The sequence below is a fragment of the Thiomonas sp. DCM-2 genome (genome assembly GCF_056820905.1).
This window is the reverse complement of sequence record NZ_CM165962.1, coordinates 1,066,071-1,121,500: the sequence shown is the minus strand read 5'-3', so window position 1 is coordinate 1,121,500 and position 55,430 is coordinate 1,066,071. Positions and strand designations below refer to the sequence as shown.

Sequence of the window (55,430 nt, the reverse complement as noted above, 5' to 3'; positions counted from 1 at the left end):
CCACGCCCTCCTGCGGCGCGCCCGGCTCGGCGCCCGCATCGCGCGGCGTTGCCGCCAGGCGCGCGAGCGCCGGGTAGTCGGCATCGATCACCGTGCCCGGGCTGTGCCACGCGGGCGGGGCGAACCGGGCGACGTTGTCGGCGTTGAACACATACGGCTTGCTGCTCGCGGTTCCCGCCACCCATTGCCACGACAGATGGTTGCTGGCGAGGTCGCCGTCGAGCAAATGCGCGACCATCCAGTCCGCGCCCGCGCGCCAGTGCGCCTTGCGCAGGTGCACGGTGTAGGACGCCAGCCACATGCGCGCGTGGTTGTGCACATAGCCGGTGGCGTAGAGCGTGCGCACCGCCTGGTCGATCGCCGGCACGCCAGTGCGGGCCTCGCGCAAATCCGCGGGCAGCGTGCGCGCGTACGCCGCATCGGGCAGCGGGCCGGGGTGGTGCGATTGCACGATGGCCGCGACGTCGCAGCGCCAGGTGTGCTGGAAATACGCGCGCCAGCCCAGTTCCTGCAGCAGCTTGTGCTCCAGCCCCAGACCGTGGCGGCGCTGCAGCTCGCCGACCACCTGATGAAGCTGCAACAACCCGTGGGTGAGATAGGGAGACAGCCGCGTGACCGCGCCGTGCAGATGGTTGCGGGTTCGCGCGTACGCCTGCGGCCGCACCGCAGCCAGCCGCGCGAGTGCCGCATCCAGGGTCGGCGCGAAGTCTTCTGCCGCGTCCGGGCTCACGCTGCCTCCCGGATCGCCTGCGCCTGCGACTGGATGCGCGCGCGCTCGTCCGCGCCCAGGCGGGCGAGGTTTTTGACCTGCATTCCCATGCGCGGGTTGGCGGCGAGCAGCGCCTCGTGGCGCAGCAGAAAGTCCCAGTACAGCACGGTGTACGGACAGGCGCGCTCGCCCGTGCGCTGCGCGGGGTCGAAGCGGCAGCCGCGGCACAAACTGCCCGCGCTCATGCGCGCGATGTACTTGCCGCTGGCGATGTACGGCTTGCTCGCCATCAGCCCGCCGTCGGCGAACTGGCTCATGCCGATGACGTTCGGCAGCTCGACCCACTCGACCGCATCGACATACACCGCGAGAAACCAGTCGCTGATGCTGCGCGGCTCGACCCCGAGCAAAAGCGCGTACAGGCCGATGACCATCAGCCGCTGGATGTGGTGCGCGTAGCCGGTGCGCAGCGTTTGCGTGAGCGCATCGCGCAGGCAGGCCATGGCGGTCTCGCCGCTCCAGAACCAGGCAGGCAGCGGCGCGTGCGCGCCGAGCGCGTTGGCCTGCGCATACCCGGGCATGCGGGTCCAGTAGATGCCGCGCACGTACTCGCGCCAGCCGAGGATCTGGCGGATGAAGCCCTCGGCGCTGGCGATCGGCACGACGCCTGCGCGCCACGCGGCCTCTGCGGCAGCGACCACTTCGCGCGCGGTGAGCAGCTTGAGGTTGAGCGCCGCCGACAGTTGCGAATGCCACAGCCACGCCTGCCCGGGCCAGAGCGCGTCCTGCCAGCGGCCGAACTGCGGCAGGCGCTCGCGCACGAAACGGTCGAGCGCGGCGCGCGCCTGCGCGCGCGTGACCGGCCAGGCAAAGTCGTCGAGGCTGCCGGGATGGCTGGCAAAGCGCTGCCGCACCAGCGCCAGCACCTCGCGGGTGAGGGCGTCGGGCGCAAACCGCGCGGGCGCAGGCACCGCGCCGGGGCCGTCCTTGCCAAACGCCTCGCGGTTGTCGGCGTCGAAGTTCCACTGCCCGCCTGCGGGCTGGTCGCCGTCCATCAGCACGCCGTGCTGCTGGCGCATCGCGCGGTAGAAATACTCCATGCGCAGCTGCTTGCGGCTGCGGGCGTGCGCGGCAAAGTCGCGCACCGTGGCGTAGAAGTGGCGATCGTCGCGCAACTCGAGCAGCAGGCCCAGCGCCTTGGCCTCGGCCTGCAGCGCGTGCAATACACGCCAGTCGCCCGGTGCGGTCAGCACCAGCCGCGCCGGGCGCAGCGCCTGCACCGCGCGGCGCAGCTCGGTGGCGAGGCGTCCCGTATTGGCCGGGTCGTCGAGGCGGGTGTAGTGCAGCGCCCAGCCGCGCGCGGTGAGCTCGGCGGCGAAGTGCCGCATCGCGGCGAGAAACAGTGCGATGCGCGGCTGGCTCGACCACACATGGGTGGACTCCTCGGCCACTTCGGCCATCCACACCGCATCCTGAGCGGGGTCGAAGCCGTCGAACGCGCTTGCGTGCAGGTCGAGCTGGTCGCCCAGCACCAGCACCAGGTGGCGCAGCGGTTGCGGTGCCGGGCGTGGCGGGGCGTTCATGCGTGGTCTGCGGTTGCGGCGCGCTGCGCCCGGGCGATGCGTCGGCAGGCTTCGCTGCAGTAGCGCACCTGCTCCCAGTTCTTCGCCCAGGCGCGGCGCCAGCTCATCGGCCGGCCGCAGACCGCGCAGGGCTTGCTCGGCAGGTGGGACTTGTTGCCCTTGTGCCCGGCGCGCGGCGCGCTCATTCGAACAACTCCCGCTGGGCAGGCGCAGTCTGCGCGGCGCTGCGCCCCCGGCGCCGCCGGTCGGTAGGCGGCAGGCCGCTCTTGCGCGAACCGTGCCGCTGCTGCACCGCCTGCGCCTCCTCGCGTGCGGCCGGGGTCTGGCGGATGGCATACAGCCGATCCTTGGCCTGCTTGAGCGCGGCGCGCTCCTCGACGATGGGCGGCGGGTAGTCGGGCGTGCCCCACTCCGGCACCCAGCGGCGGATGAACACGCCCTGCGGGTCGTGGTCGGCCTGCTGCTTGGCAGGCGAATACATGCGCAGGGTGTTGATGCCGGTCGTGCCCGACTGCATCTGCATCTGGCTCCAGTGGATGCCGGGCTCGAAATCGAGGAACTGCCGCGCCAGGTGCAGCCCGGGTTCGCGCCAGTGCAGCCACAGGTGGTACGCGGCAAAGCTCACCAGCATCGCGCGCATGCGAAAGTTGATCCAGCCGGTGGCGTTGAGACACCGCATGCAGGCATCGACCATGGGGTAGCCGGTGCGGCCTTCGCGCCAGGCGTCGAAGCGCGCGCGGTCGAACGCGGCTTCGCGCAGGCCGTCGTAGACGCGGGCGAAGTTGTGGAACTCGATGTCGGGCTGGTCTTCGAGCTTTTGCATGAAGTGGCAGTGCCAGCGCAGCCGCCCGGCAAAGCCGCGCAGGTGGTAGGCAAAGCTGCGCGACTGCGGATCGGCAGCGCGCAGCAGCTGCGCGATGCGCGCCTCGGTGGCCTGGTGCACCTGCCGCATCGACATCGTGCCGAAGGCCAGATGCGCGCTCAGCCGCGAGCAGCCGGTCTCGGCGGTGAGCGGGCTCGAGAGATCGCGGCGGTAATGCGCGCCGCGCTGCGACAAAAAGCTCTCGAGCACCGCCGCTGCCGCTTGCTCACTGGCAGCAGGCGTGGGCCGTGCAGGCGGCAGGCCGAGCTCAGGCAAAGACGGGAAATCCCCGGCTGGCGGCAGCGCCGCGACGGTGCAAAACAGCGCAGGGGGAGCGATGCACGGCGCATCCATGCGCGCCTGCCAGCGCGCCGCCCAGCCGCGGCGGTCGCGCAAGCCGCGCACCACGCCGTTTTGCGGCCACTCCTGCCAGGTCACCCCGTGCGCGCGGCACCACTGCGCCACGCGCCGGTCGCGCGCATCGCTCCATCCTGGGCCGGTTTCCTCGTGGCTGAACAGGTGGGTGAAGCGCAGCGCGCGGTGCAGGTCGGCGAGCACTTGCGGCATGTCGTCGCGGCGCACCAGCAGCGGCAGTCCGCGCGCGGCAAGCGCGCCGCGCAGCGCCGCGACCGCGTCGGCGGCGAACCGCACATGCTGCGGGTCGCACTCGGGGCTGGCGATCCACTCGGGCTCGACCACATAGAGCGCCAGCGCCGCATCACACCGCGCGGCAGCAGCCAGCGGGGCGTGATCGCTCAGCCGCAGATCGCGCTTGAACCAGACCAGAGCCAGAGTCGACATGCATCGATGATGCCATGCGCCTTGTGCAAGGCGCTGCGCGTGGCCGGTTTCCCCGACGGCGCCTGCGGGCATGTCAGACGACCGCCGCAAGCACCCCGCGCACGCTGTTGACCACGGCGATGTCCTGGGCGCACCGCAGATCGTCGGGCCACAGCACGCGTTCGCGCACAGCACCGCGGTCGATCAGCCATTGCCGCGCCACGCCGGGCAGCAGACCGCTCGCCAGCGGCGGCGTCCACCAGGCACCGTCCAGCCGCAGCAGCAGCGAGCTGCGCCCGCCTTCGCACAGCTCGCCACGGGTGTTGCAGAACAGCTGGTCGAACGCGCCCTGCGCCTCGGCCATGCGCCACGCGGCGTCGTAGCGGGCGCGATGGGTGGTCTTGTGCCGCAGGAACAGGTCGGCGGCATCGAGCGCATCGCTGGCCAGCAGCAGGCGCACCGGCAGCGGTGGTGCACTCGGCATGGCCTGCACGTCGAGTTCGAAGTCGCCGGACTTGCGCAGGACCAACCGCGTGCGCCACGGCGCGGGTGCCAGCGCGGCACAGGCTTGGCTCCAGGCATCGTCTGCGGCAGGCGGCAGCGGCGCGGCGTGGGGCAGGCCAGCGTGCGCCTGCGCGATTGCACTGCGGATCGCCGGCAGGTCGCAGGCAAATCCGAAAAATGCCGCCGAGTGCGCAAGCCGTGCCAGGTGGCGTTCGATGCGCTCGGCCTGTTGCGGCCACAGCGCGGCGAAGGTCTCGATCAGGCCGAAGCCAGGATCAAACGCGGTGACGAAGCGCAGCTTGTCCCAGCATTCCTGCCATTCGGCAGCGGGGTTGGAGTCGATCACCACGCCGCTGCCCACGCCCAGGCGCAGCGCGCGGGTTCCCGCAGCCTCTCCTGCGGTCTCCACGGCATCGCTGAGCTCCAGGGTGCGGATCGGCACGCTGAACACGGCCAGCGCCCCCCGCTGCGCAGTCCGTGGATCGATGAAGCCCAGCGCGCCGGTATACAGCCCGCGCGGCACGGCTTCGAGCTGGCGGATGATGTCCATGCTCATGCGCTTGGGCGCGCCAGTGACCGAACCGCACGGAAACAGCGCGGCAAACACCTCGGCCCACGCACGCGGTGCGCGGGATTCGTCCACCGTGGCCTGCACGCTGGAGGTCATCTGCCACACCGTTGGATACGGCTCGACGGTGAAGCGCTCGGGCACCTGCACCGTGCCCGGCACGGCCAGCCGCCCCAGATCGTTGCGCAGCAGGTCGAGAATCATCAGGTTCTCGGCGCGGTTTTTCGGGTCGGCGGCCAGTTGCCGCGCGGCCTGCGCATCGGCCTGCGGGTCGGGCTGGCGCAAAGCCGTGCCCTTCATCGGCCGCGCGCGCAGCTGGCCGCCATCGCGGGCGAAAAACAGCTCGGGCGAAAAGCTCAGCACCCAGCGCCCGGCAAGCCGCGCCAGGCAGGAATGGCGCGTGGGCTGCGCCTTGCGCAGCGCGGCATAAAGCGCCAGCGGATGGCCGAAGGCCAGCCCCTGCAGCGGCCAGGTGAAGTTGATCTGATAGCTGTCGCCCGCCTGCAGGTGCGCGGCGATGCGCGCAAGCGCCCGCTCGTACTGCGCTTGCGACACGCCCGCGCGCAGCCCGGCCACGCCGCAGGGCTGCTCTGCCAGCGGCGCGGGCAAGGCGGCGCGCTGCGCCTGCAGCCATTGCGACACCTGCTCGGCACTCAGCAATGAGGCTTGCGAAAAGGTCAGCAGCTCGACCAGCGGCGCGCCGCCTTCTGCGGGCGGGTGCACCGGCAGTCCCGCCAGCGCCTGCGCCGCCTCATAGGCCACGAACACCGCAACCTGCTGGCCCTGCGCCACCGCGCAATCGAGTTCGGCAAACACCGGCAGCACCTGCTGCTGCGCGTGCGCGCAGCGGTGCGAAAGCGGGCCAAGCAGCAGACGGCTGGTGGGCTGCTCCGCGCTGGCCTGCGCGTCGTCGAACAACACAAAGGATTCGGTCGGGGCGAGGGCTGTCATTTTGGGGAAAACCCCTGTGCCGCGCAGCCGACAAACGCGACGTTTTGTCGCAGCGGGCGCGGCGGGGCGTTTTTTAGAGTGCGGGGCTGCGGTTTTTTGTCACACCATGTTTCAACTCACCTCTCCATTCTCCATGCAAACCTCTTTCCCCGATCTTCCCTGCGGACGGCTGTCGCGCACCGCGCTGTCGCTCGCCCTCGGCGCCGCGCTGGCGACGCTGGCCTGCACGCAGGCTCGTGCCGCCGACACCACAACCCTCGCCCCGGTCGTCGTCACCGGCTCCAGCGAGAGCCCATCGAGCTGGGCGCAGTGGCAAGGCACGCTCGGTCTGGCCGCGCGCCGCGCCGCAACCAACGACACCGCCAGCCTGCTGCTCGGCCTGCCCGGGCTGTCGGTCAACGCCGCAGGGCGCGTGTCGGGGCTGCCGCAGTACAACGGGCTGTCCGACGACCAGCTCGCGATCCAGCTCGACGGCATGGGGCTGATCGCCTCCTGCCCGAACCACATGAATCCGGTGCTGTCGTACGCCTCGCCGTCGCAGGTGCAAAGCGTTGCGGTCTATCCAGCCGGGATGGCGCCGGTGTCGGTCGGGGCAGACGCCATCGGCGGCGCGATCCAGGTGCAGACCCGCGCGCCGCAGTTCGCCGCCCCGGGCCAGGCGAGCATCGCCGGGGGCGAGGTCAGCGCCGGCTACGCGAGCAACGGCGACGCGCGCAATTTGGGCCTTTCGGCGCATTACGCCACCCCGTCGTTCGCCATCCGTTACGACGGCGCGCTGGTCAAGGCCGACGACTATTCCGCCGGCGGCGATTTCAAGACCTTCACCGCCACCGGCCGGCCCGGGGTGACGCTGGGCCGCGACGTGGTCGGATCGACCGCGTACGACGTGCGCAACCACACCCTGGGCCTGGCGTGGAAAGGGGGCGACCAGCTGCTCGAACTCGGCCTGGGCTACCAGGACGTGCCGTACCAGCTCTACCCCAACCAGCGCATGGACATGCTGGGCAACACCGAAAAGCGCGTGAACCTGCATTGGTTGAAGACTTTCGGCTGGGGCAGCCTCGATGCCCGCCTCTACCATGAAACCGTCGATCACTTCATGGATTTCGGGCCGGACAAGCGTTTCTGGTACGGCAGCCAGACCATGCAAGGCAGCGTCGGCGGCTATCCGTGCAGCCCGATCTCGCCCACCTGCGCCTCCGGCATGCCGATGTACACGGCGAGCCGCACCACCGGCGCCAAGCTCCAGGCCAGCATCGACGTCTCGCCGCAAGACGTGCTGCGCGTCGGGCTGGACGTGCAGCGCTACCACCTCGACGACTACTGGACGCCGTCGGGCGGCATGATGTGGCCAAACACCTTTCTCAACGTGAACGACGGCCAGCGCAACCGCGCCGGGGTCTGGGGGGAATGGCAAAAGCAGCTGACCCCGGCATGGCAGACGCTTGCCGGTCTGCGCGTGGAGCGGGTCAGCACCGACGCCGGCCCGGTGCACGGCTACGCCAATACCAACGGCATGGGCACGATGATGAACTACCAAAAGCGCGACGCCGACGCATTCAACGCCCTGGGCCGCAAGCGCACCGACACCAACATCGACGCCGCGCTGCAGTCGCGCTGGACGCTCTCTCCCACGCAGGACATCGCGCTTGGCCTGTCGCACAACGAACGCTCGCCCAACCTCTACCAGCGCTACCCGTGGAGCACCTGGGCGATGGCGGCGATCATGAACAACTTCGTCGGCGACGGCAACGGCTATATCGGCAACCCCAACCTCAAGCCGGAAAAGGCCACGACGCTGTCGGCCGATTTCGACTGGCACACCGCCGACAAATCCTGGCAATTCAGCGCCCAGCCGTTCTACACCCAGGTGGCCGACTACATCGACGCGGTGCAGTGGAACCCGATGACCAACGCGCCGGCGGCCGTGCTGGCCAAAAACCAGTTCGTCATCCTCAAGTACGTCAACCAGACCGCGCGGCTGTACGGGCTGAACCTCTCGGGCAAGATGCCGCTGGGGGATAGTGCGATCGGCAAGCTGGGGCTGCACGCGCTGGTCAACTACACCCGCGGCGAAAACCGCACCACCGGCGACAACCTCTACGGCATCATGCCGCTCAACGCGCGCATCACGCTCACGCAAAGCGCAGGCGGCTGGAACAACGCGGTCGAGTGGGTGCTGGTCAAGGCCAAGACCCAGGTCAACGCCATGCGCAACGAAATTCCCACCGGCGGCTACGGCCTGCTCAACCTGCGCGCCAGCTACGGCTGGAAGCAGGCGCGCCTGGACTTCGGCGTGGAAAACGTGCTGAACAAGCTCTACTTCCTGCCCACCGGTGGCGCCTATGTCAGCCAGGGCACGACCATGTCGATCAACGGCCTGCCCTGGGGCATCGCCGTGCCCGGCCCCGGCCGCAGCGTCTACCTGCGCGGCACCGTCGCGTTCTGACGGTGGCGCGAGGCTGCCTCGCGGCCGCCACAGCACCACCCCACCCCAACCCTCCCCGCCAGCGGGGAGGGAGCAAACCCGGCAAGCACGCCGCGATCGCTCCTGCCCCAGCCGCTTGGGGAAGGCTGGGAAGGGGCGGGGGATGCAATAGCATTGGCGTTTTTGTTCGCCCCTCGAACAAACGATAGACGCCATGCACTCCACCACGCGCAGACAGTTTCTTTCCACCCTGGCCGGGAGCCTGTTGCTGGGCGCAGTGCCCGCTCGTGCGCGCGAGCTTCCGGTGGTCAAGCTCGCCTTCATCGATCCGCTGACCGGTCCGTTTGCCGCGGTCGGGCAGAACCAGTTGCAGAGCTGGCAGTTCGTTGCCGAGCGGGTCAACCGCGGCAACACCGCCGGAGTGAAATTCGAGATCGTGCCGTTCGACAACAAGGGCGCGGTGCAGGATACGCTCACCGCGTTTCAGGCAGCGGTCGATCAGGGCATCCGCTACGTGCTGCAGGGTGACGGTTCGGGCGCGGCGCTGGCGCTGTCCAAGGCGGTGAGCCGGCACAACGCGCGCCATCCGGGCAAGGAGGTGGTCTATCTCAACTACGCCGCGGTCGACCCGGCGCTGACCGGCAGCGACTGCAGCTTCTGGCATTTCGCACTGCAGCCCAGCGTGCCGATGACCCTGCAGGCGATGACCGACGACATCCGCAACCGCCCGGACATCCAGCGCGTCTACCTGATCGAGCAGGATTACTCCTTCGGCCACCAGGTGGCCAAGTACGCGCGCGAGATGCTCGCGCGCAAGCGCCCGGACATCCAGATCGTCGGAGAAGACTTTGTCGCGCTCGGCCAGGTCAAGGACTTCTCGCCCTACATCGCCAAGGTGCAGGCGGCCAAGGCCGATTGCGTCATCACCGCCAACTGGGGGCCGGATCTCACCCTGCTGATCAAGGCGGCGCAGCAGGGCGGCCTCAAGGCCGATCTGTACACCTTCTACGCCAGCAGCCTGGGCGCGCCGAGCGAAATCGGCCCGCACGACGCTGGCAGGGTGAAGCTGGTCTATTACAGCGAGCCCAATTTGCCGGGCATCCTGCAAAGCCTGCAAAAAGGGTTTCGCGACAAGTACAAGCAGGATTTTTCAGTGCCCGTCACCTACACCGGGCTGCTGCTGCTGACCGCGGCGATGACCAAGGCGCACAGCATCGAGCCGATCAAGGTCGCCAGCGCGATGGAGGGGCTGACCTTCCACACCTTCAACGGCGAAGTGACGATGCGCGCCGCCGACCATCAACTGCTGCAGCCGATCTATGTGAGCACCTGGCAGCCGGTGTCCGCGGCCAGCCCATACAACGTCGAAAACACCGGCTACACCTTCGCGCTGGACCACACCTATCCGCCATCGCAGACCACTCTGCCCGCGCAGTGCACCATGCAGCGCCCGCTGACCACCGAAATCTATCCGGTCAAGCCGCCCAAGATTCACGCCAGCGCGGTGGGCGGCGCACAGTGAGCGCCCCGCCCGGCGCATGAGTTGGCGCGTGCGCGCATGGAAGCCCTGCTGCTGTCCCTGCTCAACGGTCTGAGCTACAGCCTGCTGCTGTTCCTGCTGGCCAGCGGGCTGACGCTGATCTTTTCGCTGCAGGGCGTGCTCAACTTCGCGCACGGCAGTTTTTACATGCTCGGCGCGTACCTCGCCTGGCAGTCCGGCCAGTGGCTCGGGTTCTGGGGCGGGCTGCTGGCAGCACCCATCGGGGTTGCTGCAGTTGCCACGCTGTTCGAACTGGGCGTGCTGCGGCGCCTGCGGCCACAGGGCCATCTGCCAGAGCTGCTCGCCACCTTCGCGTTCGGCGTGGTGCTGGTCGAGGCTGCGCGGCTGGTGTGGGGCAGCGCATCGGTGCCGTATGGCATTCCCGCCGTGCTGCAGGGCAGCCTGTTCCGTCTGGGCGGGCTGGACTTTGCGGTGTATCGCGGCTTTGTCATGGCGGTGGCGCTGGCGGCGCTCGGCGCGGCGTGGTTGCTGCTGTGGCGCACCCGCGTCGGCCTGGTGGTGCAGGCGGCGCTGACCAATGCGCAGATGGTCGCCGCGCTCGGGCATGACGTCGCCGCGGTGCAAACGCTGGTGTTCGCCGTCGGCGGGGCGCTGGCCGGGCTGGCCGGCGCCGTGGGTGGGCCGCTGCTGATCACCGAGCCGGGAATGGCCGCGCAAATGGGCGCGCTGCTGTTTGCGGTGATCATCATCGGCGGGCTGGGGTCGCTGCGCGGCGCGCTGCTCGGCGCGCTGCTGGTCGGCGAGGTGCAGACGCTCGCGGTGGCGGTCGATGGCTCGCTGGCCGACGCGCTGCAGCGCCTGGGCTGGAGTGCACCTGCGAACTGGCCGGCGCAAGATGGCATCGTGCCCAGTCTGCTGCATCTCGATCTGTCGCGCGCCGCGCCGCTGCTGCCGTATGTGCTGCTGGTCATGGTGCTGGCGCTCAAGCCGCACGGCCTGACGCGCGCTCTCGGCCGGGACGAGGCGCTGTGAGCCGCGCAGGGCTGCTGCAACGCGTACGCGGGCCGCTGGCATGGCCTGCGCTGCTCGCGCTGCCGCTGGCGCTGCCGCTCGGCCCGGCGGGGTTCGGGCTGCTGGCCCAGATCGCCACCGCCTGGCTGCTGTTGCTGGCCATCGGTCTGCTGCACACCCGGCTGGGGTTGTTGATCTTCGGCCAGGCGCTGTTTTTCGGGCTGGCGGCATACGCCGCGGCGCATGCGATGAACACCATCGCAGCGCATGGCTGGCCTTTGCCGTTCGTCCTGGTTCCGCTCTACGGCGGAGTGTTCGCCGCGGCGGTGGCGCTGCTCGCTGGGCCGCTTTGCGTGCGGCGCGGGGGGCTGAGCTTTGCCATGACCACCTTGGGGCTCGGCGTGCTGGTGGCGCTGCTCGCGCCGATGCTGCAGGGGTTTTTCGGCGGCGAGGGCGGCGTGGCGACCGACCGCACCGCGGGCCCGGTGTGGCTGGGCATCGACCTGCTGTCGCAGCGTCAGGTGTATGGGGTGAGCGCCGCCTACGTGCTGCTCGGCGCGGCGCTGCTGCGCGAATTCGACGCGACGCGTCTGGCGCTGCTCGCACGCGCGGTGCGCGACAACCCGCTGCGTGCGGCAGCCAGCGGCATCGCGCCACGCGCGGTACGGTTGCGGCTGCTGCTGTTCGGCGCGTTTCTCGCGGGAATTTCCGGCGCGCTGCAAACGTTGCGCATCGAGCAGGCCAGCGCCGGCTCTCTGGGGCTGCAGCTATCGAGCATGGCGCTGCTGTTCAGCCTGGCCGCAGGCAGCGGCACGGTCTGGGGCGCGCTGCTTGGCGCGGGGATGATGGTCGGCAGCGAGGTGCTGCTGGCTGCGGTCTCGCGTGCCTGGATGCTCTACGTCGGCTTGGGGTTTCTCGCGATCGTGATCTGGGCGCCGCAGGGGCTGAGCGCGGTGCTGCGCGATCTGGCGCGGCAGTTGCGCGCAGCACGGAGTCCCGATCTGCTTTGGGGGCTGGCCGCACTGCTGGTGTGCGCAGCGCTCGCCGCAATCGGACTGAGCAGTCTGGTCGAACTGGTTTACGCGGTGCGCCAGCAGTTGCAAATCGGCGGCAAGGTGCGGCTGTACGGCCTGCAGCTGCCGCCGCACCGCGCCGATGTCTGGGTGGGCGCCGCATTGCTGGCGGCCACCGGCCTGGCGCTCGCCGTGCCGGTGGCGCGGGCGTTTGCCCGGCAGCTGCGCGCCAGCGCTTTGTTGCGATGAACGCTGCGCAATCGTCCCCGTTGCTCGAGCTGCGCGGCGTGCGCTGCGTGCTCGGCGGCCAGCCGGTTCTCGCCGACGTGAACCTGCAGGTGCGGCGCGGCGAACGCGTTGCGGTCATCGGCCCGAATGGCGCGGGAAAGACCACGTTGTTTCAGGCGATCTGCGGGTTACGACCGTTGCGCGCAGGCAGCGTGTGGCTGGACGGGCGCCGCATCGACCGCCTCGGCCCGGCGCAGATCGCCCGCGCCGGGGTGGGCCGCAGCTTCCAGACGCCGCAGGTGTTCGCGCAGCTGAGCGTGGCCGACAACCTGCGCTGCGCGCTGCTGGCGCGCAGCCGCGGCAACTGGCTGAAGCGGCTCGCCGCGGACACCGCGATCGAGCAGGACGCCGCGGGTTGGTTGCGCGCGTTGCGCCTATCTGACGTGGCCGACCTGCAGGCGCGGCAGATCGACGCTGCCCGCCTGCGCGCGCTGGAACTCGGCCTGGCGCTCGCCGGTCAGGCGCCGCTGCTGCTGCTCGATGAACCAACTGCGGGCATGAGCCGGGAGCAGGCCGGGCAGATGGTCGAACTGACTCGGCAGGTCTGCGCCGGCCGCACCCTGCTGCTGATCGAGCACGACCTCGATACGGTGTTTCGCCTTGCCACCCGCGTGGTCGTGCTGCACCAAGGCCGGGTGCTCGCCGACGGCACGCCGCAAGACGTGCGCGCCGATCCGCAGGTGCAGGCGGTCTATCTGGGGATGTGGACATGAACGCTGCGCACCGCCGCTGCGAGGAATCGATCGACTCCCTCGGGGATGAGGCTGGACCAGCGAACACGCCTGCGCGTGTTCGCGCGCCAGCCGAATCCGAGCGGCTTGCAAGCCGCGAGGTGGGGGCGCGCATCGCGCGGAGGGTCGTCCAGTGACCGCGCCGCTGCTGGAGGTGCGCGATCTGCGCGCCGGATACGGCGCGGTGCAGGTGCTGCGCGGGGTCGATCTGCAGTTGCGCGCTGGCGAGCTGGTGCTGCTGCTCGGGCGCAACGGCAGCGGGCGCAGCACCTTGCTCAAAGCGTTGATCGGGCTGATCCCCGCGAGCGGCAGCGTGCGCATGGCTGACCGCGATCTGCTCGCCTTGCCCGCGCACCGCCGCGCCCGGCTCGGGCTGGGTTATGTCCCGGAGCAGCGCGCCGTGTTCGCGCACCTGACGGTGCGGCAGAACCTGCGGCTGGGCGCCAAGCCCGCAGCAAACGGCGCTGCCGCACTCTGGGACGAGGTGCGCGTGTTCGCGCTGTTTCCAGCGCTGGCCGCGCGCGCGCGCGCGCCAGCGCAGGCGTTGTCGGGCGGGGAGCAGCAAATGCTCGCGCTAGCGCGCGCGTTGATCGGCAACCCGCAGGTGTTGCTGCTCGATGAACCGACCGAAGGGCTGGCGCCGCAGCGGGTGCAGGACACCGCAGCGCTGCTCGACCGCCTGCGCGCCAGCGGCGTGGGCGTGTTGCTGGTCGAGCAAAAGCCGTGGGCGCAGACGCTGGCTGACCGCGTGGTGGTTCTGGGCGACGGGCGGGTGCAGTTCAGCGGGGCGCTGGCTGCGCTGCCCGCCGGGGTTTCAACGGCGTGGCTTTGATGCCCTTGCCGCTGCGGCGCGCAGACGCCGGGCGGTCATCGGATCGACCTGCAGGGGGCGGCACAGATCGATGCGGTCGCCGTCGCGCAGCACCTGGTGCGGCGGCACGCGGCGTCCGTCCAAACCCCAGCGCACATCGAGCACAGCCAGTTCGGGGTGCGCCGCGTGCAGGCCGCTGGCCTGCACCGCCTGCTCCGCCGTGGCCCCGGCGGGCAGACGCAAGGTGCGCAACTCCGGCTCGCCGGTCTCGGGTGCGTAGAACACGGCCACCGAGATCTGTCTCTCAGCGTGGCCCATAGACCTGCTTGGCGCGTTGCACGAAGGCATCGACAAAGCTGCTGGCGATGTGGTTGAACACCGGGCCGATGACCTTTTCCACCAGGAAATTGGAGAACTTGTAGTCCAGCAGAAATTCCACCTTGCAGGCCTTGCCATCGGCCAGCGGATTGAATACCCAGCGCCCGTGCAGCGCCGAAAACGGGCCGTCCACCAGCCGCATGCGCACTTCCTGTCCCGGCACGTTGGTGTTCTGGGTGGTGAAGCTCTGGCGGATGCCCTTGAAGTCGATGGTCACGCTGGCGCGCACCGTGTCGCCCTCCTGGGCCTCGACCGAAGCCCCGCCGCACCAGGGCAGAAACTGGGGATAGGCGGGAACATCGGTGACCAGGTCGTACATTTCCTGCGGGCTGTACCAGATGAGGACGGATTTGTGAACCTGGGGCATGGACGAGGGACGCGGGTCAAGGCTTCTTAGAATCCAGAGATTGTATTGAGGGCCCAAGACCCCACATTCCGCGCATGAGCATCGTCGAAAACCGCAAGGCCCGTTTCAACTACTTCCTCGAAGACCGTTTCGAGGCTGGCATCGTCCTCGAAGGCTGGGAGGTCAAGTCGGTGCGCGCCGGGCAGGTGCAGCTCACCGATGGCTATGTGGTCATCCGCGACGGCGAGCTGTATCTCATCGGCATGAATGTGGTGGCGCTCAACAGTGCGTCCACCCACGTGCGCCCCGACGCCGCTCGCACCCGCAAGCTGCTGATGCACAAGGACGAAATCCGCAAGCTCATCGGCAAGGTGGAGCAGCGCGGCTACACCCTGGTGCCGATCAATCTGCATTTCAAGGGCGGGCGGGTCAAGCTCGACCTGGCGCTGGGCAAGGGCAAGAAAGACCACGACAAGCGCGACACCGAAGCCAAGCGCGACTGGCAGCGGGAAAAGGCGCGGATCATGAAAACGCGGTAATCGCCGCACGTTTTGAGTGCCGCGCAGTGCGGCGGCGCACCAAAACAGTGACTTCGCGTTCGATACGCCCTGCACCACCCCAACAGGTACTTGCCAAGCGGCGTGATTTGTGACTTGTTTCACACCGCGCTGCGATTGAGCCACCACCTTGCGCTGGTCTGGAAATTGCGAAATCCCCCTTACAAACTTGATCGGGGCTTTCATGCACAACATGCTTTCACACCCAGACCGCATCTCGCACAAACGGCCATCCCGCCGCGCCATTCTGGCCGGGCTCACCAGCCTGTTCCCAGTTGGCGCGCTGGCGCAGTCCGCGCCAGCAACGCTGTCGGTGCCGCATGTCGTCAATGTCTCCACGCTGAATTCCGGTGATACCGCGTGGATGCTCGCTTCCACCGCGCTGGTACTGATGATGACCATCCCCGGTCTGGCGCTGTTCTACGCCGGTATGGTGCGCAAGAAAAACATCCTCGGCATCACCATGCAGGTTTTCGCGACCACGGTGCTGGTCACCCTGCTGTGGTTCATCGCCGGGTACAGTCTGGCGTTCATGCCGGGCAGCCCGTATATCGGCGGCCTGTCGCGGCTGTTTCTCGACGGGGTGTTTTTCAGCAAGAACAACGGCACCGTGTCGGTCAGTGAACTGGCGTCCACCATCCCCGAGTCGGTGTACGTGATGTTCCAGATGACCTTCGCCATCATCACCCCGGCGTTGATCGTCGGGGCGTTTGCCGAGCGCATGAAGTTCTCGGCCATGCTGGTGTTCATGGGCCTGTGGTCGCTGCTGGTCTATGCGCCGGTGGCGCACTCGGTGTGGGAGCCATCGGGCTGGCTGGCCTCGATGGGCATGCTCGACTTTGCTGGCGGCACCGTGGTGCATGTGAATGCGGGCGCTGCGGGCCTGGCCTGCGCCATCGTGCTGGGAAAACGCCAGCGCTGGGGGCAGGAGCCGTTCCTTCCCGCCAACCTCACCTACACCATGATCGGCGCGGCGCTGCTGTGGGTGGGCTGGTTCGGCTTCAATGCTGGCTCGGCCTGCGCAGCGGATGGGCGTGCGGGCATGGCCATGCTCGCCACCCAACTGGGCACTGCCGCAGCCGCCTTCAGCTGGATGCTGACCGAATGGACGCTGCGCGGCCGTCCCACTCTGCTGGGCATTTGCTCGGGTGCTGTGGCCGGTCTGGTGGCCATCACCCCGGCGTCTGGTTTTGTCGACCCGATGGGCGCGGTGGTGGTCGGCCTGATCGCCGGTGTGATGTGCTACTGGGGCGCCACCGGGCTCAAGCGTCTGCTCGGCGCGGACGACGCGCTCGACGTATTCGGCATTCACGGCGTCGGTGGCTTTGCCGGCGCGGTGCTGACCGGTTTCTTCGCCGTGCCGTCGTACAGCGGTCAAACCGCTTCGGTGCTTGTGCAGGCGCTTGGGGCCAGCGCCACGCTGGTTTACAGCTTCGTCGCCAGCTTCATTTTGCTCAAGCTGATCGATGCCGTCATGGGCCTGCGGGTGGATGCCGAGGCGGAAGAGGCCGGGCTGGATCTGAGCCAGCATGGCGAGCGCATCGAGTAAGGAGCATGCGATATGGGAAGTTCTGAAGCCATTGCACTTGCGGCCCATCTGCATGTGCTGCTGCGCCGCAAGATCGGGCGGGTGACGGACACGGAGTGGATGGCGCAGAACGCAGACTACGCGAAGGAAGTGCTGCGCGTTGCGCGTGCCGAGAACGACGCGGACCTGAACCAATGGGCCGACCGCTTCGAAGCTGTGATGTTTCCTGATGGACTCGACAAAGACACAGCGGGAGGCGGCAAGGATAAAGGCGCTGCGGTCAAACCCGCTGCTCCGGCGTCTTACCTCGGGCGGCTGCGCTGAGGGGCGCGGCGCCCATGCCCCCATGCTTGCTCAGGCCGCGCCGATGCCCGGCACCAGGCTGCCTGCGGCTGCGGCGGCGCCCTGCGCTGCAGTGAAATCAAGCATGCGCTGCACCGGCAGCCGGGCGCGCTCGGCCAGCGCGGGATCGAGTTCGATGGTGTTGTGACCGGTCTCCAGCACCCGCGCCAGACCGGAAAGCGAATTCATCGCCATCCATGGGCAATGCGCGCAGCTCTTGCAGGTGGCGGCATGGCCTGCGGTGGGCGCGGGGATGAAGGTCTTGCCGGGGTTCTGCTGCTGCAGGGCGTGGAACATGCCGGTGTCGGTGGCGACGATGAACTCCGGCGCATCGAGCGAGTGCGCGGCCTTGAGGATCTGCGAGGTCGAGCCCACCACATCGGCCAGCGCGATCACCGCCGCGGGGCTTTCCGGGTGCACGAGAACCTTGGCCTGCGGATGCTCGGCCTTGAGCGTCGCGAGCTCGAACGCCTTGAACTCGTCGTGCACGATGCACGACCCCTGCCACAGCAGCATGTCCGCACCGGTCTGCTGCTGGATGTAGTTGCCCAGATGCCGGTCGGGCGCCCAGAGGATTTTTTCGCCCCGAGCGTGCAGGTGCGCGACGATGTCGAGCGCGCAGCTCGAGGTCACCACCCAGTCGGCGCGCGCCTTGACCGCCGCACTGGTGTTGGCATAGACCACGACGGTGCGGTCCGGGTGCGCGTCGCAGAAGGCGGCAAACGCTGGCGCCGGACAGCCCAGGTCGAGCGAGCAGTTGGCGTCGAGGTCGGGCATGAGCACGCGCTTGTCCATCGACAGCATCTTGGCGGTTTCACCCATGAACCGCACGCCAGCGACGACCAGCGTGCGCGCCGGGTGGCGCGAGCCGCAGCGCGCCATTTCCAGTGAGTCGGCCACCAGGCCGCCAGTGGCCTGCGCCAGGTCCTGCAGATCGGGATGGGTGTAGTAGTGCGCGACCAGCACGGCGTCGTGTGCGCGCAGCAGTGCGGTGCAGCGCTCCATCAGTTCGACGCGCTGCGCGGGGCTGGGCTCCTCGGGGACGCGCGCCCAGGCCTGCGCGGTGCCGGTGACGGGGCTGTCGAATGCAACGGGAAAGGTGGCGGACATGCGAACTTCCTTATCGAATCACTGCGCAAGACATCAGAACGCGGCAAAGCGCATCGACAGATCGACCGCCTGCACGTCCTTGGTCAGCTTGCCCACGGAGATGCGGTCGACCCCGGTTTCTGCAATGGCGCGCACCGTGTGCAGATCCACCCCGCCCGACACCTCCAGCACCGCTCGCTGCCCGGTGAGTTGCACTGCCTCGCGGAGTTGATCCAGCGACATATTGTCGAGCAGCACCATGCGGGCACCCGCGCGCAGGGCTTCGTCCAGCTGTTCCAGCGTTTCCACCTCGATCTGGATGAACTGCGCCTGCGCGGCCACATTCTGCGCACGCTGCAGCGCCTGCGCCACTCCGCCTGCGGCTGCGATGTGGTTCTCCTTGATCAGCACCGCGTCGAACAGGCCGATGCGGTGGTTCATGCCGCCGCCCACGCGCACCGCATATTTCTGCGCCAGGCGCAGCCCGGGCAGTGTCTTGCGGGTATCGACAATCTGCGCCCGTGTGCCGCGCACGGCTTCGACATATTGCGCCGTGCGCGTGGCCACCGCGCTGAGCAGTTGCAGGAAATTGAGCAAGGTCCGCTCGGCGCTGAGCAGCGCGCGTGCATTGCCTTTCAGCTCCAAAAACACGGCATCTGCCTCCAAAACGGCGCCTTCTGTCGCCAACCATTCCAGATGCGCCGATGGGTCGAGCGCCCGCACGCAGGCGTTGGCCCACGGCGTGCCGCACAGCCGCGCGGCCTCGCGACTGCGCACCGTGGCGCGCGCAACGGCCAGCGGGTCGATGAGCGACGCGGTGAGATCGCCTGCGCCCAGATCTTCCTCCAAAGCCCGGCGCACATCGCGTGCGGCCAGAGTCTGCACATCCATCATGGTGATTGCGCCTTTCGTCAGTTCAGGCTGAAAAACGCTGCAGTGTAGGCGGATCGGCAAGCCGTTCAGATCGACGCGGGTGTGCCGGGCTGTCGCGGATAGGGCACAGATCGTCACTGCAACTGCGACAGATTGCCGCAGTTTTGTGCGCTGCAAAAATCGATATTCCGCAATGAAGATCGGGAATTATTAGGGTTACCACTAGTTCTCACAGTGAATTCCCTATATTGACAAGGCTATATCAGTGTTCGCTAATATTGCGCCAGATCAATGAAAGACCGCCATGGAAACCACCTTAGCCAGCCCGCCAACGACCTCCACCATTCCGCTCGCCACCTTGCGCAAGACCCTGCCGCGCGACAGGCAGCCGGAAGCCCATCGCATGGCGCACACCGAGGTGGTCAATGCCTGGCGCGGCGCCTCGGATTGCCGCAACTGCGGTGTGCGCCGCATTGCACTGTTCGGCGCGCTGCGCATGGAAGACTTTGACACCTTCCATCAAGTGATTGACGACATGCAGTTTGCCGCGGGGCAGCAGTTGTTCAGCGAAGGACAGCGCGGCGACTGGCTCTACACCATCAAGACCGGCTATGTGAAACTGGAGCGCGTGCTGCCGGACGGCACCCGCCGCATCACCCGCGTGGCGCGCCGCGGCGATCTGATCGGGCTGGAATGCTTCATCCACGAGCCCTACATGCACCATGCCTCGGCCATCGGCGCCGTGCGGGTGTGCCGCATTCCGGTGGAAGTCATCCGCAAGATGGAGGAACAGGTGCCCAACCTGCGGCAGGAGTTTCTGGAGCGCTGGCACCGCGCCCTGCGCGACACCGATGAGTGGGCGCTGCTGCTCGGCTCGGGCGCCATCCCCGCGCGCATGGCACGTCTGCTGCTCAAGCTGGCTGACCCGGAACTCAACGACACCATCACCCTGCCCAAGCGCAGCGACCTCGGCGCCATGCTCGGCGTGGCGCTGGAAACCGCCAGCCGCGTGATTGCGCAGTTCGAGCGGGACAAGCTGCTGGAGCATGTGGGACCGCGCTTGTTCCGCATCAATCGCCCGGCCTTGGGCCTGGTGGCGCAGCCTGAGCGCATGGGCTGAACGGTCGCACGAGATTTCCCGATCCGACGCGCAGTCGTCAGAACGCCGCCAACCACTGACAAGACTGCCGTCCCGTTTCCTTGCAGCTTGGGCACATCCGGAATCGCATTCCGCGATGTGCCTTGTTTTTTGGCGCCGCCTCCTCGCTCCATCGCTTGCCCGGTGTGAAAGCCGCAGACCGACAGGGCAACCGGAACGCTACCGCGTTGCCGCGTGCGGACGCTGCAGCCAATCGACGATGGGCTGCCATTGCTCCAGATCCCTGGCGGCCTGACTGGGCGGCAGATCCCACAGCGTGAGGCCGTGGGCGGCCATTTGCGGATACAGCGTGGTCTGGCGCAGATTGGCCAGCATGGGCAGCCCGCTCTGCGCGACGAACGCCTGCAACTGCTCGGCGGCATGGGTGCGCGGATCGATGCGCACGCCCACCAGGCCCACCTCGAAGCGATGCTTCTCGCGGGCATCGCGCAGCTTTTCCAGAAACTCCTGCGTGGCGTAGATGTCGAAAATCGAGGCGGACAACGGCACCAGCACCTTGTCGGCCTGCTTCATCACATCGTTGAGGCGCCAGCCATGCAGCCCGGCGGAGGTATCGATGACCGCATGCGTCGTTCCCCTGGGCGGCTTGGCAATGTAGTCGAAGCTCATCTCCCAGGTGTCGATGCGCGGCAGCGCGGCATCGCGCAGCGACAGCCAGAGGCGGGCCGATTCCTGCCGGTCGGAATCGCCGAGCATGACCTGGTGGCCCTGGCTGGCGAAAAACCCGGCAACCTGCGTGGAGAGGGTGGATTTGCCCACCCCGCCCTTGGGGTTGGCGACAACAATGACCGGCATGGCGCAGCCTTTCAGTTCTGGAAACTTTCAAACGATACTCCACAAATTACCAGAACCGCCGCGCGAACTCCACGCCCTATCCGCAGGCGCTATGCGATGCGACAAGCCTGCTCGAAACTCAGCCGTGGACTGCGCGGGAACAGCGCCTTCGGGTCACCGTAGCCGAGATTGCAGAGGAAATTCACCCTGGTCTCGGTGCCAGCGAAAAACGCGGCATTCACCGCATCCGCATCGAACCCGCTCATCGGCCCGCAATCCAGGCCCAGCGCGCGGGCCGCGAGAATGAAATAGCCGCCCTGCAGGCTGGAATTGCGCAGGGCCGATGTGGCGATGAAATCGGGCTTGCCCGCGAACCAGTTGCGCGCATCGGGGTTGTGCGGAAAGAGTTGCGGCAGGTGCTCGTAAAACGCCATGTCCATGCCGATGAGTGCGGTCACCGGCGCCTGCAGCGTCTTGGCGCGATTGCCCTCGCTCATGCACGGCGCGAGTCTGGCCTTGGCCGCTGGCGACTGGACGAACACGATGCGCGCCGGCGAACAGTTTGCCGAGGTCGGCCCCCACTTCATCAGGTCGTAGAGCTGGTGCAATACGGCCTCGGGCACGGGCTTGTCCAGCCAGGCGTTGTGGGTGCGGGCATCGATGAACAGTTGGTGCTGGGCGCGGGCGTCGATCGTGGGCATGGCGTTTTCCTTGAAGTTGCAATGGCCCAATGCTCGCTCAAAACACCGTTGTAAGCAGATGCAAGCGGCCGTGCGTCTGCCTTCAGCGACAATAGACCCACCATGTTCAATCCCAGCAAAGACGAGGTCCGGCAGTTCTTTCTTTCCGCCTGGCAGCGGCATCGCAGCGGCGGCGTGCTCACCCCGCTGGAACTGATCGCCGCCGACTGGATGGAGCAGCACCCCGAATACCACGCCGAACTCTCCGACCCGCAAAGCGCCAGCCGCGACTACAGCGTCGAGCAGGGCCGCACCAACCCGTTTCTGCACCTGTCGATGCATCTGTCGATCGCAGAGCAGGTGTCGATCGACCAGCCGCCGGGCATCCGGCAGGCGTTCGAATTGCTGCGCAGCAAGCTGGGCGAACACGACGCACACCACATCATCATGGACTGTCTGGGCGACATGCTGTGGACCGCGCAGCGCAGCGGTCTGCCGCCCGACGGGGCGGCTTACCTGGACTGCGTGCGGCGCCACGCGACCGCGCGCTGAGCGGCAAAGCCAGAGAAACCCGCCGGGCCACCCCAAGGGTTTCTCGCTCCCTGGGGGTGAGAACCGAGAGCAGCGAGGTTTTCGGGGGGCCTCAGCCCTCGACCGCTTCGAGCACCAGCTGCACCTGGGTGATGCCCTGCCAGGTGTTGCTCTCCAGCCGGTAGGCAATGCGCGCCTCGTCGGGCAGAAATTCGGTGCGGCCCCAAGCGACCAGATCGAACAGCGCGCTGCCCGGCGCACCCTCGGCATCGAGCAGCCGCACCCGGGTCTTGAGGTGACGCTCGCCGATCAGCCGCTGCTGTTTCACCTGCACCCGGGCGCTGAACAGCGGGGCGGCAAAACCCTGTCCCCAGACCTGCGCGCTCAGCAGACCCGCCATCTCCGGCAGCATCCACTGCACCGGCAGCGGGCCATCGACTTCCAGACGGCGCTGCAGCATGGCCGGCTCCAGCCATTCGCCCGCGACCCGGGCGAACGCGGCGCGAAAGCGCTCGAAGCCGTCGGCCACCAGCGAGCAGCCCGCCGCAGCCGCATGCCCACCGAAGCGCAGCATCAGCCCCGGCTCGCGCTTGGACACCAGATCGAGCGCGTCACGCAGGTGAAACCCGGCAATCGACCGGCCCGAGCCGCGCAGCGTGCCGTCTTCGGCCGGCGCGAAGATGAAGGTCGGGCGGTGCGTGCGATCCTTGATGCGCCCGGCGACGATGCCGATCACCCCCTCGTGCCAATGCGGCGCGAACAGGCTGATCGCCGCGTCGCCGCTGTCGGCATCCGGTGGCAGCGCGTCGAGCATGGCCAGGGCTTCGGCCTTGATGCCGTCCTCGATGCCACGGCGCTCGCGGTTCAGGCCGTCGAGCAGCTGGGCCAGTTCCAGCGCGCGGGCAGGGTCGTCGGTACTCAGGCATTCGATGCCCACGGTCATGTCGGAAAGGCGCCCTGCGGCATTGATCCGCGGCCCGAGTGCAAAGCCCAGATCGGCGCTGCCCACCCGCGCGGCCTCGCGCCCGGCGACCTGCAGCAACGCAGCAATGCCCGGCTGCATGCGGCCTTCGCGGATGCGCCTGAGCCCCTGCGCCACCAGCACGCGGTTGTTGGCATCGAGCCGCACCACGTCGGCCACGGTGCCCAGCGCAACCAGGTCGAGCAGCGCATCCAGCCGGGGCTGGTTCGCGGCGTCGAACACGCCGCGACTTCGCAGCTCCGCACGCAGCGCCAGCAGCACGTAGAACATCACCCCGACCCCGGCGATGGATTTGCTCGGAAAGTCGCACCCCGGCTGGTTCGGGTTGACGATCACCTCGGCCTCGGGCAACACCTCGCCCGGCAGGTGGTGATCGGTGACCAGCACGCGCATGCCGTGCGCCCTGGCGTGCGCCACCCCGTCCACGCTGGCGATGCCGTTGTCCACCGTGACGATCCAGTCCGGCTTGCCGCCGGGCTGCTGCTGCGCCAGGTCGACCACGGCGGGCGACAGGCCGTAGCCGGTGGTGAAGCGGTTGGGCACCAGATACGACACCTGCGCCCCCATCGCCCGCAGGCCGCGCAGCCCCACGGCACAGGCGGTGGCGCCGTCGCAGTCGTAGTCGGCGACGATCAGCAGCCGCTCGCCGCGGGCGATCGCATCGGCCAGCGCGACCGCAGCAGCCTCGGCGCCCTTCAGCTGTGCAGGCGGCAGCAGCTGCGCCAGACTCAGTTCCAGTTCCGCCGCGTCCTTCACCCCGCGCGCGGCGAACAACTGCGCCAGCAGCGGGTGCGCGCCCGCCTCCTGCAGCCGGTGCTGGGCGCGTGGATCGGGTTGGCGAAGCAGGAATTGCATGAGGAAGTTGGCCTGGAACAAAGCTGCTATTTGAACCGATCGGCACGCTGGGGCTCGCCCTCCTACACTGCTCGCGCCACCATGCCACGTTCCCGACTCGTCTCCGCCCTGCTGCCCACGGTGCTGCCGTGGATGACCACACCGCCGCTGCGTCCGCTGCTCCACTGGGGGCTGCGCCGCAGCCTGCGCGCGCCGCGTCTGGCGCACACCCGCAATCCGGCGGATTTCGGGCTGGCGTTCGGCAGCGTGCGCATCCCGAGCGCCAACGGCAAACGCCTGCACGCCTGGCTGATTCCGGCACCTGCGTCGGTGCCGCAACCCGCGCCCGCACTGGTCATCGTGCATGGCTGGGGCAGCAATTCCGATCTGATGCTGCCGCTGGCTCCGGCGCTGCATGCCGCAGGGCTGACCCTGTTGTTCATCGACACCCGCTGCCACGGCGCCAGCGACGACGACACCTTCGCCTCGCTGCCGCGCTTTGCCGAGGACACGGTGCATGCAGTGGACTGGCTGGCAGCGCGGCCCGATATCGACCCTGTGCGCATCGCCCTGCTCGGCCATTCGGTCGGCGCGGGCGCGGTGTTGCTGGCCGCAAGCTGGCGTGCGCAGATCGCCGCCGTGGTGAGCCTGGCCGCATTCGCCCACCCCGCCGACATGATGCGGCGCTGGATGGCCGAGCAAAACCTGCCCGACGCCGTGATCGGCCCGCACATTCTGGGCTATGTCCAGCGCACCATCGGCTTCCCTCTCGACGCCATCGCCCCGATCAACACCCTGCCCCAGCTGCGCTGCCCCGTGCTGCTGATGCACGGCGAGCACGACACCGTGGTGCCGGTTGCCGATGCGCACCGGCTGCTGGCCGCTGCGGGTGCTGGCAAGGTGCAACTGCACATTGGCCCGGGCGGGCATGATTCGATGGAGGCGTTTCTGGCGGTGATCGACCGGGTGAGCGACTTTCTCGCCGCACAGGGCATGGCGCGCAACACCGCCTACGCGTCGATTTCCGGTCGCCCCCAGTAATAGCCCTGCCCCCAGTCCACGCCAATGCGTCGCATGGCGTCGGCGGTGGCTTCATCCTCGATGCCTTCGGCAATGGTGAGGATGCCGAGCTCGTGCGCCATGTCGTTGATCGAGCGCACCATCGCCTGCGCGCGTGCGCTGTGGGCGGCTTCGCGCACCAGTTCGGCCTCGATCTTGATGTAGTTCACCGGCAGCTTGAGCACGTAGAGATAGGACGAGTACCCGCTGCCGAAATCGTCCACCGCAAGCTGGAAGCCGAAGTCGATCAGCGGCTGCACCAGCTTGCGCACAGCCTCGGCGTCGCCGATGAGCTGGCGCTCGGTGATCTCGATGACCATGGGCTTGGTCTTGCCGGTCATGTCTGCCGCGCAAGTGCTGCAGAAATGCTGCGCCCGGTCGAGCAGCATCTGCACATCCTCCGGGCGACTGAGAAAGTCGGCAGAGCAATTGATCATGTACTTCATCGGCGTGCCGGTCTGCTCCATGCGCAGGCTGCAGCGCGCCATGACCTGTTTGGACACGCGCGCGTCGATGCGGTGCTCCAGCCGCAGCCGATTGGCCACGTCGATGAACTGCCCGGCGGGAATCACATCGCCGTTTTCCGCAACCAGCCGTGCCAGCGCTTCGAAGCCCGTGATTTTCCCGTCGCTCAAGGACACCAGCGGCTGATAGGCCACGCGGATGCGGTCGTCCTCGATGGCGCGCTTGAGGGTGAAACCCTGCAGGTAGTCCTGCGCCGACTTGCCCTCGAACTGCTTGACTCGGTTGCGTCCGCCGGCCTTGGCGTTGTAGAGCGCGGAGTCGCACTGCCCCAACAGTTCGGCAACGGTCAGATGGCTCTGCGGCTCCCAGGCCGAAACGCCAAAGCTCGCAGACAGGCGCAGCTCTGTGCCGCCAACGGACATGCGGGTATGCGAAATGACGTCGCGCAGCTTTTCCGCCGCAGCGCGCGCGGTTTCCATCGACGAGTCGGGCAGCAGCGCCAGAAACTCCTCGCCCCCCCAGCGCGCCACTTGGTCTTCCTTGCGCACCCGGGTCTGCAGCAGATGCGCCACTTGCTGCAGCACGGCGTCGCCCGCGGCGTGGCCGAAGCCGTCGTTGATCAGCTTGAAGTGATCGAGGTCGAACAGCACCAGGGCATAGCCGATGCCGTGTTCGCGCGCACGGTCGTGGGCACGTTGCAGGTGTTCATTCATGCCGCGCCGGTTGAGCAGTCCGGTGAGGCTGTCCTGATTGGCCAGGCGGTACATGATTTCGGCGCGGTCGCGCAGTTGCGCGCTGTCGCGCTCGGCCTGCTTGCGGACCAGCCGGTAGGCCAGAGTGAGCACCGCCAGCCACAACGCGAGGATGGTCAGTGCAGGCCAGTAGGCCCGCCAGAAGTCGCGCCAGAGCAGCGCGCGCGGCACGGTCATGTTGACCAGCACCTGCTCGTGCGGCAGGCGGACCCAGGCGCCCAGACGAGGAATGTCGTCCGAATCCACCCGCCCGCTGAACACGCCGGACATGGCGCCATCCGGCCCGCGCTGCGCCGCCTGGGCCAGTGCCCCCTGGCGTCTGGTGCTGTAGAAACGCTGCAGATCATTCACCTTGGGCGCGGGCCAGCGCGCGAGCAGATAGCCGTCGGAGCGCATCAACGCGATGGACATGCCGGGCATGGCATATTCCGCCGCTGCCACCGAGCGCCGCCAGCGCTCGAGAAAGTCGTTGAGTTCCACCGGCACGGCAATGAGAAACTGCGGTTGACCCATAGCGTTTTTCACCATCAGGCGCAGGGGAATCACCCAGCGACGCAGCATCGGGCCATGCACCGCATGCCCCACCTCCAGCCGCTTGGTTTGCGCGGCCTGCTGGAAACCCGGCCAGATGTCGGGCATGGCGCGGAAGTTGGGCAACGCCTGCTCGCCGCCCAGCGAGGTGGCAAACATCTGGCCGTCGGGCATCGACAGATTGATCGACAGGGCCTGATCCGGCCCGAGCAGAACCCGATAGCGCTGCAACAGGGGCTGAAGCTGATCGGGTGCGGTGAGCAGTTCCGGACGCATCAGCAGGTCGTTGCCGAGCGCGGACATGACCGACTCATAGCGGTCGAGGTAGGCCGAGGTGGCATCTGCGAGAAACGCCGTTTCCACCCGCAGGGTGCTGCGCAGCATGTCGTCCTGGCGCTCCCAGTTGATCCAGGCCAGCCAGGCACCGAACAACAGAGTGAGCCCGACCAGCCCCCAAAAGCCGCGACGCAGCCGACGCTGCATGGCCGAGCCGCCTTGCGGCGCCAGTGTCTGGACAGGAGAAAACTGCGGGGTGGAACCGGGCATGCAGCGCAAATCAGGGGCCGGGATCCCGCACGATGCTGCGCGGTTTGCCCCGGATTTTTCGAATGGTGCGCAGTGTAAATGCAGCCTCCGGGAAGGCCGTGTCGATGACGTCACGATTGGGTCGCCACCCCCGCGAATGCGCGTTCCCGCGCGCGGCAGTCCGGTCACATCCCCACGTAGTTCGGCCCGCCGCCGCCCTCCGGCGCGACCCAGACGATGTTCTGCGTCGGGTCCTTGATGTCGCAGGTCTTGCAGTGCACGCAGTTCTGCGCGTTGATCTGCATCCGGTCTCCGCCATCCGAGCCCTTGACGAACTCATATACCCCGGCGGGGCAGTAGCGCGACTCGGGCCCGGCATAGGTCTTGAGGTTGATCTGCACCGGCACCGACACGTCCTTGAGGGTGAGGTGCGCCGGCTGGTTTTCCTCGTGGTTGGTGTTGCTCAGATAGACCGAACTCATCCGATCGAAGGTCAGCACGCCATCGGGCTTGGGGTAGTCGATGCGTGGGCAGTCGGCCGCGGGCTTGAGCATGGCGTGATCCGGCACGTGGTGGTGCAGCGTCCAAGGCGGCGACTTGATGCCGATGCGCGGCAGAAACCAGCGCTCCACCCCTGTCATCAGCGTGCCCACCAGACGGCCCTTCTTGAACCACTGCTTGAAATTGCGCGCGGTCTTGAGCTCGTCATGCAGCCATGACCGCTCGAACGCCGCGGGGTAGTCCGCCAGCTCGTCCTGCGCACGGCCGGCGGCCAGCGCATGGGCGATGGCCTGCGCCGCCAGCATGCCGGTCTTGATCGCCGCGTGGCTGCCCTTGATGCGCGAGGCGTTGAGAAACCCGGCCTCGCAGCCCACCAGACAGCCACCGGGAAACACCAGCTTGGGCAACGACAGCAGGCCGCCGGCGGTGATGGTGCGCGCGCCATAGCCCAGGCGCTTGGCGCCATCGAACAGGCCGCGGATCGCGGGGTGGGTCTTGAGCCGCTGGAATTCCTCGAACGGGCTGAGCCACGGGTTGCTGTAGTCCAGCCCGACGACAAAGCCGATCGCCACCTTGCGGTCTTCGAGGTGGTAGAGAAACCCGCCGCCATAGGTGCTCGGGTCGAGCGGCCAGCCTGCGGTGTGCAGCACCAGGCCGGGCTGATGCTTGTCTGCGGCGACTTCCCACAATTCCTTGATGCCGATGGCATAGCTCTGCGGATCGCGCCCGGCGTCGAGCTGGTACTGGGCAATGAGTTCCTTGCCGAGCTGCCCGCGCGAGCCTTCGGCGAACACGGTGTACTTCGCGCGCAGTTCCATGCCCAGCGCGAAATGGTCGGTCGGCTCGCCGTCCTTGCCCAATCCCTGGTTGCCGGTGGCCACGCCGCACACCCGGCCCTGCGCGTCGTACAGCACCTCGGCCGCAGCAAAGCCGGGGAAGATTTCCACGCCCAGTGCCTCGGCCTGCTGCGCCATCCAGCGCACCACATTGCCCAGGCTGATCACATAGTTGCCGTGATTCTTGAAACAGTCGGGCAGGAAGGCGGCGGGCGCGGGCCTGGCGCCTGAGTCGTTGAGGAACAGAAACTGGTCGGCGGTGACGGGCTGGTTCAGCGGCGCGCCCATCGTCTTCCAGTCCGGAAGCAGTTCGGTCAGCGCGCCGGGGTCCATGATGGCCCCGGACAGGATGTGGGCCCCCGGCTCCGAGCCTTTTTCCAGCACGCAGACCGAAATGTCGCGCCCCTCTTTCTGCGCCAGTTGCTTGAGGTGGATGGCCGTGCCCAGGCCGCCTGGCCCGGCGCCGACGATCACCACGTCGTAATCCATGGCCTCACGCGGGCCGAATTGTTCCAAGAGTTGATGCGGGGTCATCGCGGTCTCCACGGTCTGGCTGTTGCTGGCACCATTTTAAGCACGGCCGCCGCAAAAAAGAACGATCGTTCGTTTTTGAGCCGACTGGTCTTCAGGCAGCGTAATAGAGCACCGCGAAAAAGTGACAGACCGTGCCCGCAAGCACGAACAGATGCCAGACAAAATGGGCATAGCGCCAACGCGAATCGAAGACAAAAAACACCACGCCAAGGGTGTAGGCCACCCCACCGGCCACCAGCCAGAACAGCCCCATCGGCGCCATGCGCTCGGCCAGCGGCACGATGGCGATCAACACCACCCAGCCCATGCCCAGATACAGCGCCGTGGACACATGCGGAAACCGCACCCCGGCCAGCGCCTTGAGCAGCAGCCCGGCCGCCGCCAGCCCCCAGACCACGCCGAACAGCGTCCATCCCCAGCCGCCCCGCAGCACCCCGAGGGTGAACGGCGTGTAGGTTCCGGCAATCAGCAGATAGATGGCCGCGTGGTCGATGCGCTGGAACAGCGCCTTGAGACGGGGCTGCGGCAGGGCGTGGTAGAGCGTGGAAGCCAGATAGAGCAGCACGGCGCTGACCCCGAAAATCGTTGCCCCCACGACGCTGGCCACGGGCTGATGCGCCGCCGCGTGCGCGATGAGCACCGGAAGCGCCGCAATGGCCAGCAGCAGGCCCAAGCCGTGGCTCAGAGCGTTGGCAATCTCTTCACCCAGACTTTGCGGCCGCTCCGCGGCGATTGCATGTGCGTTTTGTGCCATGCAGCAAATGGTAAGCCCGCGCACCCGTCTGCGCACCCGCTCGGCAACGAATCCATGCCTGTGCAAAGAATCGGGTGGCGCACTATTCTTGCGCTGGCGCAATGGATGCAGCCGTGCGCCCTCTTGCACCCCCTCAAAGATCCCTATCGTGAGTTCAACCCCGACCAATGCCGCGCTCGCCGCGCCGGGCAACGCGCCTGCCGAGCAGACCAAGTTTCGCATTCTCGGCGCGATCAGTTTTTCGCACTTTCTCAACGACATGATCCAGTCGTTGATGCTGGCGATCTACCCCTTGTTCAAGACGGACTTCCACCTGAATTTCGCGCAAATCGGCCTGATCACCCTGACCTATCAGTTCACCGCCTCGCTGCTGCAGCCACTGGTCGGCGCCTTCACCGACAAGCATCCCAAACCCTATTCGCTGGCCGTGGGCATGGGCTTCACCCTCAGCGGGCTGCTCATGCTGTCGATTGCGCCGAGCTTTCCCATTCTGCTGATGGCTGCGGCGATGGTGGGCACCGGCTCATCCATCTTCCACCCGGAATCCTCGCGGGTGGCGCGCATGGCTTCGGGTGGTCGGCATGGGCTGGCACAGTCCATCTTCCAGGTGGGCGGCAACGCCGGCACGGCGACCGGGCCGCTGCTGGCAGCGTGGATCGTGCTGCCGCACGGCCAGAAGAGCATTGCCTGGTTCTCGCTGGCCGCCCTGCTCGCCATCATCGTGCTCACCGGCGTGGGGCGGTGGTACAGCCATCAGCACCGGCTGCCGAAAAAAGCCTCCGTGAGCAAGCAGTCCCCGGTGCCGCCCCACCTGGTGCGCCGTACCCTGGCCGTGCTGCTGGCGCTGATCTTCTCCAAGTTCTTCTACCTGGCCAGCATCAACAGTTATCTCATCTTCTATCTGATGCACAAGTTCCACGTCAGTACCGAGGTGGGTCAGTATCACCTGTTCGTGTTCCTGGCCGCAGTGGCGGCGGGCACGCTGCTCGGCGGGCCCATCGGTGACCGCATCGGCCGCAAGGCGGTGATCTGGGTATCCATCCTCGGGGTGGCGCCATTCACCCTGATGCTGCCCTACGCCAGTCTGGAGGTGTCGGCCGTGCTCAGCGCCATCATCGGCTTCATGCTGGCCTCGGCGTTTCCGTCGATGGTGGTGTATGCGCAGGAGCTCATCCCCGGCAAGGTGGGCACGGTGGCGGGGTTGTTCTTCGGTCTGGCCTTCGGTCTGGGCGGCATTGGGGCTGCCGTTCTGGGGCAACTGGCCGATATGTGGGGCATCGACGCGGTGTACAGGTTGTGCTCCTTCCTGCCGCTCATCGGCCTGCTGGCCGTGTTTCTGCCCAATCTGCACCAGCCCAGGGCCACGCCGCCAAAACCTTCTGCGGCCTGACCCCGCGCGGCGGTGCAGCGCACCCGCCGCCCTGGAGGGGTTTCTTTTGCGCGAAAGGATGAAGCGAGGCTGAAGATCCGCCCCACAGCGGCGAACCCGGTGCACAGGGTGCGATCTATTGCAGGGTGCATTTCTGTGCATCCTGAAAGGAACCCATCATGTCCATCACGCATCAAGCCCTGCGCCGGGGCGCTCTGGTCGGCGCGTTGGCCACCTGCCTGCTCAGCCCGTCGCTGAGCCAGGCCGCGCAAGTTCATCATGTCGGGACGCTGTCCTATGCCTGCGGCGGCGTGGGAGAAGGCGATCTCAAGGCGCTGCAGGCGCAGGCGCCGCACTTCAACTTGGGCTTCTGGATGGTGGAAGGCCCGCGCGGCGCCTATCTCGCGGACGTGCCCATCCGCATCCGTCATCAGGGCAAGACCGTGGCGGAATTCACCGCAGACGGTCCGCTGTGCTATGTGCAGGCGCCAGCCGGCAGTTACACCATTGAGGGCACGCACCGGCAGCAGCAGCGCAGCGTCACGGTGCAGACCGGAAACAAGAACGCCTACCTGCGCTGGTAGGCGTTGCCTGTGCCGAAGGGGCTGAAGGCGAAGACCGAGGGCGGCCTTACAGCGGTCGGCTGATGACCACGGCGCCGCGCAGCTGCCCTGGCGCGTAGCCGGTGGCCTGGTCGTGCGGATAGTCGGTCTTGAGCTTGTCGGCCACGCCCGGTGCGAGTTGTTCCGATGTGCCGTGGCAGGCCAGGCACTGTGTCTGCAGCACGATGGCCTTGGCGTAATGCAGGGTGGGCTTGCCGTTTTCGGTGACCACCTCGCTCCATTCCAGGGTTTCGGGCTTGGCGCCCGACTTCAGATCGGCGTTGAGGTGGCCCAGCGCCTTGTGCTGCCAGACATTGGGCGTGCCCATGTCGACATTGCGCACGCGGGTGCCGACACGCGTGATCTTCCAGCCGGTCTTGTCGGCCAGGCCCAGGGCAATTTCCGGCGCGATGGTCTTGCACACGGAAATCGAGCCCGCCGGGCCGTTCGCCTTCATGCTTTCCTGCAGCTTGCCGCTCAGGGTCTTGAGCAGTTCGCCGCTCACGGCGCGTGTGGCCTGCATCTGCTCCGGGGAGGCGGCCGATTGCGCCAGGGCGGAAACCGGCAGGGCTGCAAGCGCCAGCGCGGCCATCAGGGGGGACAAATGACGCATGGGAATCTCTCCAGAAAATCGCGTCCTGACGTGTTGCCGGACACCGAGGCGACGATTATGTAACAACTTGTATTTCCAGTCTGCTCCAAATCGTGATCCAAACTCGCGCTTTGATTGAAATCAAGCCACCGAGGCACATCGTGCCGTGGCGACAACATGCCGCACGACTGGAGTCTCACCGAGCGATCAGACCGCTGGCTTTGGATCGAGAAAGCCCCCAGCGCGGTAGGTCAGCACCAGGGTATCGCGCCAGCCGCCGCTGGCCTCGCCCTCGGGCAGCACCGGCGTGCTTTCGTGAATCACGCGGGTATCGTCCATCAGCAGCACGCTGCACGGCTCGGACAGGGTGAAACGCACGCCCCGCTGGCCTGCCAGCTCGAACACTCGGGTCTCGCCGCCGCGGATGCCGTGCCGCGCGATCAGCACCACTGCGACAAAATCCACGCCGTCGCGGTGCGCGCCTTCGGGCGTGGGGCGACCGACGCCCTCGCGGGTGTCGATGCGGAACTGATGTGCCTCGATGAACCACTGCGGCACGCTGCGCACCTGCGCGAACAGCCGTCCCAGCCCGAGCAGCAGCGGCTGCCAGAACGCCGCCTGCTGCAGTTCGCCTGACAGTGGCGCAAACCAGCGCAACATGCCGCCGTGCAGAGCGTTATAGGCGGTGGGCTGCCAATGGGCGCGGTGGGGAACGGCCTGCAGCGCCGCCCGGCCCGCTGCCGGTTGCAGGCTCTGCACGAAGCTGCCATGGCGGCGGAAACGATAGTGACCGCCGTCTTTCAGGTAGTCGTCGGGTGGCAGGTCGTCCCACAGCGCGAACGCCGCAGAACAATCGGCCAGAGCGAATCCGCACAGCGCGGCCAGCTCGGGAGCGCCGAGCACGCAAAATCCCTGCAGCTGCAGTCGCTCCAGCGCACTGCTGCCCGCAGGCAACGGAGCGCCGAAACTCAGGGTATCGGTGGACATGTCCATCACTTGCCCCAGCTGTCCTTCAGGGTGGTGGTGCGGTTGAACACGGGCTGGTCGGTGCAATGATCGAGGCGGTCGGCGACGAAATAGCCATGTCGCTCGAACTGGAACGAGGCGCCCGCCGACGCGGCGGCAAGCGCGGGTTCCACATAGGCGTGCACTGTTTGCTTGCTGTGCGGGTTGAGCGCGGCAAGGAAGTCGCGCCCGCCGGCGTCGGGATGCGCCTCGGTGAACAGGCGGTCGAACAGCCGCACCTGTGCGGCCACGCCGCGGCTGGCGCTCACCCAGGTGATCACGCCCTTGACCTTGACCGCATCGGCCCCGGGCGTGCCGCTCTTGGTGTCGGGCAGCAGCTCGGCGAGCACCTTGATCACCCGCCCCGTGGCATCTTTTTCGCAGCCGGTGCAGCGCACGACATAGCCGTACTTCAGCCGCGCCATGCCGCCCGGGGTGAGGCGGTGATAGCCCTTGGGCGGCGCTTCCATGAAGTCCTCGCGCTCGATCCAGACCTGCGCGGTCAGGTCGAAGCTGCGCCGCCCCATCTCCGGGTGCGCGGGATGCAACGGCGCGCTGCACGGCTCGGCATGGTCGGCTGCGCCGAACACCTCGGCCCAGTTGGTGAGCTCGAGCCGCAGCGGATCGAGCACGGCCATCGCACGCGGCGCGCGGGCGTCGAGATCGTCGCGCAGCGCCTGTTCGAGCACGCCGTAGTCGATCCACGACTCGGCCTTGCTCACGCCGATGCGCTCGGCAAACAGCCGCAGGCTCTCGGGCGTGTAGCCGCGGCGGCGCAGCCCGACCAGCGTGGGCATGCGCGGATCGTCCCAGCCGTCCACGTGGCGCTCGGCGACGAGCTGTGCCAGCTTGCGCTTGCTGGTCACCACATAGGTCAGGTTCAGGCGGGCGAATTCGTACTGATGTGGCCGCGGGCTTGCGACCAGGCCCAGACGCACGAGGTGGTCGAGCAGCCAGTCGTAGAAGGGCCGCTGATCCTCGAACTCCAGCGTGCAGATGCTGTGGGTGATGCACTCCATCGCGTCCTCGATTGGGTGCGCGAAGGTGTACATCGGGTAGATGCACCAGGTGCTGCCGGTGCGGTGATGCTCGGCAAAACGGATGCGATAGATCGCCGGGTCGCGCAGGTTGATGTTGGGCGCGGCCATGTCGATCTTTGCCCGCAGCACCATGCTGCCCTCCGGATGCAGCCCGGCGCGCATTTCCTCGAAGCGGCGCAGATTGTCCTGAGGTGCGCGGTTGCGCCAGGGGCTGTCCACGCCGGGCTCGGTCAGCGTGCCGCGGTTGCGGCGCATGTCCTCGGCGCTCTGCTCGTCCACATAGGCCAGACCGTCCTCGATCAGCGCGCAGGCGCAGCGGTACATGAAGTCGAAATCGTCGCTGGCATAGAACAGGTGCGAGACACCGCCGACGTTCCAGTCGAAGCCGAGCCAGCGCACCGCATCCAGAATGGCATCGACATATTCCTGGTCTTCCTTCTCGGGGTTGGTGTCATCGAAGCGCAGATGGCAGATGCCACCAAAGTCCTGCGCCAGACCGAAGTTCAGACAGATGCTCTTGGCATGGCCGATGTGCAGATAGCCGTTGGGCTCCGGAGGAAATCGGGTGCGGATGCGTGCCGGGTCGGTCTGCCCAGCGGCATGTCCGGCGGCATCCGCCGGATGGCCGGCAAAGCGCCGGTTCGCATAAGTGCCTTGTGCCAGATCGCGCTCGATGATCTGACGCAGGAAGTTGGAGGGTTTGTCAGCAGGTTCCATAGCCCTGCTATTTGAACAGGTCTGCAAAGGGCAAGACGACGCTGAGTGGCAGTGCAGGCACCGCCGACTCGTCTGCATGGAACGCGGCGGGATATGCGCCAGATGAAAAAATTCGCATCGGCTGTCGGCAAGCTGACATTCCTGCCGTTATCCCAGCACCAACGACAGGATGTTCAGGAGGTTTCCATCATGTTCCGTCACATTGTTCTGGCCCTTGCAGGAAGCGCCGCGCTGATTGCCGCTCCGGCGGCGCATGCGGACCGGGTGTACTGGTCGGTTGGCATCGGGGTTCCGGGGGTCGTGACCAATTTCTCGAATGCCTACCCGGTGTATCAGGCACCGCCCGTGGTCTATGCCCCGCCGCCCGTGCCGCCGGTCTACTTCGCTCCGCCCCCACCGCCTCCGCCACCTCGCCCTGTGTACTACGGCTATGGTCAGGTCTACACCCCGGTGGCTGTGGCACCGCCCTACTACTACGGGCCTCCGGGGCGCCGCTGGGACCGCGACCATTGGCGGCATGACCACGGCTGGGGCCACCGCGACCGGCGCGATTGGGACGATCGCTGAGACAACCCCGCAGCAGCGGCTCAGCGCCGCTTGCTGCCACCCAGCAGACCGCCCAGCACGCCGCGAATGATTTCGCGGCCCACCGTGCTGCCGATGGTGCGGGCGGCCGACTTGGCCAGTGTTTCGAGCAGAGAGTCCTTGCGGCCCGAGCCCCGCGCCAGTCCGCCAAGTCCCTGGCCGAGCGAATCGAGCAGCCCGCCGCCTGAACCTGCCGGAGTGTCAGCCCCTGGTGCGGGCGCAGCAGACTCCGGCGTGGCCTCTACCCGGCCCTTGAGCAATTCGTAGGCCGATTCGCGATCCACCGTCTTTTCATACACCCCGGCGACCAGCGAGCCCTGCATCAGTGCCTTGCGTTCCTCCGGCGTGATCGGTCCGATGCGGCTGCCGGGCGCCAGCATCCACACCCGCTCGGTCGGCGTCGGTCGGCCCTTGTCGTCGAGCAGCGACACCAGCGCCTCGCCCACGGCCAGTTCGGTGATTGCCTGTGCCACGTCCAGCCCAGGGTTCGGGCGCATGGTGTCGGCAGCGGTTTTCACCGCCTTCTGGTCGCGCGGGGTGAAGGCGCGCAGCGCGTGCTGGATGCGGTTGCCCAGTTGCCCGAGCACGGTGTCCGGGATGTCCAGCGGGTTTTGCGTGACAAAAAACACGCCCACGCCCTTGGAGCGGATGAGGCGCACGACCTGCTCGATCTTTTCCAGCAGCGGCTTGGGCGCGTCGTTGAACAGCAGATGCGCCTCGTCGAAAAAGAACACCAGCTTCGGCTTTTCCGGGTCACCGATCTCGGGCAGGCGCTCGAACAGCTCGGACAGCAGCCACAGCAAAAAAGTCGCGTACAGGCGCGGTGCCTGGTAGAGCCTGTCGGCGGCGAGGATGTTGACCATGCCGCGGCCGCTGCCGTCGGTCTGCATCAGGTCGTCGATATTGAGCATGGGCTCGCCGAAGAACCTGTCGGCGCCCTGGCTTTCAAGTTGCAGCAGCCCGCGCTGGATCGCGCCGATGCTGGCGACGCTGATGTTGCCGTATTCGGTGGTGAAGCTCGCGGCGTTGTCGCCCACTTCCTGCAGCATGGCGCGCAGGTCTTTCATGTCGAGCAGCAGCAGGCCGTTGTCGTCGGCAATCTTGAACACCAGGTTGAGCACCCCGGTCTGCGTCTCGTTGAGCTGCAGCAGGCGCGCGAGCAGCAGCGGGCCCATGTCGGAGATGGTGGCGCGCACCGGGTGGCCCTGCTCGCCGAACACATCCCACAGCGTGACAGGGCAGCCGCCGAACACCGGCTCGGGCAGACCGAGGCTCTTGAGTCGTTCGGCCAGCTTGGGACTCAGGCTGCCCGGCTGCGACAGGCCGGTCAGGTCGCCCTTCACGTCGGCCATGAACACCGGGGTGCCGATGCGCGAAAACGCCTCGGCAAGCACCTGCAGACTCACTGTCTTGCCGGTGCCGGTGGCGCCGGTGATGAGACCGTGACGGTTGGACAGGCGCGGCAGCAAATGGCACTGCACCTGGCCATGCTGGGCGATGAGAATGGGGTCGGACATGGCGGCAGCCTTGGTGTGAGGAGGGTCGGGCGCATGGCGCGAAAGTAGAATGGGCAGTCTATCCAAATGCCCGGCCGCGACGCGGCGGTCAGGGCGCCACCCAGGAGCATCGCACCACCATGGCCGGACATTCCAAATGGGCCAACATCCAGCACCGCAAAGGCCGTCAGGACGAAAAACGCGGCAAGGTCTGGACCAAGATCATCCGTGAAATCTCCGCTGCTGCCCGGTTGGGCGGTGGCGATCCCGGCGCCAATCCGCGCCTGCGCCTGGCCGTTGACAAGGCCAAGGCAGCCAACATGCCGGCCGACACGGTGAAGAAAAACATCGACAAGGCCACCGGCGCGCTCGAAGGCGTGCACTATGAGGAAATCCGCTACGAGGGCTATGGCGTGGGCGGGGCGGCACTCATCATCGACTGTCTCACCGACAACCGCGTGCGCACCGTAGCCGAAGTGCGCCACGCGCTGTCCAAGCATGGCGGCAATCTGGGCACCGAAGGCTCGGTGGCGTTCCAGTTCCGGCATTGCGGGCAACTGGTGTTCGCCCCCGGCACGTCCGAGGACAAGGTGATGGAAGTCGCACTCGAGGCCGGCGCGGACGACGTGATCACCGACGACGACGGCGCCATCGAGGTGCTCACTCCACCGTCGCAGTTCGAGGCTGTGCGGGCCGCGCTCGACGCCGCTGGCCTGCAGGCGGAACTGGCCGCCATCACCATGCGCGCCGACAACACGGTGGAACTTGCCGGGGACGACGCCGAAAAAATGCAGAAACTCATCGACGCGCTGGAAGACCTCGACGATGTGCAAGAGGTCCATCACAACGCCGTGTTCGGCTGAACCGGCGCACACACCATGAAACTCCTCGTCATCGGCTCTGGCGGACGCGAGCACGCCATCGCCTGGAAGCTGGCGCAGTCGCCCCGGGTGCAGTCGGTCTATGTTGCGCCGGGCAACGGCGGCACCGCGCTCGACACCCGGCTGGAGAACCTGCAGGTGGCCAATGCGGAAGAGCTGGCTGCGTTCTGCGTGCGCGAAAAGATCGCCTATACCGTGGTTGGTCCCGAGGCACCGCTGGCGGCGGGCATCGTCGACGGGTTTCGCGCCCGCGGGCTGAAGATCTTCGGCCCCACCCGCGCCGCCGCACAACTGGAAAGCTCCAAGGCCTTCTCCAAGAACTTCATGGCGCGGCATCACATTCCCACCGCGGCCTACGCCACGTTCGAGGATGCGGCGCAGGCGCATGCCTATGTCGATCAGCACGGCGCGCCCATCGTGGTCAAGGCCGATGGGCTGGCCGCGGGCAAGGGCGTGGTCGTGGCGCAGACTGCGGACGAAGCCCATGCCGCGATCGACGACATGCTGCAGGCCAACCGCTACGGGGTGCAGCACAACGCGGGCCGCGCACGCGTGGTCATCGAAGAGTTCCTGCAGGGCGAGGAAGCCAGCTTCATCGTCATGGTGGACGGCCAGCACGTCCTCGCGCTGGCCTCCAGCCAGGATCACAAGCGTCTGCTCGACGGCGACAACGGCCCCAATACCGGCGGCATGGGCGCCTATTCCCCGGCGCCCGTGGTCACGCCGGAGGTCCATGCGCGGGTGATGCGCGAGATCATCCAGCCCACGGTCAAGGGCATGGCGGCCGATGGCATTCCCTTCACAGGATTTCTCTACGCCGGGCTGATGATCGACGCCCAGGGACGCGCCAGGACGCTTGAATTCAACTGCCGCATGGGTGACCCCGAAACCCAGCCCATCATGGCCCGGCTCAAGAGCGATCTTTCCGTGGTGTTCGAAAAGGCGATTGCCGGCCAGCTTGACCAGGTGGAACTGGAGTGGGACCGCCGCACGGCCCTCGGCGTGGTGCTCGCCGCCCACGGTTACCCCGAGAGCCCGCGCAAGGGGGATGTCATCACCGGCATTCCGCCCGAAGCGCCCGACTGCATCACCTTTCACGCAGGCACCACGCTCGATGAACAAGGCGTGCTGCGCACCTCCGGCGGTCGGGTCCTGGCGGTCACCGCGCTGGGCGACTCGCCGCGCATCGCACAGCAGCGCGCCTACGAGGCGATCAGCACGATTCAGTTCGACGGCATGCAGTACCGCCGCGACATTGGGTGGCGGGCGATCAAGCGCTGAACCGCGTTGCAGCCGGCGCGGCGACCACCGCAACCTGCGCCCGTTCCAGCAGTTCCGGCAGCGCGGCCGGGTCGAACAGTTCGGTGCCTGGCTGCGCCGCGGTGCCGCTGCCGCAGGCCAGGGCGAGGCGCAGCGCATTGGCCGGTGCCTCTCCACGCGAAAAACCACTGAGCAGGCCGGCGACCATCGAATCACCAGCGCCCACGGTGGAGACCACAGGCACGACAGGGGCCTCGCCCACGTAGACCTCGGTGGCACTCACCAGCACGGCCCCCTCGCCGCCCAGGGACACGCAGACCCAGCGCACCCCGCGCGCGCAGACAGACTGCGCTGCCGCGATGACGGCCTGCCTGTCGGGCAAGGTTTGCTGCAGCAGTTGTTCGAGTTCGACGCGGTTGGGCTTGATCAGAAAGGGCCGCGAGGCAACCGCCTGCGCCAGCATGTCCCCCTGCGCATCGATCACGGTGCGCGCACCCTGGACCTGCAGCCTGCGGATCAGCTGCGCGTAGAAGTCGGTCGGCACGCCGGGCATGCGCGAGCCGGTGAGCACGGCAAACCCGTCGCCGGTCAGCCGCAGCACGGTGTCGGTGATGTGCTGCAGCGTGCTGGCGTCGAGCGTTGGACCGATGCCGCTGACCTCGAACTGCGCCCGCGGCTGTTGCTGCTGCAGGGTGACGTTGATGCGTGTCTCGCCAGCAATGCGCACGGCGTGAAGCTGCTCGATCTCCCCGGTCACCAGCCGTGTGAACAGATCGCCGATCTCCCCGCCCAGCACCGTGCAGGCCACCGCGGGCATCTGCAGGCGCTTGAGCGCGCGTGCCACATTGATGCCGTTGCCACCCGGATCGAGCCGGTTGGCGTTGGCGTGGACTTTCTGATCCTCGATCAGCTGGGTGATGTCGTAGCTGACGTCCACGCAGGGGTTGAGGGTGAGTGTGACCAGTGCGGGTGTTTCCATGCTTCAACCATACCCGCCGCCACCCGGCGTTTCGATGACAAACACATCGCCCGCCCGCAGTTCCACGCTGGCTGATGCGGGCAGGGTTTCGCACGTGCCGTCGGCGCGCTCCACGCGGTTGATGCCCACCGCGCCGGAGGCACCGCCATGCAGCCCGAACGCGCCCACGCGCCGTCCGTTGGACAGGATGGCCGCGGTCATCGGCGCGAGAAAGCGGATGCGGCGCACACCGCCGTCACCACCGCGCCAGCGCCCCGCCCCGCCCGATCCGGTGCGGATTGCAAAGCTGTCCAACCGCACCGGATAGCGCCATTCCAGCACCTCGGGGTCGGTCAGGCGCGAGTTGGTCATGTGGTTCTGCACCACCGAAGTCCCGTCGAAGCCGCCGATTTGCTGGCCCTGGGCATCGAACACGCCGCCCGCGCCCGATCCACCGGCGATGGTTTCGTAGTACTGATGCTGCGCGTTGCCGAAGGTGAAATTGTTCATGGTGCACTGGCTGGCGGCCTGCACCCCCAGCGCGCCGAACAGCGCATTGGTCACGCACATGCTGACCTCCACATTGCCGGCCACCACGGCAGCGGGCGGGCGCGGCGCCAGCATCGAGCCCTCGGGAATGATGAGCTGCAGCGGCTTCAGACACCCGGCGTTGAGCGGAATGTCGTCATCCACCAGACAGCGGAACACATACAGCACCGCAGCGACGGTCACGGCCCTGGGCGCATTGAGGTTGTCCGGCTGCTGCGGCGAGGTGCCGGTGAAGTCGATGACGGCGCTGCGCGCAGCAGGGTCTACACGGATGGCCACGCAGATGCGTGCGCCGGTGTCGAGTTCGAGGCTGAAGCGCCCATCGTGCAGCGCGCCGATCACCCGGCGTACCGCGGCTTCGGCGTTGTCCTGCACATGGCGCATGTAGGCCTGGACAACGCCGAGGCCATGATCCATCACCAGGCGTTGCAGTTCCTGAACGCCAATCTGGTTGGCTGCGATCTGCGCCTTCAGGTCGGCCAGGTTCTGCTGCGGATTGCGGGCGGGCCAGGGGCCGCCTTGCAGCAGCGCGCGCAGTTCGGCCTCACGCAGCCGACCGGCGTCGACCAGCTTGAAGTTGTCGATCACCACGCCTTCCTCGTCGATGCGGCGCGAGAACGGCGACATGGAACCCGGCGTGATGCCGCCGATATCGGCATGGTGACCGCGCGAACCGACATAGAACAGCACCTGCGCGCCCGCGCGGTCGAACACTGGGGTCACCACGGTGATGTCGGGCAGGTGCGTGCCGCCGTGGTAGGGGTCGTTGAGCAGGAACACGTCGCCGGGCCGCATCGCAGCGCGGTTTTGGCGGATCACGGTCTGGATGCTTTCTCCCATCGACCCCAGATGCACCGGCACATGTGGCGCGTTGGCGATCAACTGCCCCTCGCTGTCGAACAGCGCGCAGGAAAAATCCAGCCGCTCCTTGATGTTGACCGACACCGCGGTGTTCTGCAGCTGCACCCCCATCTGTTCGGCAATGTGCATGAACAGGTTGTTGAACAGCTCCAGCCGCACCGGATCGACCGTGGTGGTGTCGTCGCGCGCGCGGGCCTGCGCGGCCAGCCGCTGCAGTTCCACATGCCCGGCTGCGGTGATGCCTGCGCGCCAGCCGGGCGCAATGAACAGAGTGGTATGGGTCTCGGTGAGAATGGCCGGGCCGTCGATCTGCTGGCCAGGCAGGCAGTCGGCCCGTTGCACCAGCGCCGCCTCTTGCCAGCTCCCGTCGATGAAGACAGGCAGCACGGCACATCGCGGCATCTCTCCCGTGATGGGCGTGTGCTGTGGCTCCTGCAGGACCGGCTCGCCACCGCCCGCGGCCTCCACCAGCAGGGCATCCACCACCAGGCCACGCTCGGGCATGTGGTGCGCGTAACGCTGCAGATAGGTCTGCTCGAACGCGGCGCGCATGGACGGTGCATCGGCAAGCGCCACGGGAAGTGCTGCATCGCTGCCCTCATACCGCAGCAGCACCTTGACCTGCAGGCGAATGGCGTCTGCGGGCACCTCCTGCGCCCGCAGTTCCTGCGTGACATGCGCAGCCAGCGCATCGCGCAAGGCCAGCAGGCGGGGCAGCAGCGCATCGTCCAGCGGCGCTTCCACACTGCGCTGCTGCATCGCGGTCTGCTCGGCCAGCCCCATGCCATAGGCCGACAGCACTCCGGCGTAGCGGTGGATGAACACGCGCTCCATGCCCAGCGCCTCGGCCACGGCGCAGGCATGTTGCGCCCCGGCACCGCCGAAACATTGCAGGGTGTAGCGCGTCACGTCATGCCCGCGCGCCAGAGAAATGCGCTTGATCGCACCCGCCATGGCCTGCACCGCAATCGCCAGATAGCCTTCGGCCACCCCTTCCGGGGTTTGCGGCAGCCCGGTATCAATGGCGATGCGCGCAGCCAGTTGCGCAAACCGGGCGCGCACCGTCTCCAGATCGAGCGGCTGATCGGCCTGCGGGCCGAACACTGCGGGAAAGTGCTCGGGCCGGATGCGCCCGAGCAGCACATTTGCATCGGTGATGGTCAGCGGCCCGCCGCGGCGGTAGCACGCCGGGCCGGGATTGGCGCCGGCCGAATCGGGGCCGACGCGCAGCCGCGCGCCGTCGAAATGCAGGATCGAGCTGCCGCCGGCGGCGACGGTGTGGATGTGCAACATGGGCGCGCGCAGCCGCACCCCGGCCACCTCGGTGTCGAACACGCGCTCGAAGCGGCCGTCGAAATGCGACACATCGGTCGAGGTGCCGCCCATGTCGAAGCCGATGACCCGGGAATGGCCCGCGGCCTGCGCGGTGCGCGCCATGCCGACGATGCCGCCTGCCGGACCGGAGAGCACCGCGTCCTTGCCGCGAAATCCGCCCGCCTCGGTCAGCCCGCCGCTGGACTGCATGAACAGCAGCGGCACTCCCGGCATTTCGGCGGCCACCTGCTCGACATAGCGCCGCAGGATGGGCGAGAGGTAGGCATCGACCACCGTGGTGTCGCCGCGCGAGACGAACTTGATCAGCCGGCTGGTCTGGTGCGAGGTGCTGATCTGCGTGTAGCCGATCGCACGCGCGATCTCCGCCGCCTGCGCCTCGTGCGCAGGATTGCGCCAGCCGTGCAGGAACACGATCGCCGCCGCGCGCAGCCCGGCGTCGAACGCCTGTTGCAGCGCGGCGCGCAGCGCAGCACAGTCCAGCGGCTGCAGCACCGTGCCGTCGGCGGCGACGCGCTCCTGCGCCTCGATCACCCGGCTGTAGAGCAGCTCGGGCAGCACGATGCGCCGGTCGAACAGCCGCGGGCGGTTTTGGTACGCGATGCGCAGCGCATCGCGAAACCCACGCGTGGTGACCAGCACCAGCGGCTCGCCTTTGCGCTCGAGCAGCGCATTGGTCGCCACCGTCGTGCCCATGCGCACGCACTCCACCTGCTGCGGGGTGATTCTTGCACCGGGCGGCAGCCCGAGCAGCTGCCGGATGCCGGCAACCGCGGCGTCGCGGTATTGCTCGGGGTTTTCCGACAGCAGCTTGTGCGTGAGCAGCGCGCCATCGGGGCGACGCGCGACGATGTCGGTGAACGTGCCGCCGCGGTCGATCCAGAATTGCCAGCGACCCGTTGCAGACATGGCTCGACCCGCTGCGCGGCTCAGCTGTTCTGCACGCTGATGGTCGGGAACTTGGCGGTGTAGTCGCGGCCCTGCTGCGCCACCTTCACGGCAACCGCGCGGGCGATGGCCTTGTAGCTCTGCGCGACCGCGCTGTCGGGATCGGCCACGACGGTCGGACGCCCGCCGTCGGCCTGTTCGCGGATGCGGATGTCCAGCGGCAGACCGCCGAGGTAGCCCACCCCGTATTCGGCGCTCATGCGCTGCCCGCCGCCCTCGCCGAAAATGTGCTCGACTTGACCGCAGTGCGAGCACACGTGCATCGCCATGTTCTCGACGATGCCGAGTATCGGCACGCCGACCTTCTCGAACATTTTCAACCCCTTGCGCGCATCGAGCAGCGCGATGTCCTGCGGCGTGGTGACGATGACCGCGCCGGTCAGCGGCACGCGCTGGCTCAGCGTCAACTGGATGTCTCCGGTGCCCGGCGGCATGTCGACGATGAGATAGTCCAGATCCTGCCACGCGGTCTGGCGCAGCAGTTGTTCGAGCGCCTGCGTGGCCATCGGGCCGCGCCAGATCATGGGGTTGTCGGCCTCGATCAGAAAGCCGATCGACATGATCTGCACGCCGTAATTTTCCAGCGGCTCCATGGTCTGGCCGTCGCGGCTTTGCGGCTGACCCGAGACGCCCATCATCATCGGCTGCGACGGGCCGTAGATATCAGCATCAAGCAGGCCGACGCGTGCGCCTTCGGCCGCCAGCGCCAGCGCCAGATTGGCCGCGGTGGTGCTCTTGCCCACCCCGCCCTTACCAGACGCCACGGCGATGATGTTCTTCACTTCGGGCAGCGGCTTCAGGCCGCGCTGCACCGCATGGGACACCACATGGCTGCGCACCGCCACCGACACGTTCTGCACCCCGGGCACGGCGCGCAGCGCGGCAATCACCTGCCTTTGGAGCTCGGCGTGCAGGCTGCGCGCGGGATAGCCGAGTTCGACCTCCAGCGAGACGTCGCCGCCGTCCACGCGCAGATTTTTGATGGCCTTTTCCGCCACCAGCGAGCGGCCGGTCTGCGGGTCCAGCAGGGTTTGAAGGGCGGCGTGAACCGCGGAATCGAGAACTTGGGGCATGTTCAGACAGGCACTGAGAGATCGAGGAATTTGCAGTGTAGGGCCACCCTGACCGGTGTGAAGTCCCCCAGCAAGCAGCCAGATTGATGCACCGCGACAATACGCGGCTGCAAAAGAATTTCACCATGTCTGCCAACACCTCGGTTTCTGCCCTTCCATCCGCCGCGCATCCGCCCATGTCGCGCCATTTCATCGGTTTCATGGCCCTGGCGTGCGGAATCTCGGTTGCCAACATCTATTACGCCCAACCGCTGCTCGAGCAGTTTGCGCAGCATTTCCACACCACGGTGGCTGGCGTGGCCGCGGTGCCGTCGGCCACGCAGATCGGCTATGCCGCCGGGCTGCTGCTGCTGGGGCCGCTGGGCGACCGCCATGCGCGCCATCAGGTCATTCTGATCATGGCCGCGCTGCTCGTCCCCGCGCTGCTGGGCGCTGCGCTGGCGCCCAGTGTGCTGTTGCTGGCGGCGGCGTCGTTCGCCATCGGCATGCTTTCCAGCATTGCGCAGCAGATCATTCCGATGGTCGCGCACCTGGCGCCGCCGCAGTCGCGCGGCAAGGCCATCGGTCTGGTGATGAGCGGCCTGCTGGTGGGCATTCTGGGCGGGCGGGTGCTCGCCGGTGGCATTGCCGCACTGCTGAACTGGCAAGCGGTCTATGTGTTTGCCACGCTGGTGAACATCGGCATGTGGATCATGCTGTGGCGCGTGCTGCCGCGGCTGCCGGTGGACGAAGGCGCTGCGGGCCAGCGCTACGCCACACTGCTGCGCTCCACGCTGCAACAGTTCACATTGCACCGCGATCTGCGTCTTGCCGGGATCACCGGCGGGCTGTTCTTTGCCAGCTTCAGCGTGTTCTGGGTGGGGCTGACGCCCTTGCTGCAAAGTCCGGCCTATGGGTTCGGCCCGGCGGTGGTGGGTGCCTTCGGCATTCTGGGCATCATGGGCGCGCTGGTCGCGCCGCTCTCTGGCCGACATTCCGACAGGCCGGGTGGGCCGCGCCGGGTGCTGTTTGCAGCGCTGACGTTGACCCTGCTGTCCTGGGCGGTGTTCGCGCCGGGGGCGCACGGGTTGTGGTGGCTGATCGCCGGGGTACTGCTGCTCGATGCCGGGGTGCAGGGCAGCCAGATCGCCAACCAGACGCGCATCTATGCGCTGGACGCAGCGGCGCGCAGCCGCATCAACGCGGTGTACATGACGCTGTATTTCATCGGCGGCTCGCTCGGCTCGTTCGTCGCCAGTCATGCCTGGACTGCGGGCGGCTGGGCCGCCGTGACCGCAGCAGGCGCGGGCTTCGCGCTGGCGGCACTGCTGCTGCATGCCGCCAGCGGGCCGCGTCAGGCTGCTTGACGTCCCAGATCGTCGAGCACCGCCAGCGTCGGCTCGGCCTGGTTCAGGGTGTAGAAATGCAGCCCTGGCGCACCGTCGGCGATGAGTTCCTCGCACAGGCTGGCGACCACCTCGCGGCCAAACGCGCGGATGGATTCGCGGTCGTCGCCATAGCTCTGCAGCCGCAGCCGGATCCAGCGCGGAATCTCGGCGCCGCACACCTCGGAAAAACGCAGCAACTGGCTGGAATTGGTGATGGGCATGATGCCCGGCACCACCGGCACATCCAGACCCAGCGCACGCACGTCGTCAACAAAGCGGCGATAGGCCGCCGCGGTATAGAAATATTGCGTGATCGCCGAGTCGGCCCCGGCGCGCACCTTGTCGGCAAAGTGCTGCAGATCGTCCTGCGGGCTTCTGGCCTGCGGATGCATCTCGGGGTAGGCCGCCACTTCGATGTGAATCGCGCCGCCCATCTCGTCACGGATGAACGCCACCAGATCGCGGGCATGGTGAAACTCGCCGCCGATGCCGTAGCCCGACGGCAGATCGCCACGCAGCGCGACGATGCGCTTGACCCCCGCGGCGCGGAACGCCTGCAGATGCCCGCGCACCGACGCACGGCTGGCGCCGATGCACGACAGGTGCGGCGCGGCATCCATGCCCTCGGCGAGGATCTCGCGGACCGTCTGCAGCGTGCCCTCCTGCGTGGATCCCCCCGCGCCGAAGGTGACGGAGCAGAACTCGGGCCGACGCGCGTACAGACGCTGCCGCACCGCCCGCAGCTTGTCCGCGCCCTCGGGCGTCTTGGGCGGGAAGAACTCGAAGCTCAGACTGACCGGTTGTGACGAGGCCATGCATCAGTACCGGTAGTGGGCGGGCTTGTAGGGACCGTCCTTGGGCACATTGATGTAGGCAGCCTGCTGGTCGCTCAGGGTGGTGAGCTGCGCGTTGAGGGTGGTGAGCTGCAGCCGCGCGACATGCTCGTCGAGGTGCTTGGGCAGGGTGTACACGCCCACGGGATAGTCATCCGTCTTGGTGAACAGCTCGATCTGCGCCAGGGTCTGGTTGGCGAAGCTGGAGCTCATCACATAGCTCGGATGGCCGGTGCCGCAGCCCAGGTTCACCAGACGGCCCTTGGCCAGCAGGATGATGCGCTTGCCATCGGGAAAGATGACATGATCGACCTGCGGCTTGATTTCCTCCCACTGATACTTCTCGATGCCCGCGACGTCGATCTCGTTGTCGAAGTGGCCGATGTTGCAGACGATGGCCTGGTTCTTCATGCGGGCCATGTGGTCGTGGGTGATGACGTGGTAGTTGCCAGTGGCGGTGACGAAAATGTCCGCATGCTCACAGGCATAGTCCATGGTCACCACGCGGTAGCCTTCCATCGCCGCCTGCAGCGCGCAGATCGGATCGATCTCGGTCACCCACACCTGGGCCGAGAGCGCACGCAGCGCCTGCGCCGAGCCCTTGCCCACGTCGCCATAGCCCGCAACCACGGCGATCTTGCCCGCCACCATCACGTCGGTCGCACGCTTGATGCCGTCCACCAGCGACTCGCGGCAGCCGTAGAGATTGTCGAACTTGCTCTTGGTGACCGAGTCGTTGACATTGATCGCCGGGAACTTGAGCTCGCCGCGCTGGTGCATCTGGTAGAGGCGATGCACGCCAGTGGTGGTCTCCTCGGTCACGCCCTTGATGTGCGCAAGCCGGGTGGAGTACCACTTGGGCGAGGTCGCCAGCTTGGCCTTGATCGCGGCAAACAACACGCCCTCTTCCTCGCTGGTGGGGTGGTTGAGCACCGCAGCATCGGCCTCGGCCCGCGCACCCAGATGCAGCAGCAGCGTGGCGTCGCCGCCGTCGTCGAGGATCATGTTCGAGTAGCCACCATCCGTCCACTCGAAAATGCGGTGGGTGTAGTGCCAGTAGTCCTCGAGCGACTCGCCCTTGACCGCGAACACCGGCGTGCCGTTGGCGGCAATCGCCGCAGCGGCGTGATCCTGCGTGGAGAAGATGTTGCACGAGGCCCAGCGCACCTGCGCGCCCAGCGCCTGCAGGGTTTCGATCAGCACCGCGGTCTGGATGGTCATGTGCAGGCTGCCGGTGATGCGCGCGCCGCGCAGCGGCTGGCTGGCCGCGTATTCGTTGCGGATGGCCATCAGCGCGGGCATTTCGCTCTCGGCAATGGCGATCTCGCGTCGGCCCCAGTCGGCCAGGCCGATGTCGGCAATCACATAATCAGGGGAATTTTTCAAATCGACCACAGCGTTCATACACACTCCGAACAAAGTGGCCGGGAACGGATGCGCACCGCATCCCGCGCCCGGCACGGGTTGGGTGAGCGCCGTTGAAGGAAAGCGGCCGCGACTTTCAGCGGGCCACCTGCGATCAAAGTCCCGAGCCTGGCGACGGGTGGGGCCAAAAACCGCCACCCATGCGTTGCAACGCTCCTCGGGAAGTCGTGCATTCTATCGGTTCGCGCCCCGCGCGCGTCTGCCGATGAAATGCCCGCACAAACTTGGTTTTGAAACAGCCCTGCCCGAGCCCGCCCTACACCCGGGACGCCAAAGCCAGGCGCAGCCCCAGACCGACAAACACAACACCCGTCAGCCGTCGCACCCAATGCGCCAGGCGCTGCATGCGTCCCACGCCCGCCATGTGTCCACGCGCCCGCGCCGCCACCCAGGCCACGCCCAGGTTGAACAGGGTGCCATTCACGGTGAACACCACCCCGAGCAGGAGAAACGCCCAGCCCTGCCCACTCGTCGATGCACCGACGAACTGCGGCAGAAAGGCCAGGAAGAACAGCACGATTTTCGGATTCAGGACATTGGTCAGCACACCTTGCCAGAACACCGCCCGCGAGGTTGCAGCGGGCAGGCGCGCCGAGGCCAATGGAGGCGTCTGCGGCCGCGCACCCAGCAGCCCCATGCCCAGCCACACCAGATACGCCGCGCCCAGCCACTTCACCACACTGAACGCCAGATCGGATGCCGCAATCAACGCCGACAGTCCCACGGCCGCCGCAGTGACATGCACCAGGCAGCCCGCCCCCACGCCCAGCGCCGCCATGGCCCCCGCCCGCGCGCCCTGCTGCGCACTGCGCGACACGATGAACAGCATGTCCGCCCCTGGCGTCATGTTGAGCAACAGGCCCGAGAGCAGGAACAGGGTGAAGTGGTGAATGTCAGGCATGGGTGGAAATCCGCAAAAGGTGCAATCGAAGGGCTACAGCCAGCGCGAGCGCTTGAGCCAGTCATACAGCCCACCGCACAGCCCCACGGTGAAGACGATGAGTGCCGGATAGGCCCAGGGCAGATCCAGCTCGGGCATGTGGCGGAAGTTCATGCCGAACCAGCCGGTGAGCAGCGTGGGCACGGCCAGCAGCGCAGCCCAGCCAGCAATCCGCTTGACCACCTCGTTCTGCCCCAGAGTCACGAGCGACACCGAGACATTCATCGCCGCCGACAGCGTTTCGCGCAGCGCACCCACCGTGTCGTTGATGCGATTGGCATGGTCATTGACGTCGCGGAAATAGGGCCGCACGGCCTGGGGCATCAGCTCACCGGGCAGGCGCTGCAATTGCGCCAGCACGTCCTGCAGCGGCGCCACTGCCAGCCGCAGCCGGGTCAGCTCGCGCTGCATGGCGTACAGCCGCTTGAGCGTGCCGCGCGTACCCCGGCCCCTGCGCCAGCAGGGCGGCGTCCGGCTCGTACAGCCCCACCCAGACAAACCGGTCCGGCTGCGCAGGCATGTCGCTGATGTCCTCCAGCGCCACATCGCCCACCCGCTGTCCGCTGCGGTCATAGGCCACGCAGGCGCGGATGCGGTTGTCGGGCTTGGCAGTGTCAGGAGCAGACATGATGCGATTTGATGGCATGGATGAATCAGTCGGGGCGCGAGCAGGCAACAACCTGCACAGAGGGCCTATCGATAGACCTCGCGCCTGTTACCGATCTGCACCACAAGGACGCGCAGCACACTGTCCTGAATGTCACAAATCACCCGGCAATCCCCCACCCGGTAGCGCCAGAAACCACCAAGCGGGCCGGTCAATGCCTTACCCGTGCTCCGTGGGTTCTCAAGCCCGGCGATGCGCTCGTCCATGAAGTCAACAATGCGACGCGCCAACGGCTTGTCGAGCTTGCGCAGCTGTGTTTTGGCCGTCTCGGTGTAATCAATCGTCCAGGCCAAGGTCACTTCTCACATCAGCAGCGGAATGCACCTGCTCCTGCCCCTTGCGGACGCGCTCCAGCACGTCAGCAGCGAGGTAGTAGTCCTCCATTTCCTCGATGCCGCGTTCGATGATTTCGCGCAGGTAGTAAGCCTTGGTGCGCCCCGTATGGGATGCGAGGTTGTCAAGCCTTTGTTCGGTTTCAGGAGCGAGGCGAATTGAGGTTGCCATGTCGAGGCCTCCAATAGATACATGTATTCACTGTATCACAAGGGCGCAATCTTGACCAACTGGACCCATCCCCGCTCAGACGTCGCTGCGACTTGTCAAACCCCTGTCAGGCGCGAGAAAACGTCATGCCGCAGGTCCTGTTGCCAGCACGTCTGCCTTCGACATGGCCTCGTCAGCGCTGGCGCCGGAGGAAAGCAAGGCTGGAAGCTGGGGCACTTCAGCGATCCAGCGACGACCGACCTCTTGTTCATGCTGCGAGGATAGATTTGGCCCCATCGGTCCTGGTATGACCCCATCTGCTGTGGTACGCCTGTGTCGAGAGACCACCGCTCCCACTTTCTTGCGCCATCGCCGCGCTCCTGTCGATCCAGCCCTCGCGAAAAAAACCCCTTCGAAATCCCCTGCAGCCCAACCGGTCATCATCGAAACTTTTTTGCGAATCATTACTATTTGATAACGATTGACTTTTCTTCCAGGAGTTTGCGATGCGTTTTTCTCCCTCTTCCGGTTTGCTGCATTCGGTGGTCGCCGCAGTGAGCGGCCTGCTGTTGAGCGCGGTCGCCACTGTGGCGCTGGCTGGTCCCACCTGTACCGACAAGCCGCAATCGGCCTGGCTCGATAGCGCGAAGTTTCAGACCGACCTGAAGGCCAAGGGCTACGCGATCGACAAGTTCAAGACCACCAAGGGCAATTGCTACGAAATCTACGGCAAGGATGCAGCCGGCAAGAAAGTTGAAATCTATTTCAACCCGGTCGACGGCAAGGTCGTCAAGGAGGAGCGCCATTGAACAAGGCGCGCATCGCCCTGCCCCTGCGGCTGTGTCACTGGACGCTGGCCGCAAGTTGCCTTGCGGCCTGGGCAGTGGAATCCGCCTCGCGCAGCGCGCATGTCTGGCTGGGATATGTCGCCGCTGCAGCCGTGCTCTGGCGCATGGGATACGGACTGTGGGGGCCGCCAGACGCCCGGCTGAACACCTTGCTGCACAGCCCGCGCCGCCTGGTGCAGTGGCTGCGCGCCTTCCTCGCCGGGCGTGCAGCGCTCGCGCACGGCTACAACCCGCTGGCTGCGTGGAATGTTCTGGCAATGCTCGCCACGGTGCTGGCCCTTGGCATCGGCGGGTTTCTTCTGCGCACCGATGCATTCTGGGGCGACGAAACGCTGCAGACCCTGCACGCCCTCGCCTCGGATTTGCTCTGGAGCCTGGTCGCGTTGCACCTGCTCGGCCTGGCAGTGGGCAGCTGGCGAGCACGCTACCCGCTGCCGCTGGCGATGATCGACGGCAAGGAACCGCCGCACTGACACTTGCCGCGCCGCGCCCCGCCCGGACCGCGCTACGGCGCTGGGCCGTCCGAAATCACTGCCCCTTTTCTCCCTCGAGCCGCGGCAGATTCACGCCTTCGCTCACGGAAATCAGCCCCGTCCTGGCATAGATGCCGAGCTTGGCACGCGTGTCGGTGATGTCGAGATTGCGCAGAGTCAGTTGGCCGATGCGGTCAGCCGGGCTGAACGGCGCGTCTTCCACCTTTTCCATGCTCAGGCGTTCGGGTGCGTAGGTGAGGTTGGGGCTTTCGGTATTGAGAATGCTGTAGTCGTTGCCGCGGCGCAGTTCCAGCGTGACTTCGCCGGTGATCGCGCGCGCGACCCAGCGCTGCGCGGTTTCGCGCAGCATCATGGCCTGCGGATCGAACCAGCGGCCCTGGTACAGCAGGCGGCCGAGCTTCAGGCCATTGATCCGGTATTGCTCGATGGTGTCCTCGTTGTGGATGCCGGTGACCAGACGCTCATAGGCAATGTGCAGAAGCGCCATGCCCGGGGCTTCGTAAATGCCGCGGCTCTTTGCTTCGATGATGCGGTTCTCGATCTGGTCGCTCATGCCCAGGCCGTGGCGGCCGCCGATGGCGTTGGCCTCCAGAAACAGCGCCATCGGGTCGGCGAAGGTCCGGCCGTTGAGCGCCACGGGCTGCCCTTCCTCGAAGCGGATCGTCACTTCCTCGGCCTTCACGTCCACCTCGGGCTTCCAGAACGCCACGCCCATGATGGGGTTGACGATGCGAATGCCGCTGTTCAGGTGCTCCAGGTCCTTGGCCTCGTGCGTTGCGCCGAGCATGTTGCTGTCGGTGCTGTAGGCCTTCTCCACACTCATCTTGTAGTCGAAGCCATTGGCAATGAGGAACTCGCTCATCTCCTTGCGGCCACCGAGTTCGTCGATGAAGGTCTGATCCAGCCAGGGCTTGTAGATTTTCAGCGCGGGGTTGGTCAGCAGACCGTAGCGGTAGAAACGCTCGATGTCGTTGCCTTTGAAGGTGGAGCCATCGCCCCAGATGTGCACGTCGTCCTCTTTCATCGCCGCCACCAGCATGGTGCCCGTCACGGCGCGGCCCAGCGGGGTAGTGTTGAAGTAGGTGATGCCGCCGGTGGAGATGTGAAACGCGCCGCTCTGGATCGCGGCGATGCCTTCGTGCGCCAGTTGCTGGCGACAGTCGATCAGCCGCGCCTTGACCGCGCCGAAGCCCAGCGCCTTGCGCGGGATGTCGTCGTAGTCGCTCTCGTCGGGCTGGCCGAGGTTGGCGGTGTAGGCATAGGGCTGGGCACCCTTTTGTTTCATCCACAGCAGGGCGGCGGAGGTGTCGAGTCCGCCGGAGAAGGCGATGCCGACTTTTTGCCCGGTGGGCAGGCTTTGCAGAATGGTGGCCATGAGAGGAAGCGAGGTTACGCCGCGGATGCGCCGAAGTGGCAGATGTAGTGATAGGGCTCGGTCGTGCGAATCTCGAAGCGGGTGTTGCCCGGTACGCTGAAGCGCTCGCCCACACCGGACTTGACCCAGGTGTCGCTGCCCGGCAGCTTGTATTCGCAGGAGCCGGCCACGCATTCCATGATTTCGGGCGCGGCGGTGTTGAAGGTGAGTGTGGACGGCAGGATCACGCCGACCGACTTCTTGCTGCCGTCTGCCAGGGTGATGCCGTGGCTGATGCACTTGCCGTCGAAATACACATTGGCCTGGGTGTGGACGGTCACGCCGCCGAGTTCAGTGGTGCGCATGGAAGGGAGAGAAAAGAATGTCTGGAAAGGGCTATTCTATTGATCTTTACTTAATCAATGACACTACCAGAGCGTAGCCTGCATCCAGCATGCGGCAATGATCGAGGGGCGTTTCTGAGCGCTCTTGAGCTTGTTGCGCGCGGTCGTGTGCAGCTCGCTCAGGTCGGCGGGGCAGTAGTTGGCCAATGCGTGTCGCTTCAGCCAGGCCCACAGGTACTCCACCGGGTTCAGGTCCGGCGCGTAGGGCGGCAGGAACGCGATCTGGATGTACCCATCCAGGCTGTCGAGGTATTCGCGCACGAGCCGACTGCGATGCGCCTTGAGACCATCCCAGATCACCAGCAGCGGCTGCTTCAGATGGGCCTTGAGCGCTTTGAGGAATTCGACGATCTCCTCCTTCTTGATGCTGCCCTCGTGCAGCCGAAACAGACAGTTGGTGCGCGTCAAGCCGGCGATCACCGAGACGTGGTTCCAGTTGAAGTGGAACTGGATGATGGGTGTGTGCCCCCTGGGCGCCCAAGTGCGCACCCGGGTCGGGCGCTCGCTGATGCCCGATTCGTCCACGAAGACGATCAGGCGACCTTCTCGCTGGGCTTTTTTTTAAGCGCCGGCCAGGTGCTGCGCTTCCAACTGCGCACAGCCTCTTCGTCTCGCTCGATGGCGCGCTTCTCGGGCTTTTGCGGGCTAAAGCCCAGTGCGCCCAGAATGCGCCAGACATGCACTTCGCTGAAGGACACGCCGTACAGACGCTCGATGAGCAGACGCACCCGCTTGAGCGTCCATAACTCGGTTCCAAATCCGTGCTCGGTGGGCCGCTGCAACAGCGCGCGGCGCAACCCCTCCAGTTGCTGCGCATCCAGTTGCGCCGGGCGTCCTGGCGACATGGCGCGCAGCGCATCGATGCCGCCTTCATCGAGCCGGGCCTTCCAGGTGTACACGGTCTGGCGCGCCACCCCAACCGCCGCTGCTGCCTGTGCGGGCGTCTTGCCTGCCAGCAGCAATCGACCAGCTCGCACCCGTTTGCGTGTTGCCTCGTCCATCTTCTTTCTCATGCAACCAACCTCCAATCACGCTGATGATCGGATAACGTTTGAGTATGCTATTGGTTGTCATGTTTTATGTAAATCTCAATAGGAGGCCGCACCAAGCGGACGCGCACCCCATCCGCCCCTGTTGAACCCACATGCATCCACGTACCCTCTACCCCCCGATCGAGCCGTATCGCACCGGCATGCTCGACACCGGTGACGGCCACAGCATTTACTGGGAACTGTGCGGCAATCCGCAGGGCAAGCCTGCGGTGTTCCTGCACGGCGGGCCGGGCTCGGGGTGCTCGCCCGACCACCGGCGCCTGTTCGACCCGGCGCGTTACAACGTGCTGCTGTTCGACCAGCGCGGCTGCGGGCGCTCGACGCCGCATGCCAGCTTGGAAAACAACACGACCTGGCATCTGGTGGCCGACATCGAGCGGCTGCGCGCCCTGCTCGGTGTGGAGCGCTGGCTGGTGCTTGGCGGCTCCTGGGGCAGCACGCTGGCGCTGGCCTATGCGCAGACGCACCCCGAGCGGGTGTCGGCACTGGTGCTGCGCGGCATTTTCACCCTGCGCCGCGCCGAAC

At 66.9% G+C, this 55,430-nt stretch carries 53 protein-coding genes and 1 riboswitch (2 of these 54 cut by a window edge); of the genes, 21 read left to right on the top strand and 32 right to left on the bottom strand.

What is annotated here, in order from left to right; all coding sequences use genetic code 11:
- The 5 genes from AC1ZQA_RS05420 to AC1ZQA_RS05400 all read right to left on the bottom strand — a co-directional run.
- Nucleotides 1–730 carry the 5' portion of an FAD-binding domain-containing protein gene (locus tag AC1ZQA_RS05420; RefSeq protein WP_482678799.1) on the bottom strand. It extends 473 nt beyond the left edge of the window, so 730 of the gene's 1,203 nt are visible here — the first part of the coding sequence; the start codon lies at nt 728–730; the stop codon falls past the left edge of the window.
- On the bottom strand, nt 727–2,292 hold the full coding sequence (locus AC1ZQA_RS05415) for a cryptochrome/photolyase family protein (protein ID WP_482678798.1): 1,566 nt from the start codon (nt 2,290–2,292) through the stop codon (nt 727–729). Before AC1ZQA_RS05415 ends, AC1ZQA_RS05420 begins: the two co-directional genes overlap by 4 nt.
- Entirely contained in the window at nt 2,289–2,477 is a 189-nt protein-coding gene (locus AC1ZQA_RS05410) for a DUF2256 domain-containing protein (RefSeq protein WP_482678797.1), read from the bottom strand. The genes AC1ZQA_RS05415 and AC1ZQA_RS05410 overlap by 4 nt, the downstream gene beginning before the upstream one ends.
- Nucleotides 2,474–3,955 (bottom strand): cryptochrome/deoxyribodipyrimidine photo-lyase family protein, encoded by a 1,482-nt coding sequence (locus tag AC1ZQA_RS05405; protein ID WP_482678796.1) that lies wholly within the window; start codon nt 3,953–3,955, stop codon nt 2,474–2,476. The genes AC1ZQA_RS05410 and AC1ZQA_RS05405 overlap by 4 nt, the downstream gene beginning before the upstream one ends.
- Before the next feature lie 73 nt (nt 3,956–4,028).
- Complete coding sequence (locus AC1ZQA_RS05400; protein ID WP_482678795.1) at nt 4,029–5,957, bottom strand: chorismate-binding protein; 1,929 nt, start codon at nt 5,955–5,957, stop codon at nt 4,029–4,031.
- 133 nt (nt 5,958–6,090) lie between these two features.
- Between AC1ZQA_RS05400 and AC1ZQA_RS05395 the strand changes: the two genes are divergently transcribed.
- From AC1ZQA_RS05395 to AC1ZQA_RS05370, 6 genes are all read left to right on the top strand, one after another.
- On the top strand, nt 6,091–8,406 hold the full coding sequence (locus AC1ZQA_RS05395; protein WP_482678794.1) for a TonB-dependent receptor plug domain-containing protein: 2,316 nt from the start codon (nt 6,091–6,093) through the stop codon (nt 8,404–8,406).
- Between the two features lie 193 nt (nt 8,407–8,599).
- On the top strand, nt 8,600–9,907 hold the full coding sequence (locus tag AC1ZQA_RS05390) for a branched-chain amino acid ABC transporter substrate-binding protein (RefSeq protein ID WP_482678793.1): 1,308 nt from the start codon (nt 8,600–8,602) through the stop codon (nt 9,905–9,907).
- 36 nt (nt 9,908–9,943) lie between these two features.
- A complete protein-coding gene (locus tag AC1ZQA_RS05385) occupies nt 9,944–10,918 on the top strand; it encodes a branched-chain amino acid ABC transporter permease (protein WP_482678792.1) in 975 nt (324 codons plus the stop codon).
- The gene (locus AC1ZQA_RS05380; RefSeq protein ID WP_482678791.1) at nt 10,915–12,159 is read left to right on the top strand and encodes a branched-chain amino acid ABC transporter permease; all 1,245 of its coding nucleotides are present in this window, start codon (nt 10,915–10,917) and stop codon (nt 12,157–12,159) included. Before AC1ZQA_RS05385 ends, AC1ZQA_RS05380 begins: the two co-directional genes overlap by 4 nt.
- On the top strand, nt 12,156–12,911 hold the full coding sequence (locus AC1ZQA_RS05375) for an ABC transporter ATP-binding protein (RefSeq protein WP_482678790.1): 756 nt from the start codon (nt 12,156–12,158) through the stop codon (nt 12,909–12,911). The genes AC1ZQA_RS05380 and AC1ZQA_RS05375 overlap by 4 nt, the downstream gene beginning before the upstream one ends.
- Nucleotides 12,912–13,062: 151 nt before the next feature.
- Nucleotides 13,063–13,761, top strand: coding sequence for an ABC transporter ATP-binding protein (locus tag AC1ZQA_RS05370; RefSeq protein ID WP_482678789.1), 699 nt, complete (start codon nt 13,063–13,065; stop codon nt 13,759–13,761).
- Here AC1ZQA_RS05370 and AC1ZQA_RS05365 read toward each other — a convergent pair.
- Both AC1ZQA_RS05365 and AC1ZQA_RS05360 read right to left on the bottom strand, forming a co-directional pair.
- Entirely contained in the window at nt 13,744–14,058 is a 315-nt protein-coding gene (locus AC1ZQA_RS05365) for an RnfH family protein (protein ID WP_482678788.1), read from the bottom strand. The two genes, AC1ZQA_RS05370 and AC1ZQA_RS05365, sit on opposite strands and share 18 nt — an antisense overlap.
- Complete coding sequence (locus tag AC1ZQA_RS05360; RefSeq protein WP_482678787.1) at nt 14,045–14,485, bottom strand: type II toxin-antitoxin system RatA family toxin; 441 nt, start codon at nt 14,483–14,485, stop codon at nt 14,045–14,047. Before AC1ZQA_RS05360 ends, AC1ZQA_RS05365 begins: the two co-directional genes overlap by 14 nt.
- A 74-nt stretch (nt 14,486–14,559) precedes the next feature.
- Between AC1ZQA_RS05360 and smpB the strand changes: the two genes are divergently transcribed.
- The 3 genes from smpB (at nt 14,560) to AC1ZQA_RS05345 (ending at nt 16,873) form a co-directional block, all read left to right on the top strand.
- Nucleotides 14,560–15,003, top strand: coding sequence for an SsrA-binding protein SmpB (gene smpB, locus AC1ZQA_RS05355; protein ID WP_482678786.1), 444 nt, complete (start codon nt 14,560–14,562; stop codon nt 15,001–15,003).
- 202 nt (nt 15,004–15,205) lie between these two features.
- Complete coding sequence (locus tag AC1ZQA_RS05350; protein ID WP_482678785.1) at nt 15,206–16,570, top strand: ammonium transporter; 1,365 nt, start codon at nt 15,206–15,208, stop codon at nt 16,568–16,570.
- Nucleotides 16,571–16,582: 12 nt separating this feature from the next.
- Nucleotides 16,583–16,873, top strand: a complete 291-nt coding sequence (locus AC1ZQA_RS05345) for a hypothetical protein (protein WP_482678784.1) — start codon at nt 16,583–16,585, stop codon at nt 16,871–16,873.
- Between the two features lie 30 nt (nt 16,874–16,903).
- On the opposite strand, the gene nadA is transcribed toward AC1ZQA_RS05345, so the two are convergent.
- Complete coding sequence (nadA, locus tag AC1ZQA_RS05340; RefSeq protein WP_482678783.1) at nt 16,904–18,001, bottom strand: quinolinate synthase NadA; 1,098 nt, start codon at nt 17,999–18,001, stop codon at nt 16,904–16,906.
- Nucleotides 18,002–18,034: 33 nt separating this feature from the next.
- Nucleotides 18,035–18,874, bottom strand: a complete 840-nt coding sequence (gene nadC / locus AC1ZQA_RS05335) for a carboxylating nicotinate-nucleotide diphosphorylase (RefSeq protein WP_482678782.1) — start codon at nt 18,872–18,874, stop codon at nt 18,035–18,037.
- Nucleotides 18,875–19,157: 283 nt separating this feature from the next.
- On the opposite strand from nadC, the gene AC1ZQA_RS05330 reads away from it, so the two are divergent.
- Entirely contained in the window at nt 19,158–19,973 is an 816-nt protein-coding gene (locus AC1ZQA_RS05330; RefSeq protein WP_482678781.1) for a Crp/Fnr family transcriptional regulator, read from the top strand.
- Between the two features lie 198 nt (nt 19,974–20,171).
- Here the strand turns inward: AC1ZQA_RS05330 and AC1ZQA_RS05325 are convergent, their stop codons facing one another.
- The gene (locus tag AC1ZQA_RS05325) at nt 20,172–20,807 is read right to left on the bottom strand and encodes a nucleotide-binding protein (RefSeq protein WP_482678780.1); all 636 of its coding nucleotides are present in this window, start codon (nt 20,805–20,807) and stop codon (nt 20,172–20,174) included.
- Between the two features lie 89 nt (nt 20,808–20,896).
- Complete coding sequence (locus tag AC1ZQA_RS05320; protein WP_482678779.1) at nt 20,897–21,487, bottom strand: malonic semialdehyde reductase; 591 nt, start codon at nt 21,485–21,487, stop codon at nt 20,897–20,899.
- Between the two features lie 102 nt (nt 21,488–21,589).
- On the opposite strand from AC1ZQA_RS05320, the gene AC1ZQA_RS05315 reads away from it, so the two are divergent.
- On the top strand, nt 21,590–22,018 hold the full coding sequence (locus AC1ZQA_RS05315) for a DUF1841 family protein (protein ID WP_482678778.1): 429 nt from the start codon (nt 21,590–21,592) through the stop codon (nt 22,016–22,018).
- Nucleotides 22,019–22,109: 91 nt separating this feature from the next.
- Here AC1ZQA_RS05315 and recJ read toward each other — a convergent pair whose 3' ends face one another.
- Complete coding sequence (gene recJ / locus AC1ZQA_RS05310; RefSeq protein ID WP_482678777.1) at nt 22,110–23,834, bottom strand: single-stranded-DNA-specific exonuclease RecJ; 1,725 nt, start codon at nt 23,832–23,834, stop codon at nt 22,110–22,112.
- 81 nt (nt 23,835–23,915) lie between these two features.
- Between recJ and AC1ZQA_RS05305 the strand changes: the two genes are divergently transcribed.
- Nucleotides 23,916–24,854, top strand: coding sequence for an alpha/beta hydrolase (locus tag AC1ZQA_RS05305; protein ID WP_482678776.1), 939 nt, complete (start codon nt 23,916–23,918; stop codon nt 24,852–24,854).
- Here AC1ZQA_RS05305 and AC1ZQA_RS05300 read toward each other — a convergent pair.
- From AC1ZQA_RS05300 to trhA, 3 genes are all read right to left on the bottom strand, one after another.
- Complete coding sequence (locus tag AC1ZQA_RS05300) at nt 24,824–27,166, bottom strand: bifunctional diguanylate cyclase/phosphodiesterase (protein ID WP_482678775.1); 2,343 nt, start codon at nt 27,164–27,166, stop codon at nt 24,824–24,826. The genes AC1ZQA_RS05305 and AC1ZQA_RS05300 overlap by 31 nt on opposite strands.
- Before the next feature lie 164 nt (nt 27,167–27,330).
- Nucleotides 27,331–29,016, bottom strand: a complete 1,686-nt coding sequence (locus AC1ZQA_RS05295; RefSeq protein WP_482678774.1) for an electron transfer flavoprotein-ubiquinone oxidoreductase — start codon at nt 29,014–29,016, stop codon at nt 27,331–27,333.
- A gap of 91 nt (nt 29,017–29,107) precedes the next feature.
- The gene (gene trhA / locus AC1ZQA_RS05290) at nt 29,108–29,770 is read right to left on the bottom strand and encodes a PAQR family membrane homeostasis protein TrhA (RefSeq protein ID WP_482678773.1); all 663 of its coding nucleotides are present in this window, start codon (nt 29,768–29,770) and stop codon (nt 29,108–29,110) included.
- 148 nt (nt 29,771–29,918) lie between these two features.
- On the opposite strand from trhA, the gene AC1ZQA_RS05285 reads away from it, so the two are divergent.
- Entirely contained in the window at nt 29,919–31,160 is a 1,242-nt protein-coding gene (locus AC1ZQA_RS05285; RefSeq protein ID WP_482678772.1) for an MFS transporter, read from the top strand.
- 158 nt (nt 31,161–31,318) lie between these two features.
- Complete coding sequence (locus tag AC1ZQA_RS05280; RefSeq protein WP_482678771.1) at nt 31,319–31,723, top strand: hypothetical protein; 405 nt, start codon at nt 31,319–31,321, stop codon at nt 31,721–31,723.
- A gap of 46 nt (nt 31,724–31,769) precedes the next feature.
- Here the strand turns inward: AC1ZQA_RS05280 and AC1ZQA_RS05275 are convergent, their stop codons facing one another.
- From AC1ZQA_RS05275 to AC1ZQA_RS05265, 3 genes are all read right to left on the bottom strand, one after another.
- The gene (locus AC1ZQA_RS05275) at nt 31,770–32,354 is read right to left on the bottom strand and encodes a Tll0287-like domain-containing protein (protein WP_482678770.1); all 585 of its coding nucleotides are present in this window, start codon (nt 32,352–32,354) and stop codon (nt 31,770–31,772) included.
- 186 nt (nt 32,355–32,540) lie between these two features.
- Nucleotides 32,541–33,326 (bottom strand): 2OG-Fe dioxygenase family protein, encoded by a 786-nt coding sequence (locus tag AC1ZQA_RS05270; protein ID WP_482678769.1) that lies wholly within the window; start codon nt 33,324–33,326, stop codon nt 32,541–32,543.
- The gene (locus AC1ZQA_RS05265; protein ID WP_482678768.1) at nt 33,326–35,095 is read right to left on the bottom strand and encodes a glutamine--tRNA ligase/YqeY domain fusion protein; all 1,770 of its coding nucleotides are present in this window, start codon (nt 35,093–35,095) and stop codon (nt 33,326–33,328) included. The genes AC1ZQA_RS05270 and AC1ZQA_RS05265 overlap by 1 nt, the downstream gene beginning before the upstream one ends.
- Before the next feature lie 189 nt (nt 35,096–35,284).
- Here AC1ZQA_RS05265 and AC1ZQA_RS05260 point away from each other — a divergent pair, with 189 nt between their 5' ends.
- On the top strand, nt 35,285–35,662 hold the full coding sequence (locus tag AC1ZQA_RS05260; RefSeq protein WP_482678767.1) for a glutelin: 378 nt from the start codon (nt 35,285–35,287) through the stop codon (nt 35,660–35,662).
- A 20-nt stretch (nt 35,663–35,682) separates the two neighbouring features.
- On the opposite strand, the gene AC1ZQA_RS05255 is transcribed toward AC1ZQA_RS05260, so the two are convergent.
- Complete coding sequence (locus AC1ZQA_RS05255; protein WP_482678766.1) at nt 35,683–37,197, bottom strand: helicase HerA-like C-terminal domain-containing protein; 1,515 nt, start codon at nt 37,195–37,197, stop codon at nt 35,683–35,685.
- Nucleotides 37,198–37,316: 119 nt separating this feature from the next.
- Here AC1ZQA_RS05255 and AC1ZQA_RS05250 point away from each other — a divergent pair, with 119 nt between their 5' ends.
- Nucleotides 37,317–38,039: a YebC/PmpR family DNA-binding transcriptional regulator gene (locus tag AC1ZQA_RS05250; protein ID WP_482678765.1), complete on the top strand. Its 723-nt coding sequence runs from the start codon at nt 37,317–37,319 to the stop codon at nt 38,037–38,039.
- A 15-nt stretch (nt 38,040–38,054) separates the two neighbouring features.
- Nucleotides 38,055–39,338 carry a phosphoribosylamine--glycine ligase gene (purD, locus tag AC1ZQA_RS05245; RefSeq protein WP_482678764.1) on the top strand — a complete coding sequence of 428 codons (1,284 nt, stop codon included), beginning with the start codon at nt 38,055–38,057 and terminating at the stop codon, nt 39,336–39,338.
- Here purD and AC1ZQA_RS05240 read toward each other — a convergent pair.
- The 3 genes from AC1ZQA_RS05240 to apbC are packed head-to-tail and all read right to left on the bottom strand — an operon-like array spanning nt 39,328 to nt 45,038.
- Nucleotides 39,328–40,296 carry a 1-phosphofructokinase family hexose kinase gene (locus AC1ZQA_RS05240; RefSeq protein ID WP_482678763.1) on the bottom strand — a complete coding sequence of 323 codons (969 nt, stop codon included), beginning with the start codon at nt 40,294–40,296 and terminating at the stop codon, nt 39,328–39,330. The genes purD and AC1ZQA_RS05240 overlap by 11 nt on opposite strands.
- 3 nt (nt 40,297–40,299) lie before the next feature.
- Nucleotides 40,300–43,926 carry a hydantoinase B/oxoprolinase family protein gene (locus AC1ZQA_RS05235; protein ID WP_482678762.1) on the bottom strand — a complete coding sequence of 1,209 codons (3,627 nt, stop codon included), beginning with the start codon at nt 43,924–43,926 and terminating at the stop codon, nt 40,300–40,302.
- 20 nt (nt 43,927–43,946) lie between these two features.
- Nucleotides 43,947–45,038, bottom strand: coding sequence for an iron-sulfur cluster carrier protein ApbC (gene apbC / locus AC1ZQA_RS05230; protein ID WP_482678761.1), 1,092 nt, complete (start codon nt 45,036–45,038; stop codon nt 43,947–43,949).
- A gap of 125 nt (nt 45,039–45,163) precedes the next feature.
- Between apbC and AC1ZQA_RS05225 the strand changes: the two genes are divergently transcribed.
- Complete coding sequence (locus tag AC1ZQA_RS05225) at nt 45,164–46,384, top strand: MFS transporter (RefSeq protein ID WP_482678760.1); 1,221 nt, start codon at nt 45,164–45,166, stop codon at nt 46,382–46,384.
- On the opposite strand, the gene metF is transcribed toward AC1ZQA_RS05225, so the two are convergent.
- From metF to relB, 7 genes are all read right to left on the bottom strand, one after another.
- Complete coding sequence (gene metF / locus AC1ZQA_RS05220) at nt 46,372–47,220, bottom strand: methylenetetrahydrofolate reductase [NAD(P)H] (protein WP_482678759.1); 849 nt, start codon at nt 47,218–47,220, stop codon at nt 46,372–46,374. The two genes, AC1ZQA_RS05225 and metF, sit on opposite strands and share 13 nt — an antisense overlap.
- A 3-nt stretch (nt 47,221–47,223) precedes the next feature.
- Complete coding sequence (ahcY, locus tag AC1ZQA_RS05215; RefSeq protein ID WP_482678758.1) at nt 47,224–48,642, bottom strand: adenosylhomocysteinase; 1,419 nt, start codon at nt 48,640–48,642, stop codon at nt 47,224–47,226.
- Nucleotides 48,643–48,701: 59 nt separating this feature from the next.
- Nucleotides 48,702–48,828: riboswitch (S-adenosyl-L-homocysteine riboswitch) on the bottom strand.
- Between the two features lie 91 nt (nt 48,829–48,919).
- Nucleotides 48,920–49,564, bottom strand: a complete 645-nt coding sequence (locus AC1ZQA_RS05210) for a LysE family translocator (RefSeq protein ID WP_482678757.1) — start codon at nt 49,562–49,564, stop codon at nt 48,920–48,922.
- A 33-nt stretch (nt 49,565–49,597) separates the two neighbouring features.
- Nucleotides 49,598–50,014 carry a CorA family divalent cation transporter gene (locus AC1ZQA_RS05205; RefSeq protein WP_482678756.1) on the bottom strand — a complete coding sequence of 139 codons (417 nt, stop codon included), beginning with the start codon at nt 50,012–50,014 and terminating at the stop codon, nt 49,598–49,600.
- Nucleotides 49,932–50,231 carry a hypothetical protein gene (locus AC1ZQA_RS05200; RefSeq protein ID WP_482678755.1) on the bottom strand — a complete coding sequence of 100 codons (300 nt, stop codon included), beginning with the start codon at nt 50,229–50,231 and terminating at the stop codon, nt 49,932–49,934. The genes AC1ZQA_RS05205 and AC1ZQA_RS05200 overlap by 83 nt, the downstream gene beginning before the upstream one ends.
- A gap of 65 nt (nt 50,232–50,296) precedes the next feature.
- Entirely contained in the window at nt 50,297–50,569 is a 273-nt protein-coding gene (locus AC1ZQA_RS05195; protein ID WP_482678754.1) for a type II toxin-antitoxin system RelE family toxin, read from the bottom strand.
- Complete coding sequence (gene relB / locus AC1ZQA_RS05190) at nt 50,547–50,774, bottom strand: type II toxin-antitoxin system RelB family antitoxin (RefSeq protein ID WP_482678753.1); 228 nt, start codon at nt 50,772–50,774, stop codon at nt 50,547–50,549. Before relB ends, AC1ZQA_RS05195 begins: the two co-directional genes overlap by 23 nt.
- 485 nt (nt 50,775–51,259) lie before the next feature.
- Here relB and AC1ZQA_RS05185 point away from each other — a divergent pair, with 485 nt between their 5' ends.
- Together AC1ZQA_RS05185 and AC1ZQA_RS05180 are read left to right on the top strand one after the other, a co-directional pair.
- On the top strand, nt 51,260–51,562 hold the full coding sequence (locus tag AC1ZQA_RS05185; RefSeq protein WP_482678752.1) for a PepSY domain-containing protein: 303 nt from the start codon (nt 51,260–51,262) through the stop codon (nt 51,560–51,562).
- A complete protein-coding gene (locus AC1ZQA_RS05180; protein WP_482678751.1) occupies nt 51,559–52,074 on the top strand; it encodes a cytochrome b/b6 domain-containing protein in 516 nt (171 codons plus the stop codon). The genes AC1ZQA_RS05185 and AC1ZQA_RS05180 overlap by 4 nt, the downstream gene beginning before the upstream one ends.
- Nucleotides 52,075–52,129: 55 nt before the next feature.
- Here the strand turns inward: AC1ZQA_RS05180 and argG are convergent, their stop codons facing one another.
- From argG to AC1ZQA_RS05165, 3 genes are all read right to left on the bottom strand, one after another.
- Complete coding sequence (argG, locus tag AC1ZQA_RS05175) at nt 52,130–53,470, bottom strand: argininosuccinate synthase (protein WP_482678750.1); 1,341 nt, start codon at nt 53,468–53,470, stop codon at nt 52,130–52,132.
- Nucleotides 53,471–53,484: 14 nt separating this feature from the next.
- Nucleotides 53,485–53,814: a pyrimidine/purine nucleoside phosphorylase gene (ppnP, locus tag AC1ZQA_RS05170; protein ID WP_482678749.1), complete on the bottom strand. Its 330-nt coding sequence runs from the start codon at nt 53,812–53,814 to the stop codon at nt 53,485–53,487.
- Nucleotides 53,815–53,877: 63 nt separating this feature from the next.
- Nucleotides 53,878–54,866 (bottom strand): IS630 family transposase gene (locus AC1ZQA_RS05165; RefSeq protein ID WP_482678241.1). Its coding sequence is split into 2 segments (ribosomal slippage): nt 53,878–54,407 and nt 54,407–54,866, totalling 990 coding nucleotides; the frame shifts between segments, so codons are not numbered across the junction.
- 131 nt (nt 54,867–54,997) lie between these two features.
- On the opposite strand from AC1ZQA_RS05165, the gene pip reads away from it, so the two are divergent.
- Nucleotides 54,998–55,430 carry the start of a prolyl aminopeptidase gene (pip, locus tag AC1ZQA_RS05160; RefSeq protein ID WP_482678748.1) on the top strand. 515 nt of this gene lie beyond the right edge of the window, so 433 of the gene's 948 nt are visible here — the first part of the coding sequence; the start codon lies at nt 54,998–55,000; its stop codon lies beyond the right edge, outside the window.

Coding starts and splice junctions, on each gene's coding strand:
- AC1ZQA_RS05385 (WP_482678792.1), top strand. CDS start 9,944: ATGGAAGCCCTGCTGCTGTCCCTGCTCAACGGTCTGAGCTACAGCCTG.
- argG (WP_482678750.1), bottom strand. CDS start 53,470: ATGGCCACCATTCTGCAAAGCCTGCCCACCGGGCAAAAAGTCGGCATC.
- AC1ZQA_RS05235 (WP_482678762.1), bottom strand. CDS start 43,926: ATGTCTGCAACGGGTCGCTGGCAATTCTGGATCGACCGCGGCGGCACG.
- apbC (WP_482678761.1), bottom strand. CDS start 45,038: ATGCCCCAAGTTCTCGATTCCGCGGTTCACGCCGCCCTTCAAACCCTG.
- AC1ZQA_RS05210 (WP_482678757.1), bottom strand. CDS start 49,564: ATGCCTGACATTCACCACTTCACCCTGTTCCTGCTCTCGGGCCTGTTG.
- AC1ZQA_RS05265 (WP_482678768.1), bottom strand. CDS start 35,095: ATGGAACCTGCTGACAAACCCTCCAACTTCCTGCGTCAGATCATCGAG.
- AC1ZQA_RS05395 (WP_482678794.1), top strand. CDS start 6,091: ATGCAAACCTCTTTCCCCGATCTTCCCTGCGGACGGCTGTCGCGCACC.
- AC1ZQA_RS05410 (WP_482678797.1), bottom strand. CDS start 2,477: ATGAGCGCGCCGCGCGCCGGGCACAAGGGCAACAAGTCCCACCTGCCG.
- AC1ZQA_RS05260 (WP_482678767.1), top strand. CDS start 35,285: ATGTTCCGTCACATTGTTCTGGCCCTTGCAGGAAGCGCCGCGCTGATT.
- AC1ZQA_RS05400 (WP_482678795.1), bottom strand. CDS start 5,957: ATGACAGCCCTCGCCCCGACCGAATCCTTTGTGTTGTTCGACGACGCG.
- AC1ZQA_RS05295 (WP_482678774.1), bottom strand. CDS start 29,016: ATGACCCCGCATCAACTCTTGGAACAATTCGGCCCGCGTGAGGCCATG.
- AC1ZQA_RS05375 (WP_482678790.1), top strand. CDS start 12,156: ATGAACGCTGCGCAATCGTCCCCGTTGCTCGAGCTGCGCGGCGTGCGC.
- AC1ZQA_RS05305 (WP_482678776.1), top strand. CDS start 23,916: ATGCCACGTTCCCGACTCGTCTCCGCCCTGCTGCCCACGGTGCTGCCG.
- trhA (WP_482678773.1), bottom strand. CDS start 29,770: ATGGCACAAAACGCACATGCAATCGCCGCGGAGCGGCCGCAAAGTCTG.
- AC1ZQA_RS05225 (WP_482678760.1), top strand. CDS start 45,164: ATGTCTGCCAACACCTCGGTTTCTGCCCTTCCATCCGCCGCGCATCCG.
- AC1ZQA_RS05315 (WP_482678778.1), top strand. CDS start 21,590: ATGTTCAATCCCAGCAAAGACGAGGTCCGGCAGTTCTTTCTTTCCGCC.
- AC1ZQA_RS05365 (WP_482678788.1), bottom strand. CDS start 14,058: ATGGGCCACGCTGAGAGACAGATCTCGGTGGCCGTGTTCTACGCACCC.
- AC1ZQA_RS05390 (WP_482678793.1), top strand. CDS start 8,600: ATGCACTCCACCACGCGCAGACAGTTTCTTTCCACCCTGGCCGGGAGC.
- AC1ZQA_RS05325 (WP_482678780.1), bottom strand. CDS start 20,807: ATGCCGGTCATTGTTGTCGCCAACCCCAAGGGCGGGGTGGGCAAATCC.
- nadA (WP_482678783.1), bottom strand. CDS start 18,001: ATGTCCGCCACCTTTCCCGTTGCATTCGACAGCCCCGTCACCGGCACC.
- AC1ZQA_RS05300 (WP_482678775.1), bottom strand. CDS start 27,166: ATGCCCGGTTCCACCCCGCAGTTTTCTCCTGTCCAGACACTGGCGCCG.
- AC1ZQA_RS05280 (WP_482678771.1), top strand. CDS start 31,319: ATGTCCATCACGCATCAAGCCCTGCGCCGGGGCGCTCTGGTCGGCGCG.
- AC1ZQA_RS05255 (WP_482678766.1), bottom strand. CDS start 37,197: ATGTCCGACCCCATTCTCATCGCCCAGCATGGCCAGGTGCAGTGCCAT.
- AC1ZQA_RS05405 (WP_482678796.1), bottom strand. CDS start 3,955: ATGTCGACTCTGGCTCTGGTCTGGTTCAAGCGCGATCTGCGGCTGAGC.
- AC1ZQA_RS05185 (WP_482678752.1), top strand. CDS start 51,260: ATGCGTTTTTCTCCCTCTTCCGGTTTGCTGCATTCGGTGGTCGCCGCA.
- ppnP (WP_482678749.1), bottom strand. CDS start 53,814: ATGCGCACCACTGAACTCGGCGGCGTGACCGTCCACACCCAGGCCAAT.
- AC1ZQA_RS05205 (WP_482678756.1), bottom strand. CDS start 50,014: ATGCAGCGCGAGCTGACCCGGCTGCGGCTGGCAGTGGCGCCGCTGCAG.
- ahcY (WP_482678758.1), bottom strand. CDS start 48,642: ATGAACGCTGTGGTCGATTTGAAAAATTCCCCTGATTATGTGATTGCC.
- AC1ZQA_RS05270 (WP_482678769.1), bottom strand. CDS start 33,326: ATGGACATGTCCACCGATACCCTGAGTTTCGGCGCTCCGTTGCCTGCG.
- relB (WP_482678753.1), bottom strand. CDS start 50,774: ATGGCAACCTCAATTCGCCTCGCTCCTGAAACCGAACAAAGGCTTGAC.
- AC1ZQA_RS05345 (WP_482678784.1), top strand. CDS start 16,583: ATGGGAAGTTCTGAAGCCATTGCACTTGCGGCCCATCTGCATGTGCTG.
- purD (WP_482678764.1), top strand. CDS start 38,055: ATGAAACTCCTCGTCATCGGCTCTGGCGGACGCGAGCACGCCATCGCC.
- metF (WP_482678759.1), bottom strand. CDS start 47,220: ATGGCCTCGTCACAACCGGTCAGTCTGAGCTTCGAGTTCTTCCCGCCC.
- AC1ZQA_RS05415 (WP_482678798.1), bottom strand. CDS start 2,292: ATGAACGCCCCGCCACGCCCGGCACCGCAACCGCTGCGCCACCTGGTG.
- AC1ZQA_RS05360 (WP_482678787.1), bottom strand. CDS start 14,485: ATGCCCCAGGTTCACAAATCCGTCCTCATCTGGTACAGCCCGCAGGAA.
- AC1ZQA_RS05275 (WP_482678770.1), bottom strand. CDS start 32,354: ATGCGTCATTTGTCCCCCCTGATGGCCGCGCTGGCGCTTGCAGCCCTG.
- AC1ZQA_RS05350 (WP_482678785.1), top strand. CDS start 15,206: ATGCACAACATGCTTTCACACCCAGACCGCATCTCGCACAAACGGCCA.
- AC1ZQA_RS05330 (WP_482678781.1), top strand. CDS start 19,158: ATGGAAACCACCTTAGCCAGCCCGCCAACGACCTCCACCATTCCGCTC.
- smpB (WP_482678786.1), top strand. CDS start 14,560: ATGAGCATCGTCGAAAACCGCAAGGCCCGTTTCAACTACTTCCTCGAA.
- AC1ZQA_RS05320 (WP_482678779.1), bottom strand. CDS start 21,487: ATGCCCACGATCGACGCCCGCGCCCAGCACCAACTGTTCATCGATGCC.
- nadC (WP_482678782.1), bottom strand. CDS start 18,874: ATGATGGATGTGCAGACTCTGGCCGCACGCGATGTGCGCCGGGCTTTG.
- AC1ZQA_RS05240 (WP_482678763.1), bottom strand. CDS start 40,296: ATGGAAACACCCGCACTGGTCACACTCACCCTCAACCCCTGCGTGGAC.
- AC1ZQA_RS05250 (WP_482678765.1), top strand. CDS start 37,317: ATGGCCGGACATTCCAAATGGGCCAACATCCAGCACCGCAAAGGCCGT.
- recJ (WP_482678777.1), bottom strand. CDS start 23,834: ATGCAATTCCTGCTTCGCCAACCCGATCCACGCGCCCAGCACCGGCTG.
- AC1ZQA_RS05200 (WP_482678755.1), bottom strand. CDS start 50,231: ATGTCTGCTCCTGACACTGCCAAGCCCGACAACCGCATCCGCGCCTGC.